The 57671-nt window shown below is 63.6% G+C and carries 52 protein-coding genes (1 of these 52 running past the window's edge); 28 read left to right on the top strand and 24 right to left on the bottom strand.

Features of this window, described 5'->3' with window-relative positions:
• A protein-coding gene (locus tag LAN37_14720; GenBank protein ID MBZ5648465.1) for a PEGA domain-containing protein crosses the window boundary here: on the bottom strand, positions 1 to 1794 show its 5' portion. Its footprint begins 222 nt before the window's first position; the window shows 1794 of its 2016 coding nt (coding positions 1-1794); its start codon is at positions 1792 to 1794; the stop codon falls past the left edge of the window.
• A 156-nt stretch (positions 1795 to 1950) separates the two neighbouring features.
• On the opposite strand from LAN37_14720, the gene LAN37_14715 reads away from it, so the two are divergent.
• Genes LAN37_14715 through LAN37_14700 form a run of 4 tightly spaced genes read left to right on the top strand, consistent with a single transcriptional unit; the run spans position 1951 to position 5355 of the window.
• The gene (locus tag LAN37_14715; GenBank protein ID MBZ5648464.1) at positions 1951 to 3147 is read left to right on the top strand and encodes an MFS transporter; all 1197 of its coding nucleotides are present in this window, start codon (positions 1951 to 1953) and stop codon (positions 3145 to 3147) included.
• Between the two features lie 56 nt (positions 3148 to 3203).
• A complete protein-coding gene (locus LAN37_14710; protein ID MBZ5648463.1) occupies positions 3204 to 3911 on the top strand; it encodes a hypothetical protein in 708 nt (235 codons plus the stop codon).
• A 17-nt stretch (positions 3912 to 3928) separates the two neighbouring features.
• Positions 3929 to 4510 (top strand): LemA family protein, encoded by a 582-nt coding sequence (locus LAN37_14705; GenBank protein ID MBZ5648462.1) that lies wholly within the window; start codon positions 3929 to 3931, stop codon positions 4508 to 4510.
• 29 nt (positions 4511 to 4539) lie between these two features.
• Positions 4540 to 5355: a TPM domain-containing protein gene (locus LAN37_14700; GenBank protein MBZ5648461.1), complete on the top strand. Its 816-nt coding sequence runs from the start codon at positions 4540 to 4542 to the stop codon at positions 5353 to 5355.
• A gap of 23 nt (positions 5356 to 5378) precedes the next feature.
• Here LAN37_14700 and LAN37_14695 read toward each other — a convergent pair whose 3' ends face one another.
• Both LAN37_14695 and guaB read right to left on the bottom strand, forming a co-directional pair.
• Positions 5379 to 5831 carry a VanZ family protein gene (locus LAN37_14695; GenBank protein MBZ5648460.1) on the bottom strand — a complete coding sequence of 151 codons (453 nt, stop codon included), beginning with the start codon at positions 5829 to 5831 and terminating at the stop codon, positions 5379 to 5381.
• Positions 5831 to 7339, bottom strand: coding sequence for an IMP dehydrogenase (gene guaB, locus LAN37_14690; GenBank protein ID MBZ5648459.1), 1509 nt, complete (start codon positions 7337 to 7339; stop codon positions 5831 to 5833). Before guaB ends, LAN37_14695 begins: the two co-directional genes overlap by 1 nt.
• A gap of 198 nt (positions 7340 to 7537) precedes the next feature.
• On the opposite strand from guaB, the gene LAN37_14685 reads away from it, so the two are divergent.
• The 12 genes from LAN37_14685 (at position 7538) to LAN37_14630 (ending at position 22112) form a co-directional block, all read left to right on the top strand.
• Positions 7538 to 8041, top strand: a complete 504-nt coding sequence (locus LAN37_14685; protein ID MBZ5648458.1) for a ribosome maturation factor RimP — start codon at positions 7538 to 7540, stop codon at positions 8039 to 8041.
• 49 nt (positions 8042 to 8090) lie between these two features.
• Positions 8091 to 9638 carry a transcription termination factor NusA gene (nusA, locus tag LAN37_14680; protein MBZ5648457.1) on the top strand — a complete coding sequence of 516 codons (1548 nt, stop codon included), beginning with the start codon at positions 8091 to 8093 and terminating at the stop codon, positions 9636 to 9638.
• Between the two features lie 163 nt (positions 9639 to 9801).
• Positions 9802 to 12753 carry a translation initiation factor IF-2 gene (infB, locus tag LAN37_14675; GenBank protein MBZ5648456.1) on the top strand — a complete coding sequence of 984 codons (2952 nt, stop codon included), beginning with the start codon at positions 9802 to 9804 and terminating at the stop codon, positions 12751 to 12753.
• Positions 12754 to 12876: 123 nt separating this feature from the next.
• Positions 12877 to 13167: a DUF503 domain-containing protein gene (locus LAN37_14670; GenBank protein MBZ5648455.1), complete on the top strand. Its 291-nt coding sequence runs from the start codon at positions 12877 to 12879 to the stop codon at positions 13165 to 13167.
• Between the two features lie 84 nt (positions 13168 to 13251).
• Positions 13252 to 13650, top strand: coding sequence for a 30S ribosome-binding factor RbfA (rbfA, locus tag LAN37_14665; GenBank protein MBZ5648454.1), 399 nt, complete (start codon positions 13252 to 13254; stop codon positions 13648 to 13650).
• On the top strand, positions 13651 to 14598 hold the full coding sequence (locus tag LAN37_14660) for a bifunctional oligoribonuclease/PAP phosphatase NrnA (protein ID MBZ5648453.1): 948 nt from the start codon (positions 13651 to 13653) through the stop codon (positions 14596 to 14598).
• 313 nt (positions 14599 to 14911) lie between these two features.
• Positions 14912 to 15391 carry a hypothetical protein gene (locus LAN37_14655; GenBank protein MBZ5648452.1) on the top strand — a complete coding sequence of 160 codons (480 nt, stop codon included), beginning with the start codon at positions 14912 to 14914 and terminating at the stop codon, positions 15389 to 15391.
• Between the two features lie 285 nt (positions 15392 to 15676).
• A complete protein-coding gene (locus LAN37_14650; GenBank protein ID MBZ5648451.1) occupies positions 15677 to 16861 on the top strand; it encodes a glycosyltransferase family 2 protein in 1185 nt (394 codons plus the stop codon).
• A gap of 379 nt (positions 16862 to 17240) precedes the next feature.
• Positions 17241 to 17534, top strand: a complete 294-nt coding sequence (locus LAN37_14645; GenBank protein ID MBZ5648450.1) for a hypothetical protein — start codon at positions 17241 to 17243, stop codon at positions 17532 to 17534.
• A 189-nt stretch (positions 17535 to 17723) separates the two neighbouring features.
• Positions 17724 to 18512, top strand: a complete 789-nt coding sequence (locus LAN37_14640) for a PhzF family phenazine biosynthesis protein (GenBank protein ID MBZ5648449.1) — start codon at positions 17724 to 17726, stop codon at positions 18510 to 18512.
• A gap of 813 nt (positions 18513 to 19325) precedes the next feature.
• Positions 19326 to 20975 (top strand): glycosyltransferase family 39 protein, encoded by a 1650-nt coding sequence (locus LAN37_14635; GenBank protein ID MBZ5648448.1) that lies wholly within the window; start codon positions 19326 to 19328, stop codon positions 20973 to 20975.
• Between the two features lie 174 nt (positions 20976 to 21149).
• The gene (locus LAN37_14630; protein ID MBZ5648447.1) at positions 21150 to 22112 is read left to right on the top strand and encodes a GNAT family N-acetyltransferase; all 963 of its coding nucleotides are present in this window, start codon (positions 21150 to 21152) and stop codon (positions 22110 to 22112) included.
• Between the two features lie 94 nt (positions 22113 to 22206).
• Here the strand turns inward: LAN37_14630 and LAN37_14625 are convergent, their stop codons facing one another.
• From LAN37_14625 to LAN37_14590, 8 genes are all read right to left on the bottom strand, one after another.
• Complete coding sequence (locus tag LAN37_14625; protein ID MBZ5648446.1) at positions 22207 to 22383, bottom strand: hypothetical protein; 177 nt, start codon at positions 22381 to 22383, stop codon at positions 22207 to 22209.
• On the bottom strand, positions 22380 to 22790 hold the full coding sequence (locus LAN37_14620) for a hypothetical protein (protein MBZ5648445.1): 411 nt from the start codon (positions 22788 to 22790) through the stop codon (positions 22380 to 22382). Before LAN37_14620 ends, LAN37_14625 begins: the two co-directional genes overlap by 4 nt.
• Positions 22791 to 23960 carry a M24 family metallopeptidase gene (locus LAN37_14615; protein ID MBZ5648444.1) on the bottom strand — a complete coding sequence of 390 codons (1170 nt, stop codon included), beginning with the start codon at positions 23958 to 23960 and terminating at the stop codon, positions 22791 to 22793.
• Between the two features lie 312 nt (positions 23961 to 24272).
• Positions 24273 to 25016, bottom strand: a complete 744-nt coding sequence (locus LAN37_14610) for a DNA alkylation repair protein (GenBank protein ID MBZ5648443.1) — start codon at positions 25014 to 25016, stop codon at positions 24273 to 24275.
• A gap of 172 nt (positions 25017 to 25188) precedes the next feature.
• On the bottom strand, positions 25189 to 26577 hold the full coding sequence (locus LAN37_14605) for an MFS transporter (GenBank protein ID MBZ5648442.1): 1389 nt from the start codon (positions 26575 to 26577) through the stop codon (positions 25189 to 25191).
• A gap of 105 nt (positions 26578 to 26682) precedes the next feature.
• Entirely contained in the window at positions 26683 to 26976 is a 294-nt protein-coding gene (locus tag LAN37_14600) for a DUF167 domain-containing protein (protein MBZ5648441.1), read from the bottom strand.
• Complete coding sequence (locus LAN37_14595; protein MBZ5648440.1) at positions 26973 to 27665, bottom strand: YggS family pyridoxal phosphate-dependent enzyme; 693 nt, start codon at positions 27663 to 27665, stop codon at positions 26973 to 26975. The genes LAN37_14600 and LAN37_14595 overlap by 4 nt, the downstream gene beginning before the upstream one ends.
• A 163-nt stretch (positions 27666 to 27828) precedes the next feature.
• A complete protein-coding gene (locus tag LAN37_14590; protein ID MBZ5648439.1) occupies positions 27829 to 29808 on the bottom strand; it encodes an oligopeptide transporter, OPT family in 1980 nt (659 codons plus the stop codon).
• A 288-nt stretch (positions 29809 to 30096) separates the two neighbouring features.
• On the opposite strand from LAN37_14590, the gene LAN37_14585 reads away from it, so the two are divergent.
• Together LAN37_14585 and LAN37_14580 are read left to right on the top strand one after the other, a co-directional pair.
• Positions 30097 to 30999 (top strand): ComF family protein, encoded by a 903-nt coding sequence (locus LAN37_14585; protein ID MBZ5648438.1) that lies wholly within the window; start codon positions 30097 to 30099, stop codon positions 30997 to 30999.
• Between the two features lie 96 nt (positions 31000 to 31095).
• Positions 31096 to 31605: an HNH endonuclease gene (locus LAN37_14580; GenBank protein MBZ5648437.1), complete on the top strand. Its 510-nt coding sequence runs from the start codon at positions 31096 to 31098 to the stop codon at positions 31603 to 31605.
• 381 nt (positions 31606 to 31986) lie between these two features.
• Here LAN37_14580 and LAN37_14575 read toward each other — a convergent pair whose 3' ends face one another.
• From LAN37_14575 to LAN37_14560, 4 genes are all read right to left on the bottom strand, one after another.
• The gene (locus tag LAN37_14575) at positions 31987 to 32463 is read right to left on the bottom strand and encodes a nuclear transport factor 2 family protein (protein ID MBZ5648436.1); all 477 of its coding nucleotides are present in this window, start codon (positions 32461 to 32463) and stop codon (positions 31987 to 31989) included.
• Between the two features lie 289 nt (positions 32464 to 32752).
• Complete coding sequence (locus LAN37_14570; protein MBZ5648435.1) at positions 32753 to 33343, bottom strand: hypothetical protein; 591 nt, start codon at positions 33341 to 33343, stop codon at positions 32753 to 32755.
• A 197-nt stretch (positions 33344 to 33540) separates the two neighbouring features.
• Positions 33541 to 34200, bottom strand: coding sequence for a transposase (locus LAN37_14565; GenBank protein MBZ5648434.1), 660 nt, complete (start codon positions 34198 to 34200; stop codon positions 33541 to 33543).
• Positions 34201 to 34441: 241 nt separating this feature from the next.
• Entirely contained in the window at positions 34442 to 35236 is a 795-nt protein-coding gene (locus tag LAN37_14560; protein MBZ5648433.1) for a hypothetical protein, read from the bottom strand.
• Between the two features lie 202 nt (positions 35237 to 35438).
• On the opposite strand from LAN37_14560, the gene LAN37_14555 reads away from it, so the two are divergent.
• On the top strand, positions 35439 to 37496 hold the full coding sequence (locus tag LAN37_14555; protein MBZ5648432.1) for a S9 family peptidase: 2058 nt from the start codon (positions 35439 to 35441) through the stop codon (positions 37494 to 37496).
• A gap of 120 nt (positions 37497 to 37616) precedes the next feature.
• Here LAN37_14555 and LAN37_14550 read toward each other — a convergent pair whose 3' ends face one another.
• Positions 37617 to 38429, bottom strand: coding sequence for a YihY/virulence factor BrkB family protein (locus LAN37_14550; GenBank protein MBZ5648431.1), 813 nt, complete (start codon positions 38427 to 38429; stop codon positions 37617 to 37619).
• Positions 38430 to 38846: 417 nt separating this feature from the next.
• On the opposite strand from LAN37_14550, the gene LAN37_14545 reads away from it, so the two are divergent.
• Positions 38847 to 39050: a cold-shock protein gene (locus LAN37_14545; GenBank protein MBZ5648430.1), complete on the top strand. Its 204-nt coding sequence runs from the start codon at positions 38847 to 38849 to the stop codon at positions 39048 to 39050.
• 280 nt (positions 39051 to 39330) lie between these two features.
• On the opposite strand, the gene LAN37_14540 is transcribed toward LAN37_14545, so the two are convergent.
• The 8 genes from LAN37_14540 to LAN37_14505 all read right to left on the bottom strand — a co-directional run bounded on the left by LAN37_14540 (position 39331) and on the right by LAN37_14505 (position 47273).
• On the bottom strand, positions 39331 to 39531 hold the full coding sequence (locus tag LAN37_14540) for a dodecin family protein (GenBank protein MBZ5648429.1): 201 nt from the start codon (positions 39529 to 39531) through the stop codon (positions 39331 to 39333).
• A gap of 213 nt (positions 39532 to 39744) precedes the next feature.
• Positions 39745 to 40281, bottom strand: a complete 537-nt coding sequence (locus LAN37_14535) for a PEP-CTERM sorting domain-containing protein (protein ID MBZ5648428.1) — start codon at positions 40279 to 40281, stop codon at positions 39745 to 39747.
• A gap of 146 nt (positions 40282 to 40427) precedes the next feature.
• Positions 40428 to 42512 carry a hypothetical protein gene (locus LAN37_14530; GenBank protein ID MBZ5648427.1) on the bottom strand — a complete coding sequence of 695 codons (2085 nt, stop codon included), beginning with the start codon at positions 42510 to 42512 and terminating at the stop codon, positions 40428 to 40430.
• A gap of 653 nt (positions 42513 to 43165) precedes the next feature.
• On the bottom strand, positions 43166 to 44992 hold the full coding sequence (locus LAN37_14525) for a tetratricopeptide repeat protein (protein MBZ5648426.1): 1827 nt from the start codon (positions 44990 to 44992) through the stop codon (positions 43166 to 43168).
• A gap of 144 nt (positions 44993 to 45136) precedes the next feature.
• Positions 45137 to 45520, bottom strand: coding sequence for a PilZ domain-containing protein (locus LAN37_14520; GenBank protein ID MBZ5648425.1), 384 nt, complete (start codon positions 45518 to 45520; stop codon positions 45137 to 45139).
• The gene (queG, locus tag LAN37_14515) at positions 45465 to 46631 is read right to left on the bottom strand and encodes a tRNA epoxyqueuosine(34) reductase QueG (protein ID MBZ5648424.1); all 1167 of its coding nucleotides are present in this window, start codon (positions 46629 to 46631) and stop codon (positions 45465 to 45467) included. Before queG ends, LAN37_14520 begins: the two co-directional genes overlap by 56 nt.
• Before the next feature lie 55 nt (positions 46632 to 46686).
• On the bottom strand, positions 46687 to 46962 hold the full coding sequence (locus LAN37_14510; protein ID MBZ5648423.1) for a DUF507 family protein: 276 nt from the start codon (positions 46960 to 46962) through the stop codon (positions 46687 to 46689).
• 32 nt (positions 46963 to 46994) lie between these two features.
• A complete protein-coding gene (locus LAN37_14505; protein MBZ5648422.1) occupies positions 46995 to 47273 on the bottom strand; it encodes a DUF507 family protein in 279 nt (92 codons plus the stop codon).
• Positions 47274 to 47423: 150 nt separating this feature from the next.
• Between LAN37_14505 and LAN37_14500 the strand changes: the two genes are divergently transcribed.
• From LAN37_14500 to raiA, 8 genes are all read left to right on the top strand, one after another.
• The gene (locus LAN37_14500; protein ID MBZ5648421.1) at positions 47424 to 47732 is read left to right on the top strand and encodes a BMC domain-containing protein; all 309 of its coding nucleotides are present in this window, start codon (positions 47424 to 47426) and stop codon (positions 47730 to 47732) included.
• 84 nt (positions 47733 to 47816) lie between these two features.
• Entirely contained in the window at positions 47817 to 49586 is a 1770-nt protein-coding gene (locus LAN37_14495) for an acetaldehyde dehydrogenase (acetylating) (protein ID MBZ5648420.1), read from the top strand.
• A gap of 89 nt (positions 49587 to 49675) precedes the next feature.
• Positions 49676 to 50140, top strand: coding sequence for a hypothetical protein (locus LAN37_14490; GenBank protein MBZ5648419.1), 465 nt, complete (start codon positions 49676 to 49678; stop codon positions 50138 to 50140).
• A gap of 2 nt (positions 50141 to 50142) precedes the next feature.
• Positions 50143 to 51909, top strand: coding sequence for a single-stranded-DNA-specific exonuclease RecJ (gene recJ, locus LAN37_14485; GenBank protein ID MBZ5648418.1), 1767 nt, complete (start codon positions 50143 to 50145; stop codon positions 51907 to 51909).
• Positions 51910 to 51957: 48 nt separating this feature from the next.
• Positions 51958 to 54225 carry an LPS export ABC transporter periplasmic protein LptC gene (lptC, locus tag LAN37_14480; GenBank protein ID MBZ5648417.1) on the top strand — a complete coding sequence of 756 codons (2268 nt, stop codon included), beginning with the start codon at positions 51958 to 51960 and terminating at the stop codon, positions 54223 to 54225.
• Positions 54226 to 54954 carry an LPS export ABC transporter ATP-binding protein gene (lptB, locus tag LAN37_14475; GenBank protein MBZ5648416.1) on the top strand — a complete coding sequence of 243 codons (729 nt, stop codon included), beginning with the start codon at positions 54226 to 54228 and terminating at the stop codon, positions 54952 to 54954.
• A 158-nt stretch (positions 54955 to 55112) separates the two neighbouring features.
• Entirely contained in the window at positions 55113 to 56894 is a 1782-nt protein-coding gene (gene rpoN, locus LAN37_14470) for an RNA polymerase factor sigma-54 (GenBank protein ID MBZ5648415.1), read from the top strand.
• Positions 56895 to 57105: 211 nt separating this feature from the next.
• Positions 57106 to 57671 (top strand): ribosome-associated translation inhibitor RaiA (gene raiA / locus LAN37_14465; GenBank protein ID MBZ5648414.1); only part of this gene is annotated, 566 nt, incomplete at its 3' end.

Below are 57671 nucleotides of genomic sequence, written 5' to 3'. Positions count from 1 at the left end.
GCCGCTGCCGAACATGCGCTTGAATTTGCCCACCGTCCGGATGTCGGAGGTGGTGCCCGCAGCTGGTAGCTCGGGCGAGAAGTGGAACTCCTGGCCCCGCGCCAGCGTGGGGGATGCCGATTGCGCAAGGTATCCGTCCTTGCGAACGGTGATCGAGTGCATGCCGTCGCCCAGCGTCAGCTTCGCGGGGGTGACCTGGCCGGTTTCCTTGCCATCCACCAGGATCGCTGCCCCGGCGGGCGTGCTCGTCACCGCCACGAACGCCCCCTGCGGTTGCAGCGTCACCGCGACGAACGCCTTGCCGCCCGCGATCACGGCGACATTGCGGGACTCGGACATATAGCCCGCCTTGGTGAAGGTGACCGTGTGCGGGCCGACAGGAACTGAGTTCTTGGTGAATGGGGCGGATTCACTGCTGCCGCCGTCGATCTGCACCATCGCACCGGCGGGCGTCGAAGAGACGATGAGATCGCCAGTCACCGGAGCCGCCGCGATCAGCGGCGCCGCAGTCACTCTCGGTTTGGGCTGCGCTGGTCTCGCCGGCGTGGTGCGAGGAGCGGCCGCGCGCGGCGCGGCCGGCGCGGATTCCGCCGGAGCCTCTGCCCCTGGGACACTCTCAGCGCTCAGCGTGCGAGACGGATTGTCCTGCCGCGCACGTGTCATCCACATACCCACTCCGATCAGGAGGAAGATCACCGCGGCCGCGCCAGCCAGCAGCATCAGCGGCCGGTTCGGGCTCGGTTTTGCGGCCGTCGCAGGGGCGGCCATAGGCTTTGCGGCGACCGGCTTCGCCTCGGGTTGCCGAACCACCTTGGGCGGTTCCGGCGCTGCTGCGGTTATCACGATCGGCGCAGGCGCGGGCGGCGCCGGCTTCTTCGCGGCCGGCGGGGCCGGCTTGGGCGCGACCACAACCGGTTTCTCGGCGACGGGCGGCCGCACCGCGCCGAAGGACTTGTAGTTCTCCAGTTCGCGGATCAGGTCCGCGCCTCTCTGGTATCGGTCGCCGGGGTCCTTCGCCAGCGCCTTGGCCAGCACCGCGCTCAGGCCCGGGTGGATCATGATGCTCGACTCATGCGCCGGTGGCGCGAAGCCATCGAGAACGTTCTGCGCGATCTGTTCGCGCGAGCCGCCCCCGAACGCCTTACGTCCCGCCAGCATCTCGTAGAGTATGCAGGCTGCGCTGAACAGATCGGAGCGCCCGTCGATCGCCTGGCCGCGCAGCTGTTCCGGAGAAAGATAGGCAACGTAGTCGGAGTCGTCGCGGGAGTCGCTCGCCACCAGGTTTCGCGCCAGGCCGAAATCCATGATCTTCAGCGTTCCGTCGTTCTCGAAGATCAGGTTCCACGGTACCAGGTTCCCGTGGAAGATCTTGCGTGCGTGCGCGTGGTCGAGTCCGGCGCACAGTTGGCGTGCGACGTCCAGGAATTCGGAGACGCTGAACTTCTCGCCCTGGAGCAGCCGCTGCCGCAGCGTCGTCCCGGGCACGTATTCCAGCGTCAGATAGAACATCTCTGCCTGGTCGCCCCCGCCGAACACGCTGACGATGTTGGGACACTCCAGCCCGCTGGCGACGCGCGCCGTGTTGCGCAGGCGGACGCGTGCTACGTCCGGCTCGGTGCTGAAGCGAAACAGTTGGACGATGCGGATCGCCACCGTCTGTCCTGTCACCGAGTCGGTGGCCTTGTACACCGCGCCCATGCGTCCCCGGCCCAGTTCCGAGTCGAGAACGAAGCGCCCGATGCGCGTTGGGGTGGATCCGCTTAGGGAGTCCTGAAGCAGGTCAGCTGTCGCCATAAGTCATTCCTCGTGCACCGCGTTCAGGGGGAGGGTTCACGCAAGTTCATGCTACTGCGCTTTGCTTCCAGGGCAATCATTACGTCGGGGAATGTCCCTCGGGAGAGACGTACCGGCAGGCCATGTACTGCCGGGTTTCCGTGATACAAAGTCTGCATGGACCAGGGGGGCGAACAGGCAGGCAAGCGGCGCAACGTCTATGTCTTCGGCGCCACCTCGTTCTTCAACGACACGGCCACGGAGATGGCCTACTGGATCCTGCCCGCATTCCTGGCCTCGATCGGAGCGGGGCCGGCGCAACTCGGCATCATCGAGGGGATGGCGGAGAGCGTCGCCTCCATGGGGAAACTGTGGTCCGGGCTGCTGACCGACCGCCTCACCCGCCGCAAGCCACTGGTGGTCTTCGGCTATACCCTGGCCAACGTGCTCAAGCCGGTGCTCGCCGTGGCCACCTCGTGGTGGCACGTGCTGCTCATCCGCTTCGGCGACCGCACCTCGAAGGGCATCCGCGGCGCGCCGCGCGACGTCATGCTCTCCGAGTCCGTGCCCAGGGAGCGCGTCGGTTCGGCCTTCGGCCTGTTGCAGGCCATGGATTCTGCGGGCGCCATTGCCGGGCCGCTGGCGGCGCTGCTCATTGTCACCCACTACGGATTCCGCGGAGTCTTCTGGGCGGCCGCAGTTCCCGGTCTTCTGAGCATCGCGATCGTCACTGTCGGCGCGCGCGAGACCGGAAAACCACATCCTCACGCGGCTACGAAAACTCGCTCTCCCGCGTTGCCCCTCAGCGGACATTTCTATTTCATGCTGGCCGCGGTGACTCTGTTCTCCCTCGGCAACTCCAGCGACATGTTCCTGGTACTGCGCGCCCAGGAAGTGGGCATCGCGGCGCGTTACGCTCCGCTGCTCGGTCTGGTCTTCAACGTCACCTATACGGCCGCGTCGTGGCCCGCGGGACACCTGAGCGACCGCGTCTCGCGCCACGCGCTGGCCGCCGCGGGATACGCCGTATTCGCCATCGTTTACGGCGTCTTAGCGGCTGCGCCGTCGCGCGCCGCGCTATGGGCGATGATGTCGTTCTACGGCCTCTACTATGCCCTGACCAGCCCGGTGCTGCGAGCGCTGGTGGTGGACCAGGTCCCGCCCGGATCCCGCGGGCGCGCCTTCGGCATTTTCTACTTCACCACCAGCATCGCCACCCTGATTTCCAGCATCGCCACCGGAGAGCTGTGGAAACACTTCGGCGCGCGCCTGCCGTTCTCGATCTCCGCCGCGCTGGCGGTGATGGCTGCGATAATGTTGCTGGCCGGCTCGAGGAAGACCCCGGAGGACGATCGAATTCAGGTCCCGGATTGAGGCTTGCGGATTTAAGATTTGGGACGTCATCGGATGACCCTGCCAGAGAGAATCCCATGGAGAAGGAACTGAACGATCTGGTCGCGAAGCTCAGAGGAGCTTCTGGAGCCAACCTGGAATGCGTGGTGCTCTACGGCTCGGCGGCCAGCGGACACTTCGAGGAGAAACACTCCGATCTGAACGTGCTCTGTATTCTGGAACGGCTGGACGGCGCCGCGCTGGAGGCGCTGCGCCCAGTGGCGGCGTGGTGGACCGGGAAGGGCCAGCCGGCCGTGCTGGTATTCACGATGGATGAGCTGCGCCGCTCGGCGGACGTCTTCGCCATCGAATTGCTGGACATCAAGGCCAGCCACAAGGTGCTGTTCGGGGAAGACTGTTTCTCTGGGCTGGATGTGCCCATGAACCTGCACCGCATCCAACTGGAGCACGAGCTGAGGACGAAATTGATCCGCTTCCGGCAGGCCTACCTGGCAGTGGAGGGGAAGTCCAAAGAACTGCTGCGCCTTATGACCGAGTCGATTTCGTCCTTCATGACGCTCTTCCGGCACACCTTGATCGCGCTCGGAGAGCCGGTGCCGCCGCAGAGACACGCCGTGCTCGACCGGCTGGCCGACCGTCTGAAGGTCGAGGTCTCGGCATTTCACCGAGTGCTGGAAGTCCGCGAAGGGAAGAAAGCCGACCTCGATGTGGTCTCCGTGGCGCGCGGCTATCTTGATACCGTCACCCGCGTGGTGGACGAAGTGGATCGCATCCTGGCGGCTTGAGGAGTGAAAGGAAACAAATGAAAAGTATTCTGATCGTCATCGTGGTTCTCGCACTCGTCGCGGTGCTGGTGTTCGGCATGTACGTGGACCGGCGCAACGAGATGGTGCGCAAGAAAGAGACCATCAATGCCGCCTGGTCGCAGGTGGATGTGGTGATCCAGCGGCGCGCCGACCTGATCCCCAACCTGGTGGAGACGGTGAAGGGCATCGCGGCGCAGGAACAGAGCGTCTTCGGCGAGATCGCGCGGGCGCGCTCCGCCCTGCTCAACGCCAAAACGCCGCCCGACCGCATCGCCGCCAACCAGCAACTTGACGGCGCCCTCGGCCGCCTGCTGCTGGTGGTGGAAAACTATCCGCAGTTGAAATCGAACGAGAACTTCCTGCGCCTCCAGGACGAGCTGGCGGGGACGGAGAACCGCATTGCCGTCGAGCGCCGCCGCTACAACGAGGCCCTCAAGGACTACAACACCTACATCGGCCTGTTCCCCAACAACCTGGTCGCCGGCTTTGCGGGCTTCAGCCGCAATGACGCCTATTTCGAGGCTGCTCCGGCCAGCCGTGAGGCGCCCAAGGTGCAGTTCCCGGGACCTAAAGGTTGATTTCAGTGCGTCGTCATCGCCGGATTGTAGTGGTCTGCCTGCTTGCGGCCGCGCTCGTGGCGACCGCCGCGGCCGAGCAGATGAGCAAGCTCAATCCGAAGGGCTACGTCAACGACTTCGCGGGCGTACTCGACGGCCGCACCTCGTCCGACATCCACCAGCTTTGCTTGCTGATCGACGAAAAGGCCGACGCGCAGATCGCCGTCGTCACCATCCACTCGCTCGATGGGTTGGAAGCGTCGGATTTTGCCAACAAGCTCTTCGCCAAGTGGGGAGTCGGCCACAAGGACAATCGCGGAGTCCTCATCCTGCTGGCGGTGAACGACCACAAGTACTACGTTGAGGTCGGCTACGGGCTGGAACCGATCCTGCCGGACGGCAAGGTGGGCGGCTTCGGCCGCGAGATGGTGCCGTTCCTCCGGGGCGGCGACTACAACGGGGGCGTGCTTCTGTTGAGCCAACGCATCGCCAGCGTGATCGCGCAGGACCGCGGCGTGACCCTGCCCCGGCTATCGCTACCGGCCCCGGCACCGACGCTTCAGCCCGGTAGCGGCTTCCGCAGCGACGGCAATTTCTATGTCTTTCTCATCCTCGCCGCCTTCGTCATCGCTTTTTCGATCGTGGCGGCGATTCTGCGTGCGCTCTGGCGGTTGCTCGTCTTCGTTTTCACCGGCAAGCGTCCGCCCCCGGGCCGCGGGTGGTTCTTTCCGTCGACCGGCGGTTTCTGGATGGGCGGCGGAAGCAGCGGCGGCTGGTCGGGTGGCGGATTCGGCGGCGGCGGTGGAGGGTTCGGCGGATTCGGCGGGGGCATGTCAGGCGGTGGCGGCGCGGGGGGAGGCTGGTGATTTGCGATTTCAGATTGAAGATTTCAAGTTGCAGATCGGACGCGGCCGCGGCGGGAGAGCAAATACCAGAGGATGAGCTGCGCGGCGAGTGCGCCGGTCAGATCGAGCAGGACGTCGCGCACCTCGCCGCTGCGTGAGGGAACGAAGCTCTGGTGCACCTCGTCGGTGACGGCTGTGGCCAGGGCGACCGCAACGCCGAGCATTCCCCAACGCCACTGAAATCCCGGTTGGCCGCCGCGCCAGGCGCGGAACCAGACCAAGCTCAGGATGGCGTACTCGGTGAGGTGCGCGCTTTTGCGCACCAGGAAATGAGCGAATTCAAACGTCTGCGGGTCGATGCGGCCGAAGAGCGTCGTGACGACCGCTTCCAGGATGCTGCCGGTGTTCTGCGCGGAGAAAGTGTCCGAGGAAGCGAGAAGAACGACGCACGTCCATGCGATTGCGGGAAGCCAGTAGCGGGCGAAGGTGCGGGCCACTATTCGAGCCGGTAGTTCGGCGCCTCGCGGGTGATGATGACGTCGTGCACGTGGCTCTCGCGCAGGCCGGCGCCGCTGATGCGCACAAAACGCGCCTTCTGCTGGAGGTCGGCGATGCTGGTGGCGCCGCAGTAGCCCATGCCGGAGCGCAGGCCGCCGACCAACTGGTACACCATCACCGCCAGCGTGCCCTTGTAGGGGACGCGTCCCTCGATACCTTCCGGCACCAGTTTGGCAAGGCGGTTGCCGTCGGTCTCCTCGACCGCCAGCGCGGACTCGTCGCTGTCGCCCTCGACGGATTGCGCGTAGCGCTCGCTGGACCCCGCCGACATCGCGGACAACGAGCCCATGCCGCGGTAGGACTTGAAGGAGCGGCCCTGGTAGAGGATAGTTTCGCCCGGGCTCTCGTCGGTGCCGGCTAGGAGCGACCCGATCATGACCGAACCGGCGCCGGCGGCCAGCGCCTTGGTGATGTCGCCCGAGTACTTGATGCCGCCGTCGGCCACGACGGGGACGTTGGCTTCCTTGGTGGCGCGGTAGGCTTCGGCGATGGCGGTGATCTGCGGCACCCCGGCGCCGGTGACGATGCGGGTGGTACAGATGGAGCCGGGACCGACTCCGACCTTGATGGCGTCGGCGCCGGAGCGCACCAGTTCGCAGGCGGCATCGAAGGTGCCCACGTTGCCGGCGATGATCTCGACCTCGGGCAGCTTCGCCTTGATCGCCTTGATGGCCTCGATGACGCGGGTGGAATGCCCGTGCGCGCTGTCCACGCACAGGATGTCGGCCTTGGATTTCACCAGTTCCTGGGCCCGCTCCAGGAAGTCGCCGGTGGCTCCGACGGCCGCGCCTACGCGCAACCGACCGTGCGAGTCCTTGGCCGCGCTCGGGTACTTCAGTTTCTTCTGGATGTCCTTGACCGTGATCAGGCCCTTGAGCGTGTAGTTCTTGTCCACCACCAGCAATTTCTCGACGCGGTGCGTATGCAGGATCTTCTCCGCATCTTCGAGCGTGGTGCCGACGGGCACGGTGATGAGGTTCTCTTTGGTCATCACCTTGCTGATGGGGATGTCGGTGCGGGTCTCGAAGCGCAGGTCGCGGTTCGTGAGGATGCCGACCAGCTTCTTGTTCTTGGTGATGGGCACGCCGGAGATGCGGTACTGGCGCATCACTTCTAGCGCGTCGGAGATCTTGTCGTCGGGCGACATGGTGATCGGGTCCACGATCATGCCGCTCTCGGAGCGCTTGACCTTGTCCACCTCGCTGGCTTGCTCCTCGATGGAGAGGTTGCGATGCACGATGCCGATGCCCCCCTGCTGCGCCAGGGCGATCGCCAGGCGGGACTCGGTGACCGTGTCCATGGCCGCGCTGATGATCGGGATGTTGAGCGTGATGTTGCGGGAGAGCCGGGTCGAGGTGCTTACCGTGGCCGGAACGACGTCCGACTTGGCGGGAAGCAGCAACACGTCATCGAAGGTAAGTGCCTCAGGCACCGGGAAATGGATCATCGCTCACACTCGCGCAAGGGGATAATTTGTCATTGTACCCGCTTCCCGCGCGCCTCGGCCACCCCGCCGGGGTGTTTGTCTTTTGGAAACGTTGGGCGTATCATAAGGAATTGTTACTGCTGTGTCGGAACACATCAGTGGGCGAGAGCCCACTTTTTATTTGACCCGGCAGTCGGGAGTCAGCACGGCTGGTAAGAGATGGCGTTGGACCTGGAGCATGTCCGGGCGATCGTGGAACGGGTGGCAGTGTCCAGCGGCCTGGAAGTGGTGGACGTGGAGTTTCGGGGCGGCGGCAAAGCGCGCATGCTGCGCATCTTTATCGACAAGCCCGGGGGCGTCACCCACCAGGATTGCGAGTCGGTGAGCCGGGAAGTGGGCACGATCCTGGACGTCGAGGATGCGGTGCCAGGTGGCTCTTACACCCTGGAGGTCTCGTCGCCCGGCCTGGACCGGAGACTGACCAAGGCCGCGGATTACGAGCGCTTCACCGGGAGCCGGGTCAAGCTGCAGACACGGGAGCCGATCGACGGCAACCGGTTCTTTGAGGGCCGGCTGGAGAGCTTCCGCGAGGGCAAGCTGACCGTGGCGGTGGAGCCCGGCAGGAAAGAACGGAGAGGACAGCCAAGGGCGGCTGTCCCACACAAGCAAGTAGAGATCGAGTTGGCGAACGTAGAGAAAGCCAACCTGGTACCAGAGATTTAGATCAAGACGTGACCGAGGCGCAGCCCGCTGCGTCTCTACCGGAATCGCTATGGCTAGTTTGCTGTACCAACAGATCGAAGGCCTGAGCCGCGACAAGGGGATCGACCCCCAGATCGTGGTGAATGCGGTGGAAGACGCCATCGTCGTCGCCACGCGCAAATTCTACAAGTCGCAGGAGAACCTGCGCGCGGAGCTGAACAAGGAGACCGGCCAGATCACCGCTTTCGCGGTGAAGACGGTGGTCGAGGCTCCGGAGCAGGTGGAAGACCCCAATTTGCAGATCACGCTGGACGATGCGCGCAAGGTGGACGCCAACGCGCAGCTCGGCGGCGAGGTGCGCTTCTACAAGCCCACCGACGTGCTGGGACGCATCGCGGCGCAATTGGCGAAGCAGGTGATCTTCCAGAAGGTGCGCGAGGCCGAGCGCGACACCGTCTACAACGACTACATCGGACGCGTTGCCGAGATCGTGACTGCGACCGTGAAGCGCGTCGAAGGCCCGGACGTGATCTTCGAGCTGGGCAAGACGGAAGCGCGCATGCCGCGCAAGGAGCAATCGCGGCTGGAGTCGTTCGCCGTGGGCGAGCGCATCCGCGTGGTCATCTCCCGCGTCGAGAAGTCGGCGAAGGGCCCGCAAGTCATCGTGTCGCGCGCCGCCCCGGAGCTGGTGCAGCACCTCTTCCAGACGGAAGTCCCGGAGATCTACGACGGGACGGTGGTCATCCGCGCCATCGCGCGCGAGGCCGGCGAGCGCACCAAGATCGCGGTCATGTCGAAGGACAAGGACGTGGACTCGGTGGGCGCGTGCGTGGGCATGAAAGGCATGCGGGTGCAGTCCATCATCCGCGAGCTGCGCGGCGAGAAGATCGACATCATCGAGTTCCATGAGGACGCCGTCACCTTCGCGGAAAAGGCGTTGCAGCCGGCGAAGGTGAGCCGCGTCTCCATCGTGGACCAGGCGGAGAAGCACCTGGAAGTGATCGTGGACGACACGCAGCTTTCGCTGGCCATCGGCAAGAAGGGCCAGAACGTGCGCCTGGCGGCCAAGCTCCTCGGGTGGAAGATCGACATCAAGAGCGAAGAGGAGAAGCGGCAGGAGGTCGAGCTGCAGATGACCGCGCTCGTCAATCAGCCGAGCACGCCGCTGGACCGGGTGACCGAGCTGGGCGAGGGGCTGGTCGAGAAGCTCACCGCGGCGGGTGTGACCACGGTCGAGGCCCTGGCCGACATGACGCCCGAGCAGCTGGAAGAAATCCCGGGCATCGGCCCGAAGACGGTGGAAAAAATCAGCATAGCGGTCAATAATTACTTTTCCAGCTTGGAAGCGGGTGAAGCGGCCCCGGCCGAGCCGGGAGATCTCGCCGGAAGTGCGGGCGAGGCTCCGCTCGACGAAGAACGGCTCCCCAACCAGCCTGGCGAAGAAGTCGAGGCGGCCGCCTCGGACGCCGGTGCTGCGGCAGGCGAGAGCACGGAAGTGTTGAGCGTCGCCGAAGTTCCGCCGGAAGTCGCGGGCGAGCCCGTCGAGGCCGATACCGTAGGCGGCGTGGAAGATGCGCCCCCGGCAGGCGAGTCCGAGCCGGAAAAGCAGGATTCGTAATGTGTGGGGCGCGGGTCGAAGACCCGCGCTGCCACGAGTTTTCGCGTCCTGCGCGGACGCGACGGGACCCAACGAAAGGCCGCCGGCGCGGCCTCACAACAACCGACCAGTACCGTGAGGATTTATGGACTAGCGGGACAAAATCGGAGGAACAGCAGGGCGGATGCAGCAGAAGATTCGAATCAACGATCTGGCGCGAGAACTGGAAGTGAAGTCGAAAGCCATTCTCGACGTTCTTCCCCAGGTCGGCGTCACAGAAAAGAAAACGCATTCGAGCTCGATCGAGGTCGACGAAGCCGTGCGGGTGCGGGAGTTTTTTGCTGCGCAACGGCAAACCGCCCACTCGGCCGAGAAGAGGGCGGCTCGCGGTCCCGCTGAGCCGGAGATCAAGACCAAGTTCGATCTGTCGAAGATCTCGCGCCCGGGCGATGTGCTGAAGGCGATCACGCAGCAGCAGCATCCCGAGCCGGCGCGCCCGCCGCTGGCCCGTCCGACGCCACCGCCGGCAGCTGTACCGCCGAAACCCGCGGCCCCGCCCACCGCTGCCAAGCCGGCTGCGCCGGCAGTCGTTCCACCCCCACCCAGTCCCGCGAAACCGGTTGCGCCGCCTGCTGAAGAGATGGCGCCGCCGATGGTCGTGTCGCCCATCGCGCCGCCTCGTACCGCCGCGCCTCCGCCGGTCCTCACCACTCCGCCCGAGTTGGTCACGCCGCCTCCCATGCAGGAAGAAGCGGCCGAAGCGCCAGAGGCCGTCGCGTCTGTACCACCCATGGAAACGCCAGAAGAATCGGAGATTGCGCCGCCAGTGGTGGCAGCACCGCCGGCCGCGAAGAAGGCTCCAGCGGTGCGAACCCAGCCGCAGGCTCCGCCGCGTCGCGTCATCACCCCGCAGACCGGGCCGCGTCCGGTGTACATGGCGGCGCCGCCGAAGCCGGAGGCTCCCCCGCGTCCGCCGGTGCCGGGCCAGCCGATCGCCAGCCGCCCGGGTATGCAGGGCCGCCCTGCGCCGGGGCGTCCGGTGCCGGGGCAGCCGATCTTCCAGCGCCCGCGTCCCGCCGGGGCTCCGAGCGGACCACGTCCGCCCCTGCGGCCGGGTGAGCGCCGTCCCATGCATCCGACCCGCGCCATGCCCACCGGACGCCCACTGGGCGTCGGTCCGGGATTGCCGCCCCCGGCACCCGGACGTCCGGCCGGACGTCCAGGTGGACCGGCACGGCGTCCTGGACAGCGCTACGTGCCCCGTGGCGTCAAGGAAGGCCCGATGAAGGGCTTCGTTCCGCCGCCGCGCCTGGGTGCGCTGAATGCTGCGGAGCCGTTGCCCATCACGCGCAGTATCACCATCACGGAAGGCATCAGTGTGAAGGACCTGGCCGAAAGGCTGGGGGTCCGCGCCAAGGAAGTCATCGCGCGGCTGCTGGCGCGCGGCGTATTCGCCAGCATCAACCAGACGCTCGATGCTTCCTTGGCCAACGATATGGCGCGGCAGTTCGGCGCCGAGACCAGCGTCATCAGCTTCGAAGAGCAGGCGGCGCAGGAGATGGTCGAGGCCGAGCTCAAGAGCGAGGAGACGACCGGCCTGGTGACGCGTCCGCCGGTGGTCACCATCATGGGCCACGTGGACCACGGCAAGACGACGCTGCTCGACTCCATCCGCTCGACCGACGTGGCGGGCGGGGAAGCGGGCGGCATCACCCAACATATCGGCGCCTACAAGGTGAGCATCACGGATCCGAACTCGCCCGCCTTCGGCCGCGAGATCACCTTCCTGGACACGCCGGGCCACGAGGCCTTCACGCGCATGCGCGCCCGCGGCGCCAAGGTCACCGACATCGTGGTGCTGGTGGTCGCCGCCGACGACGGCGTCATGCCCCAGACGCTGGAGGCTATTGACCACGCCAACGCCGCCAAGGTGCCCATCATCGTGGCGGTCAACAAGATCGACAAGCCCGGCGCCTTGCCCGATCGCGTCAAGAAGCAGTTGGGTGATCGCGGCCTGGTTCCGGAAGACTGGGGCGGCAAGACGGTATTCGTGGACGTCTCCGCCAAGCAGAAGACGAACCTCAACCTGCTTTTGGAAATGATCTGCCTGGTCGCGGACTTGCAGGACTTGAAAGCCAACCCGGAGCGTCCGGCGACCGGTTCGGTGGTCGAGGCGAAGCTCGACCGCGGGCGCGGCGCCGTGGCCACTATCCTGGTGCAGGACGGCACGCTGAAGGCAGGCGAAAGCTTCATTGTGGGCAACACCTTCGGCAAGGTCCGCGCCATGTTCGACGACCGCGGCAACCAGGTGGACGACGCCCCACCGTCGAGTGCGGTCGAGATCCTGGGCCTGGAAGGCCTGCCGCACGCCGGCGATCAGCTGGTCGTGGTGGCGGACCGCGCCAAGGCCAAGCAGATGGCGCAGTACCGCGAGCAGAAGGCCCGCGAGGCCCAGCTTGCCAAGTCCTCCCGCGTTTCGCTGGAAGGCCTGGCCGAGCAGCTGAAGACCGCGGGTGTGAAGGAGCTGCCCATCATCCTGAAGGGCGACGTGCAGGGCTCCGTCGAAGTGCTGGCGGATTCGCTGGGCAAGCTCTCCACCGACAAGGTCAAGATCAAGATCCTGCACAGCTCGGTCGGAGCCATCACGGAAACCGACGTGTTGCTGGCCTCAGCCTCGAACGCGATCATCATCGGCTTCAGCGTCCGGCCGGAGCGCAAGGCGCAGGAGATCGCGGAGCAGGAGAACGTCGACATCCGCCTGCACTCGATCATTTACGAGCTGCAAGACGAGATCAAGAAGGCGATGACCGGCCTGCTGGAGCCGGTGGTGAAGGAAACCTACCTGGGCCGCGCCGAAGTTCGCGAGACCTTCCGCATCCCGAAGGTGGGGACCGTCGCCGGCTGCTACGTGAACGACGGCCTCATCAAGCGCGATTCCGAGGTGCGGCTGGTCCGCGACGGCGTGCAGGTCTTCAAGGGCAAGGTCAGCTCGCTGCGCCGCTTCAAGGATGACGCCTCCGAGGTGCACAATGGCCTGGAGTGCGGTATCGCCATTGCCAACTACGGCGACGTCAAGGTCGGCGATGTGATTGAGGCCTTCGTCACCGAGAGGGTCGCGGCCGAAGTGATGGCGTAACAGTTGTCGGTTGTCGGTTCTCAGTTGCCAGTTCTCGATGTTTGGGGACTGGCATTTGTTTTGCGTGAGAGAATGACTACCGGCTGCCAACTGCCAACTGCCAACTGCCAACTGGCTACTGATATGCCCATCGCCCATCTCACCCTGGAACTCCGCATTGAGGGCGCGCAGTCGCTCAAGGACAAGCGCCAGGTGCTGCGCCGCATGAAGGACCGGCTGCGTCACAGCTTCAACGTCTCCGTGGCGGAGATGGATGCCAGCGATTTGTGGCAGCGGGCCACGCTGGAGATCGTCAGCGTCTCCCCCTCACGCGACTATCTCGAGGGCCTGATGCAGAACGTGGAGCGCTCCGCCGGCGCCATCGCCTCGCAGTCCGGCGCCGAGATTGTGGACTCCTTTGTCGACTACTTCTGATTTGCACAGCTCCGCCCGAAATCCTGCCTTCTCGCCCGTACCTGCATCTGCTATGCTCATGAGTTTTTCCGGGCGAGGTTGACGATGCTGGAGCAACGTGGCCGCGAATATCACCGGGCACGGCTCGGTGAGGCGATCCGCGAGGAGGTGGTGGCCCTCATCGAGGGCGAGCTGGCGGACCCGCGCATCGGGCTTGCCACCGTCACCGACGTCAAACTCGCGCCCGACGGCAAAAGCGCCCATATCTTCATCGGCGTCCTGGCGGAGCGTACCGAAGAAGAGGGCGAGCAGACCCTCGAGGGTCTGCAGTCGGCGCGGAATTACATACGGCGCGAGCTGGCGCAGCGGCTGCGGTTGCGGACCGCGCCGGAATTGCACTTCGTGATCGACCGCTCGGATCAATTTGGCGGCCGCATCGAGGAGCTGTTGAAGCGCGCCGAGCGGAGGAAGAAACGCGGGTCCGGGCCAGGGACCAAGGGCTGAATGCTGGAAAGAATCTTACGAACGATCGGCGAGGGCGGGAAGTTCGTTCTGACCTCGCACGCGCGTCCCGACGGCGACGCGGTCGGCTCGGTGCTGGCCTGCTGCGAGATCCTGAAGAAGATGGGCAAGTCCGCGGAAGTGGTTCTGGCGGACGGCGTCCCCTACATCTACCGGCCCCTGCCATTCGCCGACTCGGTGGTGCAGTCGCCTGCGGTGAACGGCCACTTCGATGCCGCCATCATTCTGGAATGCGATTCCATCGCGCGCACCCGCCTGCAGGGGCTGGAGGAGCGCTTCCTCATCAGCATCGACCACCATCTCACCGGCAAGCCCTTCGCGCACCTCAACTGGATCGATCCCACCGCCTGCGCCACCGCCGAGATGATCTTCCGCCTGGCGCGTGAGGCGGGGGTGAAGATCTCGCCCGAGATCGCGACCTGCCTCTACACCGCGGTGCTGACCGACACCGGCTCCTTCTGTTTCGCCGGCACCACGGAGCGCACCTTCGCGCTGGCGCAGGAGCTGGTGCGGGCCGGCGCCGACCCCGCCCGCTGTGCGCAAAACGTCTATTTTGCGAACCCGACCTCGAAGATGCGCCTGCTGGGGGCGGCGCTCTCCAGCCTGCACCGCGACGGCGACCTGGCGTGGATGCACATCACGCGCAAAGATTTTGACCTGTGCGGCGCATTCGATGAAGACGCCGAGGGGCTGGTGAACTACGCCTTGAGCATCGGCGGGGTCGAGGTCGCTGTGCTTTTCCGCGAGCTGCCCGACAAGCGATATCGCGTGAGCCTGCGCAGCAAGGGCCGGATCAACGTCGCCACCATCGCCGAGCGCTTCGGCGGCGGCGGGCATGAGTGCGCCAGCGGCTGCGCCCTTGCAGGCCCGCTCTCCGTGGCCTCGGAGCGCATCCTCGCCCAGATCCGCCTTCTCCTGAACCCGCACTGACCGGGATAGCATCTAGCGCCCGACCCTGTAGCTGCCCTGCGCACCCGTCGAAAGCCAGCGCCCGACCCGATTTCAGATCAGAAGCTGAAAAGCGCCTGGCAGGCGTGAAAGAAATTGGCGGTTTCGCGCTCGGAACCGGGATTCTTGTGTGGGCAGCCTGGGCCGGCATGAATCCGCTCGGTCCTGATGGTGGTCGCTGAGATCACGACCACAATAGGTAGGGGCGCAATTCGTAACTGGTGATATGGTCTGTTATCGACAGTTACTTGGAAGCAGTTACCTTTCGGCGTAAAGTCCTTCACCGAAGGTCGCCATGAAACGCGCACTGTTCCTGTGGTTGTTTCTCCCAATCAGCTTGTCGTGCGCTTTCGGCCAGAATACGCCGCTAGACGACTGCGCCCGAACTGCGCGAATGCGAATCTATTCTGACGCGTTTGTTTCGGAAGAGACCGGCGACCTCGGTGGATATGAGTTGGCCCTCGACCGTCGCAACGATTCTGCCGTTCATGGGCTGTTGTACGTCTATCAAGGGGGCCCGAGTGACGGTATACCACTCACAGGGCGCGTCACCGGAAACAGGGTCAGACTTGAAGGAGATTGGGTCTTGCACGTGACCGAATATCCGTCAGGAAAGCAGATTACGGAAAAGAGATTCGTAAGAGTGGTTGGGACGGCCGGTTCGGCGGCATTTCAGGGCACCGTATCATTTGAATCCCTGACACCGGAGCGTTTGCGGTTGAAACGTGTAAAGAGCATCTGGCTGTGTGCGTCGCAAACTGAACAAGGCCGCTGACCTAGCGCGACTCGGCGGGATACACATGGATAAATCCTCATATCACCAGTGTGCACTTTTCCTTCGCCTCCGCTGGGGGCAACTGGTGATAAGGTCTGTTATCAACAGTTGACCAAAGCCATCTGGTGACGCCAGTCACAGACGACTTCCAAGTGGTGGTATTGGAATACCGTTGCAGTCATCGCTCTAGGGAGGATTGCTACCGCCCAGGGAGCCAGCCTTTGGCAGAATCAATTCTGTATATTTGCAGCAGACGATCACAGGCTGAACAATGCGGAGGGCAGGATGGTCTGGTTCTGGTGGATCTACGGCTGCTCCATCGCCGCCGCGATGCTGCTTATCGTCGTCGACCTTGCCCGCGGTATCGGGCTCGTGCCTGACCTGACGAAACCGCAATGGGACGCCTGGCCGAAGGGCAGCCATCCGCGGGTGAGCGTCATTGTTCCAGCACGCAACGAAGGGGAAGGCATCGGGGCTTGCCTCGGTTCGCTCGCCGCGCAGGATTACGACAACCTGGAGATCATCGCGGTCAATGACCGTTCCACCGACGGCACCGGCGCCGTCATGCAGCAGATGACCGCGATGACGCCGAACCTGCGCGTCGTCACGATCGCCGAGCTTCCTCCGGGTTGGTTAGGCAAGACTCACGCAATGTGGACCGCCGCCAAGGTCGCCAGGGGCGACTGGCTGCTGTTTACCGACGGTGACATCATGCTCCGCGAGGACACCATCCGTCGCGCTGTCATATTTGTTGAGAGCGCCCGCGCCGACCACCTCGTCATCGTGCCCACGATGATCTGCCGCAAAGTCGCGGAGCGAATGGTGGTAGCCCTATTCTTCCAGATGGCAGTCGCCGGCACGCGGATCTGGAAGTTCCCTGATCCCAGATCGCGCTCGGGTGGCGGCGCTGGCGCCTTCAACATGGTCCGCCGCTCCGCCTACGAAGCCATCGGGACGATGGAGGCGATCCGCCTGGCCGTCCTCGAGGACGTCACCCTCGGCTTCCGCGTGAAGGCCGCTGGGTTCACCTCCTACGCTGCCTTCGGCCGCGGCATGGTCACTCTCCAGTACGGTCGTGGACTCTTGGGGATGATCAACAATGTCACCAAGAACATGTTTGCTGCCCTGCAGTACCGGTGGTACTTGGCGCTGGCAGTAGTCGTTCTCATATTCATCGTTCATCTGGCGCCATTCGCAGCGCTCTGGCTGGCGCCGCGATGGGCCAGGCTCCCCTTCGCCTTTGGACTGCTGGGCATTTTGGCTGTCTACGTCATCCTGGGCAGGGTGAATGGCATTTCCCCGGCTTATTTCTTCCTGCACCCACTGAACGCGCTGCTGATGATCTACGCTGTGCTGAAGTCAACAGCGGTTACGTTGTGGAATGGCGGCGTGGTTTGGCGCGGAACGCTCTATCCTCTCGACGAGCTCCGCCGTGCCATGACGTGGCGACATCCCCGAAATCGCGGATGATTGACGATAAATCTCCTTAGCACAAGTGTGCGCTTTTCCTTCGCCCCCGCTGGGGGTAACTGGTGATATGGTCTGTTATCAACAGTTAGCCGCGTTGCATTAACTTGGTGTCTATCTAGGTATGCGATGTGTATCGGCAATCGTACTCACAGCGGTCCTGGCCAATCCGCTCATCACGCAAGCCGTTGAATCCCACTCCGAGGTATCCGGCGAGTCATACGACGTGTACTCAGCAGTCTTTCGAGAGCGATACTCAATGTGGTTTCGCAGTGATGCTGTTCTCCGGATTTCTTCGTATACCAAACTCTCTTTGCCGCGGGAGGGACGGGTTGCCGGGAGCTGCCGAAGGCGTACTAAAGACAAACCGTCTGACCTCGAATTGCTGAACAAACTCATTTCCATCAACTCGACGAGGAAGAGCATCAAGCCGAGACTATCTCTTCCAGCTCGATATGCGCTATTCACGAAGGACATCAAGATAAAAGCCGGCGAGGAACCCGGTGCGATCTGGCTGTCAGTAGTCGCGTTCTCCGATGACCGTCAGCACGCAATGGTGTGGGTTTCCAATTACTGCGGCAATCTCTGCGGGAGCGGGCTGCTCTGGAAGCTCGAAAAGAACCGCAGCGTGTGGCGCGTCACGAGTAAGCAGCCCGTGTGCGGATTCATCTCGTAAATTGGGCCTTTTCGACTGTAACTGTTGATAAATCCCCTTAGCACCAGTTTGCGCTTTTACTTCGCCTCCGCTGGGGGTAACTGGTGATATGGTCTGTTATCGCCAGTGCGGTTTCCTTTCGCCCGTCCCCAGAGAGAACGTTTGAGACCAAAACGCGGTCATGAGCATCCTTCTCTTGGGGCTAACGACATGCCAATTCCGTACTATCACGTCGATTCATTCACGGGAGAGCTCTTTGCAGGTAACCCGGCGGGGGTCTGCATCCTTTCCGCTTTTCTCGCGGATAGCACCATGCAGAAAATTGCGGCTGAGAACAGGCACAGCGAGACCGCTTTTGTTGTTCCTCGCGCTGATGGTGATTTCGACTTGCGCTGGTTTGCCCCCAAAGTCGAGGACGACCTATGCGGGCACGCGACCTTGGCATCCGCCTACGTGCTCGCGCTGCGGAAGCACAACGTGTGGCCGGTTCGCTTCCACACCTGCAGCGGCATGTTGACCGTCGCTCAGGACCAAGACAGCTTTGAAATGGACTTTCCCGCCAGGCCACCCCAGCCATGTGAGACGCCAGTCGACCTCTTACCAGCCCTAGGTTTGAAAGCGGCGCTAGTAATGAAATCGCGCGATTACCTCGTGGTGGTGGATCAGGCTGAGCAAGTGCGGGCGCTCGCGCCCGATTTTGCCGCTCTTGCCAAACTGGACATCGGGATCGGCGGAACGATTGTTACCGCTCCCGGCGAGGGTGACGTGGATTACGTGTGCCGACTTTTTGCACCCTCTGTCGGCATCGATGAGGACCCCGCAACCGGCTCGATACACTGCACACTGGCTCCATATTGGGCGGGGCGGCTGGGTAAGGACACGTTGCGGGCGCAACAACTCAGTGCCCGCGGTGGATACATGCAGTGCACAATCGCTGGCGATCGCGTGAAGATTGCTGGCAAAGCTCGCCTCTATCTTCAGGGGACGATCGAACTGTAAGGTATCTTTCTGGGCAGGGGCCGGGTGCCCCACCCAACGCGGTTTTCGTTGGGTGGGTCTCTCTGCGTCTCTGCGGTGAGTCTTTGCTCCCAACGCAACTCCCTGAAAACAAAGACACGCGCAACATCTGGATTTGTATAGCTTTAAGCTATGTCAAGAACTTTATTTTTTGTCCCTGCAACTCATTGATCCTACAGGCCTAGCCGCTCCGCCCCGCCGCGTTCCCGCCTCTTGGGTTTGCTATTCTGGATGTGGCGGCCCGTGCGCCGCCGAGCCGCCGGCATACCTGGCGCCCGTAAGCTCTTTGAAACCTCATACCTCACATATTTCTGGTCCTAACTCCTTTGTTTCGACATATCGAGGCAGGGGGGAGGGGGGCTAGATCTGTCGCGGTTCGCCTCTGTGTCTTCTCCGTGCGCCTTCGTGTCCTCTGTGGTGAGTCTTTCATCGCCGACGACGGACGACCGACGACGTCTCCCCGCGCCCCTGATCCCCTTGATATCAAGGGCTAAGTCGAGGCGTTTGGCGGGCGTGAGCGAGGCGACAGCCGAGCGGGAGACCGCCGCCGAGACCCTGACGCGGAGCTCCGCGAAGCGGAAGGGTCCCCTGATCCCCTTGATATCAAGGGCTAAGTCCTTTATTTCGACTGATCCCGGTAGGGGGTGGGGGGACCGCATACCCCCGAAAATGTGACTTCCCGTAAGCTATGGCATCCTCAACCCGGGACCTGTGTGCCCCATGCTTCATCACTAGGCCGAAGCACGGCTGGCACCTGTGACGCCGCCGCGGCACGGCTGTTAGACTCTGGGGCGGATGCAACTTCGCCGCTCAGAGTGGATCGACCTGCTCACGGTCGCCGGCTTCTGCGCATTCTTGTTCTTTTACGGGCTGGGGGCGTTCGGACTCACCGGGGCCGACGAGCCCCGCTACGCCCAGATCGCGCGCGAGATGCTGGCCCGCCACGATCTCATCACTCCCGTTCTCTACGGCAAGCCGTGGCTGGAGAAGCCGGTGCTCTACTACTGGCTGGCTGCGTTCTTCTACAAGATTTTCGGAGTCAGTGACTGGGCGGCGCGCCTGCCCTCGGCCTGCCTGGCCACCCTGATGGTGTTCGCCGCCTATTTCCATGCGCGCCGCTTCCGCCCTGGGGCCGAGCTCAATGCCGCCCTGATGACCACCGCGTGCGCCGCCATGATCGGCTTTTCGCGCGCGGCCGCGACGGATATGCCTCTGGCCGCGTTCTTCGTGCTCGGCATGCTGGCGTGGCACGCGTGGTTTGCCACGGGACGTCGCCTGTGGCTCGCGGCCTTCTACATCGCGATGGGCCTGGGGACGCTGGCCAAGGGGCCGGTGGCCGCCGTGCTGGCCGGCGTGATCGTGTTGGCGTTCGCGCTGCGCGAGCGCGATTTGGGTATCGTCTGGCGCACCCTGTGGCTGCCGGGCATCACTTTGTACCTTGCCGCTGCCTTGCCCTGGTACATCGCAGTCCAGGTGCGGAATCCGAACTTCTTCCGCGAGTTCATCCTGCGGCACAACCTGGAGCGGTTTGCGGTCCAGAACCTTTACCACCACAAAGAGCCGTTCTGGTATTTCGTGCCGGTGCTGCTGCTGGCGGTGATGCCATGGACCGTCTACTTCGTGGCGGCGCTGGTGGAGCACCTGCGGAATTTTCGCGAGCGTGCGCCCGGCGCGCCCGGGCACGACCCCCTGTCGCGCTTCCTGGTTCTGTGGGCCGCGATCGTGGTGGTGCTCTTCTCGATCTCGCAGGCGAAGCTGCCGGGATACATCCTGCCCGCCGTCCCGCCCTGCACCCTCCTGGTGGCCGACTGGATCCAGCGCCGGGGCGAGAAGCCGCTTCGCCGGTGGCAGGCTGCGCTGCACGCCGCCGCGGTCGCCGCGCTGACCGTGGCCGCGATCGTTGCGCCGTTCCTGGTGGCGGCGAAGCATGCCGGACAGCGCGCCGCCCTGCCTCCGCAGCTCAAGGGCTTTGCGTTGGGGATCGGGGTGATCGTTTTCGCCGCGGTGCTGATCACCCTTGCGCGGCGCGGCCTGGGGATGCTGCTCTTCGTCACGCTGGCGCCGGTGATCTTCGGAGTCGCGTGGCTGCTGCGCGCCGGCGGGCCGGCGATGGACGCGGCCATCTCGGCTCGCCCGGTCGCACGCGAGATCGCGCAGATCGAAGGTGGCAACCGGCTGGTCGCCATCTACAAGGCCAATCGCGAGTTGGAATACGGCCTGGCGTTCTACCGCAACCAGCCGATCCCCCGGTACGAACGCGGGGAGGTCCCTGCGGGCGATCACCTGGTGGTGGCGACCCAGGGGGCGGAGCATGAGATCGCCGACCAAGTCGGCGGGCGCCGCGTCTCGCGCCTGGGAGACTTCCCGCCGCAGCGCCTGGAGTTTTTCTGGATCTCGCCGCCAACGCCGCCTCATGCCGAGCAAGAGCACCATCATCATCACTAGGAAAAGTACCCGCGGCGGTGCCGTGCCTGGGGAGGTTCACGGGCGCGCTGCGCTTGGCGTGCCGCCCGCGCCCGGCTAGACTCTGTGCTGCAGCGCGGGCGTCCCCCGCCGCCTGTCCCTGCGGGGTCCATCCGCAGCCGGACCGGCCGCCGCGCGTGGCACAGGAGCTGTCTTCTGGAGATCGTCGACCTCAGGCATTTTGCCTCCACCGATCTGCGTGCTCTCCTGGAAGAAGAGTCGCGGGAGTGGGCACGGCAACTCGATTGGGATTACCACGGCTCGGCGGAGATGATCCTCCGTTACGTGGACGCCAAGATCCTGCCCGGCTACGCCGCCGTGGACCATGGGCAGGTTCGCGGCTACGCCTTCTTCGTGTACGAAGGCAGCAAGGGCGTGATCGGGGACCTCTACGTGGACGCTACGGCTCGCCAGGGCAACAACGGCGGAGGCAGCCTCCAGGCGAAACTGCTTACCCATGTCATCGAGACCTTGCAGCATTCGCCCGGCATCCACCGGGTGGAAGCGCAACTTCTGATGCACGAGACCGGCGCTGTTGCGCGTCCGTTCCTCCATGAGGGCTTCCGCGGGTATCGCCGGCTGTTCATGGTGTTGCCGATGGGCGGCCGCGCTTCCGGAAATGGGCGCGACCAGATCGCGCTTCCCGCCGACATCGAGCTGCGCAAGTGGAGCGAGGCCGATTTTCAGGGCGCGGCCTCGGTCATCACCGCCGCCTACCGCGGCCACGTGGACGCCGAGATCAACGATCAGTACCGCAGCGTGAGCGGGTCCATGCGTTTCCTCAACAACATCGTGCGCTTTCCCGGATGCGGCATCTTCGACGGAGAGTCGTCGTTCATCGCCCTCAGCCGCCAGACAAAAACCGCCGTGGGACTGATCCTGTGCTCGCGGGTGAAGGACGATGTGGGACACGTCACCCAAGTCTGCGTCGTGCCCGAGCACCGCGGCCGGCAGATCGGCGAGTCGCTGATGGCGGCTAGCACCGCGGAACTACGCCGGCGAAAGTTCTCCGCGCTATCGCTGACCGTCACCGAAGCGAACCATCGGGCGGTCGAGCTCTACAAGTGGCTGGGATTCGACGTCATCCGCGTCTTCGATGCGTTCGTCTGGGAAGGCTAGCTATTAGCGGTTAGCCGTTGGCGTTTAGCCAATCATGAGTTCGGGTCGAGCGCAGTTTCGCCATGGCTAAACGCTAATCGCTAATCGCTAAGTGCTAGTGTCGCAGCAGCCACATCAGCCAGCCGCCGATCAACGTTCCGGCCAGGAAGAAGGCAAAGCACTTCAGGCCGTACCGGAACATCTCATGCGGAGTGTTGCGCTGCGTGATGCCGAAGACGACGGAGGCGAACAGCGCGAAGATCAGCGCGGCGGAGAGGTGGGACAGGGTCATGGCTTCTTCCCGATGGCGATGTGGTAGGCATCCACCGCGGAGATCACGTTCAGCAGCCCGGCCACGATGATGAATTTGGTGCCGTAATCCGCGGTCGCCAGGTTGATGGCGCCGCGCCCGATCTCGAGCGCGCGGGTCACGATGTACAACCCGCCCGCCCCCACGTCGCCGACGAATCCCAGCATGTCCAGGATGTCGCCCACGTTCGCGGTGTACACCTTGCCTTCCATCAGGATGCCGAACACGAACATGATCGTGACCGAGGCCATCAGCAACAGGCCCCGGATCCATTTTTTCTGGATAAGGTGGCCGGCGCCGGGGATGAGCCAGCCCACAGCCGGCGCGACGATCGACATGGCGGTGAGCGGCGTGGCTGCACTTGCTTTTGCTGCGGGTGCCTTGGCCATCTAGATGATCACGATCTCCCGCTGGATTTTACCAGTGACCTCGGCCTTGCCGGGCCGCACCAGCACGTTCACCTCGCTGCGCACTCCGAATTCGGGAAGGTAGATGCCGGGCTCGATGGAATTGCAGGTGAAGGGAATGATCTCGCGCTCGTCCTTGGTCTCCAGGTTGTCGATGTTGGGGCCGTTGCCGTGGACGTCGGCGCTGCCGATGGAGTGCCCGGTGCGGTGCGTGAAGTACTTGCCGTAGCCCTTCGAGGCGATGAACTCGCGCGTGGCCTTGTCCACCTCCCAGCCGTACAGCTTGCGGCCGGCGGAGATCGCCTCCTGCATGGTGCGGACGCCCACGTCGCGCGCCCCGGTCACGATGTCGAACACTTCCCGCTGCTTCTGGCTGGGATTTTTCCCCACGAAGCCGGTCCAGGTGATGTCGTAATAGACGGCGTTGGGCCGGTCCTTTTTCGCCCAGACATCGAGCAGTACCCAATCGCCTTCCTTGATCGGTGACGAGCGGCTGGAACTCGGCTCGTAGTGCGGGTCTCCGGCGTTGGCGTTCACCGCGACCACGGGCCCATCCGGCGTGGTCAGGCCGTCGCGGCGGAACGCTTCCAGGAACCACTGCTGGATCTCGTGCTCGTTCGTGCCGCCGCTGCGCACCCGCCGCCCGATCTCCTTGAACGCCTCCTCGGTGATGCGGTCCACGGCGTCGCGCGCCTCGAAGTGGGAGCGCACCTGGTCTTCGCTCCAGGTCGCTTCGAAGATCGTGACCAGGTCCGCCGAGCTGACGATCTCCTTGCCGAAGCTGCGCAGCAGCTCGATCGTGCCCGCATCCACCAGCCCGATGTAGGGGATCGCGTTTCGCGGCGAGTATTGCATGGCCAGCGTTTTGTACGGCGCCAGCACCTCTTTCAGCGCCTCCTGCTGCTCCTCCCACGACGAGTACTCATGCTTGGCGCCGGGCAGCGAGTCCAGGTGATGGCTCTCGATCCGGTGATTGATTTTCTGCGGCTCGCCCTGCGCCGGCACCATGTAGTACCAGCGCCGCGTCACCATCAGGTGCGCGGGCATGCCCAGGATGCTGTAGGCAATGGGGTCGCGGTGATGGTGGTCGTAAAACAACCAGGCGTCGAACTTGCGCTCGCGCAGGGCAGACTGGATGGCTTTCAGGTCCATGGTCGAAACTTCTATTTAAACACAGACAGACCCGCCGGAGAGACACAGAGCGCGCGGAGAAACCCATTTTCCAATGTGTCATCCTGAGCGAGGCGTGCGTTTCGCGCGCCGAGTCGAAGGACCCCTACCTGCGCGAAGATCCACGGCGCCGAACTGATGAATGCCTGCATCTGCGTGGAAGCCCCCGGCTCTAGCCGCAGTTTCTACACGACACAAATCCGGAACGCTTGCATCTCCGTGGAAGCCCCCGGCTTCAGCCGGAGGTTCACAAGCGCCTAAAGAGATCCGGCTTTAGCCGCGGTGGAGAAAGCCTTAACGACTGACTTCCTTCATGGACAGCACGCGCTTCTTTTCCTCCGCTGACAGCGTCTCGCACGCAGTTCGCAGGACGAACCGCGGCACGCGGTCTCGGATCTGAATGAGGTAGGGAACCGTCTTGCGCGGGTCGGCTTTCGCAGTCTCGCGCAGCAGCCACCCCAGGCCCTTCTGCACCATGTCGTCCTCGTCTCCGCGAAGCATCTCCGTCACGCGTTGGATTTCAGCGAAGAAAAGATGCTTCCGCGTGCCCTGGATCAAGGACACCGCCGCTGCGCGCCGATGCCAGCGCTTCTTCGATCTTGCCCAAACGAGCACCCGCGCTCTACGTTTGGGTTCAGCCACCATCAGCGGCCCGATGAGATAGTGCACCAGCGCGTCATGGTCGGCCCAGCTCGTCGCCCGCGAGAGCCACGACTCGAAGAGCTTCAATTCCTTGTCGCCGAACTGCGCGACCGACTTGTCCAGCAACAGTACGGCAAAGTTCTTTTCTTCGAGGTTCTCGCCGTCAAAAGGCTCGTCCGCGACGCGAACCAGCAGTTCGATTCCACCGCTGGCCGTGATCTCCCGGCTGGTCTGCCGCGCAAAACGACGCAGGTCACCCGTGTACCAGCCGTGCGATTTGACCTCTTTCTTGAAGAACCACTGCACGCCCTTGGCATGCTCCGGAGACCCGCCGCGCTTCAGCGCCAGCCTGAGCGTGCGGGCGATTTCAGCGGCTTTGGAAACCTTGCTTGTCATCAATGGTGTCATCCTGAGCGAGGCGCGCGTTTCGCGCGCCGAGTCGAAGGAGCCCTACCTGCGCGAAGATCCACGGCGCCGCAAGGACGCTTGCATCTGCGTGGAAGCCCCGGGCTTTAGCCGGGGGTTCACAAGCGCACAATAGAGATCCGGCTTTAGCCGCGGTTGAAACCTACGCTTCCTTCATCGGCTGCACGACGCGATCGTAGATGAACAGCGCCACCGCCGTCAGCATTCCGATCCCTGTGACCACCCACCACACTCTTTCCGGCTGCTGCTGCACCTCGCCGAAATGATGCATCAACCTGCCCCCGCTCCATCCCCCGATGAACGACCCGATGCCGATGGGCAAGAACGCAAAGCCCATGTACGTCCCCTGCTGCCCGGGGGGCGCCAGCCGCGAGATGTACTCGTAATACCGCGGGGACTGCGTGATCTCGCCCAGCGCCAGGACGAACAGCGAGAGGATCGCACCCCACACCGTCGGCCGGAACGCCAGGATCAGCCACGACAGGGAAGTGACCACGGTACCGAGAATGACCGCCTGGAAAGCGGGAATCTTCTGCGTGAGGTAATTCACTGCCAGGGTGAGGCAGATCACGGTCAGTCCGTCGGTGATGAGGATCAACTCGACGTCGGCGCTGGCATTCACGTAGCTGTGGATGAATCCAGGCAGGCTGATGTACTGCTGCCAGAACACCACCCAGTAACCGGTGAAGATCACCAGGAACCACATGAACTTGCTGATGCCGGCCAGCACCAGCGCTACCAGCACGATCCAGATCCACCACGGCACCGTGAAACCACGGACGTAGGACGCGATTCCCAGCACGATGGCGATCGCCACCACCGGCAAGACCAGCTTGGCATTGCCTAACACCGTGCAGAAATTCCGAGCGACTTCTGCGATCGATGGCGGAGGCGCGTCGCCCGCCTTGCGCGGTTCGCGGAAGAAGATCAGGACGACGAAGAACATCGCGAACACGCTGAGGGCCGCGACCCGGTAAACATTTTCCACGCCCAGATTCCGGTGCGCCCACGACGCCACGTACGGCCCCGCCGCGCCGCCGACATTCACCAGCGTGTAATAGATGGAGTAGCCGATCGAGCGGACGTTCTCCTTCGAAGCGCGCGCCGTTGTACCCACCACGCAAGGCTTCACCAGGGAGATGCCCAGGGCGGGAAGCATCAGGATGAAGCCGACAAAAACAACCAGCGGCACCGCGTTGCGCACCGGCGCCAGCCACGGCGCCCCGATCGACCCGATCAGGAAATAGGCGACCGAAAGGATGAGGTACGCGACCGACAGCGCACGGCGGAATCCCAGGCGGTCGGCCGTGGCGCCGCCGAAGATGGCCAAAAACCAGACCATGCCGCCGAACACTCCCGTGAGCGTCCCAGTCTGCTCGGTGGAGAAATTCAGCTTCTCCTGCAAGTAAAGTGCAAGAGACGAGAACGCGCCGTAGTAGGAAAGGCGCTCGAAGATCTCGCTGATGTTGGCGACCCAGAAGGGCCGCTCGAAGCCGGTGCGTATCTCGCGCACGCGCTGCGCAAAGCTCAATGGTTCTCCTTAGTAGGCCGCGGGTGCCCCACCCAAGCCCGATTTTGGCTTGGGTGGGTTAACGACAATGTGGGTGCCCCACCCTTAGCGGCCCGCCTTTGGCCGCTAGGGTGGGATCCGCAGACGCTCTTCCACCTGCGCCGCCGTCAGGCCGCGCACGCGAATGACTTTGTTCCGGCTGGATTGCCCGGCGGCTATGCTAACCGACGCGCGCGGCACTCGCAAAATCTCCGCCAGGAACTCGATGCACGCCTCGTTGGCCCGCCCCTCCACCGGCGGCGCCGTCAGCGCGATCTTCAGCGCCTCGCCGAGTTCTCCCGCGACGGCATTCTTTTTCGCGCGCGGATGGACCTTGACCGCGAACGTGACCGAACCCGCGGATTCCTTGATAGGAATCAAGGTTTCTGCCTCTCCCCGAAGATCGCCGTTCCCACCCGCACGCAGGTCGAACCTTCTTCGATCGCCACCTCGAAATCGTGCGACATGCCCATGGACAGCACGTCCATGAGGACGCGCGGCAGCTTGCGGCCGAAAATCTCATCGCGCAACTGGCGCAGCCTGCGAAAATACGGCCGCGCCTCTTCCGGATCCTCGGTGAACGGAGGGATCGTCATCAGACCCCGGATCTCCAGCCTTTCGAATTCGGCCGCGGCGCGCAGCAATTCCTCGAGCTCCGACGAGTCCGCCCTGACCCCCGACTTCGCCTCTTCGCCGCCAATATTGATCTCAATCAATACGGGTACATCCTTTTCCGCCGCCGCGTCCAGTTTGCGCGCCAACTTCACCGAATCTACTGAATCCACCGCGCTGAAAATCTCCGCCGCCTTGTTCGCCTTGTTCGTTTGCAGATGCCCGATCAGGTGCCACTCGGCGCCGCTGAGATCGCGCAGCGCCGCCTTCTCCGCGAACTCCTGCACGCGGTTCTCGCCGAAGACGCGGACGCCCGCCGCGTAAGCTTCGCGGATTCGCGCCGGCTCGACCGTCTTGCTCACCGCCATCAGCGTGATCTGGTTAGGGTCGCGCCCGGCCCGCCGCGCGGCCCGCGCCATGCGTTCCCGAACCTGCGCAATATTTTCGGCGATCGACATCGAAACAAAACCTACCACAGAGACACAGAGGGCACAGAGAAACCCAGACGAAACTCTGTGTTCTCTGTGCCTCGGTGGTGAAACGAGATCCTTCGGCCTTACTGCGCTCGGCCTCAGGATGACCGCGCCGGGCTCGCGCTGCGCTCACGCCCGGCAAGCGCGGTCACATGATCGCAGTCGGCGGCGCGGGCTCGTCCGGCGACCCGGCGTTGGCCAGCGGCAGCTTGATCATGATCGCGATCAGGATCGCCAGGCCGATCAGCCCACTGATCCAGTTGTTTCCGTACGACAATTGGAACAGCGACGCTTCGGCGTTCGGGTTGCTCGCTAACTTTTTGGCGATGATGCCGGCGATGACGATGCCGCACAACGCTTCACCGGCGATCAGCCCTGACGCTGTCAGCACTCCCGTGTTGTCTACCCGCGCCTTCTGGGCGTCGTTGTAGCCCCGCCGGTCGCGTAGTTTGTCCGTGGTCCAGCGGATGATGCCGCCGACGAAGATGGCGAACGTTGTCTCCAGCGGAAGGTACATGCCGACCGAGAACAGCATCGGACTGCGTACCTCCACCATGATCAGCGCGAAGCCCATCAGGATGCCGACCACCACCAGCGGCCAGGCCATGTTGCCGCCCACGATCCCCTGCGCCAGCATGGCCATCAGTCCCGCTTGCGGAGCGGATAGTGCGGCGCTGCCGAAGGTGTAGGCTTTGTGCAGCATCATGAGGGGGAAGAACAGCACCAGGCTGGCGACGACGATGCCGATCAGGTCGCCGATCTGCATCTTCGACGGCGTGCCACCAAGGATGTGCCCGACCTTCAGGTCTTGCAGCATCTCGCCCGCGACCGCTGACGAGACGCAAACCACGGCGGCCACTCCCAGCACCGCGGCCACGCCGCCGGGTCCCTTGACTCCGAGGGCGACCATCAGCAGCGCAGCCACCACCAGAGTGCACAGCGTCAGCCCGGAGACGGGGTTATTGGAGGAACCGATCATCCCCACCAGGTTTCCCGACACCGCGGCGAAGAAGAAGCCGAGCACCAGCATCACGATCGCGGCCACGGCTGCGCCGGGCAACGTGCCCGAGAAGTAGAAGTAGAGGGCCACCATGCAGACGAACACCACGCCGATGCCGGCGAATACCACCTTTGAGCTTAGGTCGCGCTCCGTCCGATCGCTTACCTCGTGGGCCACGGCGGACTTCTTCAGATCCGAGATGGCCCGCTTCATGCCCACCCCGAGCTGCTTGCGCATGCGAAACAGGGTAAAGCTGGCGCCCACCAGCATGCCGCCCACCGCGATCGGACGCACGATCGAGTACCACACGTTGAACGCCAACTGTCCGGGTCCCAGGGTCGTTCCCGCGGGCAGATTTGCAGTGATCCCTGGCGACAGGAAATAAACTAGCAGCGGAACGAGCAATCCCCACGAGATCACTCCTCCGGCAAAATTAAGCGCCGCCAGCCTCGGGCCGATGATATAGCCGACGCCGAGGTAGGCGGGGCTGACTGCGGGGGAGTTGAAGGTGGTCAAGCCACCGGTGGCGACCCGCGCGGCATTCGCGCCACGGCCAACGCGCAGGCCACCCATCATCGCAGCGATATTCACCGGGATCGCCCGGATGTACCAGAACAGATTGATCTGCGAGAGGAAGTACATGACCGCGCCGAAGCCCATGTTGGCGAACAGGATCTTGGCGGCCTTGGCCCCCCGCTGCCCGGCTTTGTGGATCTCGGAGGCAGCGACGGATTCGGGATACGGAAGGTCGGGATCCTCCACCATCACCCGCCGGAGCAAGGTGACGAACAGGATGCCGAGCGTCCCGCCGACGGCCATCAACGCCACCGACGGCCAGTACGCATGCTCCATGTCGAACACCGGCCAAACACCTGCCAGCACGAAAGCCGGGATGGTGAATACGGCGCCCGCGGCCACCGACTCGCCGATCGACCCGATGGTCCGGGTGATGTTCTCCTCGAGGATCGACCCTTTTGCCAGCCGCAGCAGGGACATGCCGATCACGGCCGCGGGATAGGTGGCGGCGATGGTCATGCCGGCCTTCAATCCCAGGTAGGCGTTGGCGAAGCCGAGGATCGCCGTCAGGGGCAACCCGATCAGGACGGCGCGGAAGGTGAACTCCTTCATCTCCATGTCCTGGGGGACGAAGGGGCGGTACTTGCGTTCCGTCCCGGTGGGGGGTGCGGTGGTGCTCATGCGATAAGCCTCGCAGAATTGCAGGGTTAGATGCGTGTATCGAACCGACCCGGCAGGGTAGCACCCCGCCAAACCGCAGCACAAGTCTGGCAGAGGAGGAAGACTCACCACAGAGGACACGAAGGTTCACGAAGGTAGACGAAGGAAGGCACGAAGGAGGACATCCGGCCACCGGCCGCCCGGCCTTCCGCCCCGGGCGGGTTCTCGATATACTGTCCTGTGTCTCCCGCTGCGGCGGGATGGAGGGTCGTCTTCAGCAGTAGCAGTGACCTACGCCGGGCCCGGGCCCAGATCCCATCACCAGGGGCGGGGCGTTTCGCGTGGCTGGATGAAGCCGCCCAGGCTGTGCTGGCCACCCTGTTCCCCGCCGACTGCCGCCTCTGCCATGTTCCTCTGACCCGCATCTCCCGCCTGCCCGTTTGCGACGCCTGCCTGCAAGGGATCCATCCGACCGAATGCCGGATCTGCGCCGTCTGCGGCGAGCGGCTGGAAAGCGAATTTGCCGAGGGTCTTTGCGGGATGTGCCGCCGGGTGGAGCCGCGATTCGTCCGGGCTACGGCCTACGGCGCCTACGAAGGCGGGCTGCGAGGACTCATCCATCTGCTGAAGTACGATCATGTGCGGCCGGCGGCGCGGGTCCTGGGCCGGATGCTGGCCAAGGCGATCGAGGAGCTGCGGCCTGACCTGGGCGGCACGCTGCCCGTCGTGGTCCCGGTGCCGCTGCACGCCACCCGCATGCGCGAGCGGGGCTTCAACCAGACGGAGGAGATCGCGCGCGCGGCGCTCAAGCTGCTGCCGGGATTCTCCATGAGCACGCGGGTGCTGGTGCGGCAGCGGGCCACCGACTCGCAGATCGGGCTCACGCGCCACCAGCGGCGCGCCAACCTGCGGGGAGCGTTCGCCGTGCGGGCCGCCGAGGATATCGCCGCCCGCGACGTCCTGCTGGTGGACGATGTTTTCACCACCGGCACCACCGTTTCCGAATGCGCGCGCGTGCTGCGCCGCTCCGGCGCTTCACGCGTGTTCGTGGCCACCGTGGCCCGCGTTCTGAAGGCGGAACCCACAGCGGCATTCGATCATCAAAAGGGGGAGGAACCGGTGGCCCTGGGCGCCACCGCGTAAGGGGACATGGGACAAGGGACCAATCCGGGGAAGGTCAAGCACATCCGGCAGATCCCGCACGTGGTGCCGTCGCCGCCCCACCACGAGACCGGGGTGATGCACACGCCGGTCCTCGTCCTGAACGCCTCGTATGAGCCTATCAATATCTGCGCCGCGCGGCGCGCGCTGGTGCTGGTGCTGAAGGGCGTGGCCATGACCGAGGAGGAGAACGGGCACTATCTGCACTCGGCGCGGCTGGCCATGCGCGTGCCCTCGGTGATCCGGCTGCTGGAGTACCGCCGCATCCCCCACCAGACGCGGGCGCTGTCGCGCAAGAACATCCTGTTGAGGGACCGCAACACCTGCCAGTTCTGCGGAAAGTCGCTGCCGTCGAGCGAATTGACCCTGGACCACGTGGTGCCGCGCTCACGCGGTGGCTCCTCCACCTGGGAGAACCTGGTGGCCTGCTGCCATCCCTGCAACCGCACCAAGGGCAATCAGCTCCCCGCCGAAGCGGGCATGAAGCTGCTGCGCGAGCCTCGCGCCTTCTCTCTCCACACCAGCCGCCACATCATGCGCATGCTGGGCCGCTCGGATGCGAAGTGGCGTAAATATCTCTTCTATTGAGAACAGAGTTTCCCCGATGAGTAGCCCGTGAAGCGGGCGTCAGACTTTAGCCCCGGGCGTCAGCCCGGGGCAGGCTGAGGTAGTGCGGGCCTTTCAGGCCCGCGTATCCCTGATCCCATTGAATTTGTCATCCTGAGGGAGTGCCGTAGGTACGACCGAAGGATCTTCGGAGTGTTTGTCGTCACGACTGGTGCAGCGGCGGGACGGCAGTGTCGCCGCCGATTCATGCCCTCAGCGGCTAAAGCCGGTTCCAATTGAGAGCGCCCGCAACGCGGCACTGAAGTGCCGCTCTACCTCGGCAACCCACGGCTCACGCCGTGGGCTAAATTCTTGCGCTCGCTTTGCGAGCTTGTTCTGACGGTTTCGCTGGGTACTTGGTACTTACTTGCAATCCGTCCGCATGTCCTGGGCGGCGACGATCTGCCACTTGCCATTACGCTTCAGCCAAGTGTCGGTCCAGATCTGGGTCTGCGTGTATTCCTTCCCGTCCTGCGCTTTCTTGATGCGGCTTTCGCTCCCGTACACGAGGGCGACGTTGTCGCCGAAGAAGCGTACTTTGGCGTCGATCAAGCGACAGGCGCGCGCTTCGCTCTTCGGATGTTTGGCGTCCTCCACCTCTTCCGCCTTCGAATACCGCTTTCCGTCCGTAGAGGTGCCCTGGAAATCGTCGGCCAGGATGTTTTCGGCGATGAGGTTGTGGTCGCACGGTTCTTCCGCCCACTGCCGCTCCATGTCGATGATGGACTTCGCGCTCGGATCGTCGGCGGCTGCCCATTTTCCCTGTTGCGCAGAGGCCGAAACGGTGAGCAGGAACGCCATGCCGGCGATTGCCAACTTCGCCCATTGATTGCGGATCATGTTTGCCTCCGAATGGTAGGCGGGAAGATACCAGAGACAAAGCAGCCCGCGAAGCGGGCGACAGAATATAGCCTCGGGCGAGGTAGGCCGGGGCTTTAGACCCGGATTCGCGGGACTTTCAGTCCGCGAACCCGGGGTAGGCGTTTTATAAGGGCTAAGCCCCTTCAGGGGCGACAGAACCCCTTCTTACGCCCGCTGAAGCGGGCTTGGGAATCCAATCAATCCCGCAACCCACGGCTCACGCCGTGGGCTAAATTCTTGCGCTCGCTTCGCGAGCTTCTTTGAGGACCTACCGTGACCCTTCTTCTTCCTCTTCACTCTCATAATCCGGGTCCACCGATGCATGGATCGTCAACCCGATCCTGTGCGTATCATCCGCTGGATTCCCCGTGATCAAGCGCCATGCGTTGCGATACTTCTCGTAGCGTCCACGGCTGTGGGGCACGTGCGGATACATCCGCACTGCGCGCGTCACCACCTTGGACGCCGGAATGACATACCAGAAGTCCTGCGGAGCGATGTAAACCACCAGGAAATCGACGCCGTTGAGTCGCCCGGCGGATTTCTTATAGGCCTGCGCGGTGTAACGGGGTCCCTGCGGACGCCATCCCGACTTCACCTGCACCCGGAATGTCCCCGCCGGCCCATAGACGTGAAAGTCGAAGGCTTGATTGTCGCCGTAGGGCTTGCTGATGGAGAGGCCCAGGGCCTGCGCCTTGACCATGAAAATGACTTCGACCAACTCCCCCTTGGCTTTCTCACTGGACCCGATCTGGGCGTCGATCGCTTTGGGCTTCTTCGGCGGGCGGGGAATGGCGTCACTCCTATGAACTGCGTCAGCATCGCACGGATCTTCCGTAGGGGCAGTGACTTCGGTCACGGAACGCTGTGAGAATATCTCCCAGCTATAAATGGAGCGGAACCCATTGAGCCGCTTGAGTTTAAGTTGGACGTCTCGCCTGGAACTGCCGTCGAAGCCCCCGCCTTCAGATCATGCCGACCCGAACCAATGCTGAAATCGCCGTGGAAGCCCCCGCCTTAAGCCCCCGCCTTTAGGCGGGGGGGTAAAACGAACGTTTAGAAAGATCCGGCTTTAGCCGCGGTGGCGACCGGCGGCGGATCGAGTTCAAATCCCGGGTGCGCCGAGCTATACGCATACTCGCCCGCCGCGTGAACAAGACCCTTGCGCACCGGGTTCTGATGAATGTATTCGCGATGGCGCTCGAAATCCTCCGCATCGCGGATGCGATGGTTGGTAAAGCTCTTCTCCCAGATCAGCAGATTGGGCCGCTCCTTACGAACCCGGAACGAGAAGCCCCCCTTGATCAATTGCATCGCTTTCTCGATGCTGACGATCTCGGCAGGCGTGATCAACAAGTGCATGTGTTCGGGCATGACGACAAACGCATGCAGAGCGAAGCGCTTCTCGGTGCGATAAAGGTAGAGCGTCTCGATGAGCATCCGGGGAAGCGTGTCGTTGCTGAAAATGCAGCGTTGCTGCCACGCCACGGCCGTGACGAAGAAGGTCCGCTCCCAACCCATTTCCATCGCGCGGACGCTAGCACGTTTCTGCGGGCCGTGTCTGTGAACCACCGCGGCTAAAGCCGTCTTCATTTTTTCGCTATTGAACCCACGGCTGAAGCCGTGGGCTTCCACGCAGATGTATGCATTCTCTTGCGATTTTGAATCGCCTTGGAAGGAGGCCCATTTCGCCAGCGGCAGCGATGTGCGCATCACCGTGGAAGCCTGCCTTTCGTCGCCGCCGGTGACGTGTGCATCGGCGTGGAAGCCCCCGCCTTTAGCCCCCGCCTTCAGCCCCCGCCTTCAGCCCCCGCCTTTAGGCGGGGGTTTAATACGAACGCTTAGAAAGATCCGGCTTTAGCCGCGGTGGCAATCCCGTGCCACGAATGCCAATGGCGGGCACACACGTTCTCATTGACCCGCCCGATCTACCAACTACCCAGTACCGAGCCAGAATCTACTTCGGGGGCTGCTGCGGTGGCGGGGGTTGCTGGCCGCCCGACTGCTTTTTCTGCTGATCGGTGGTGGGCAACTCCTGGCCTTCGTAGGTGATCTTCACCTTGGATCCGAAGCGCTTGTAGTTGGTGTACTTGACGATCTCGCGGATGCGCACGTCGCCGGTGGAGAAAGCCAGGGTATCTTCGGCGCGGGTGTAAGTGGGGAACCAGTAACGTCCGTCGATCTGCTCGCGGTAGGTGGTGAAGCGGGGGAAGAGGTTCTCGTCCTGCTTGGTCTTGATGCGGTCGGGGACGGTCTTGCCGTAGGTCTTCACGATCTGGAAGTCGGTGTCGTCCACCCAGATGCGGCCGTCGAAATACCGCTGGTTCTTCTCGATGGTGCGGGGCGAGATGTCGAAGACGTAGCAGTGCAGCTCATCCTGGTCCTGCTGCCCGAGGTAGTTGATGGTGTACTGGCCGACCTCGTCGCTGGTGAGCACGAAGGGGAGGCGGTTGCGGATGTCGTCCAGGTCTTCCTTGGTGATCTGGATGCGCTGCAGCGTGTTCGCGGGCGCGAACTTGACGTTCTCGATGCGGCGGCCGCGGTCGTCGAAGGTCACGTCGAATACTTCGCGGTAGGTGCCCTGGTCCTCCGGGGTCATGACCGTGACGTCCTGGGTGTAGGTGTAGTTTTCGCGCGCCTGCTTGAATTCCTTTTCCTTGGCGGCGAACTGATGGACGATCTGGTCCACCGTGATGCCCTTGGGCGGGGCGGGATCGAGCGGCCCTTCGCCCTGCTGGGCGGATGCGGCCATCGCGGTGAGGAGTACAAGAATGCCTGCCAGAATGAGCTTTCTAGTCATGTTGGGTTGTCCTGGATCTCTCCATTTTAGATGCGAGCAGCAGGTGAGGGTTGCTGGTGAAGTACTCAGTACTCGGTACTCAGTGCTCAGAAAAAGCCCGCCACTGACAAGCGGCAACTAGTCCGTTAGACTAATCGGTTTTGCCGGAGGCCTTATGGTACGCCGTGTTGCCGTGCTCGCGCTCTTGTTCGTCCCTCTGCTCTGCCTGGCGCAAGCCAAGCGCCCGTTCACCTTCGAAGACATGATGAATCTTAAACGCGTCGGCGAGCCGATAGTTTCGCCCGAAGGCAAATGGGTGGCTTTCAGCGCCGTGGAGGTGAACCTGGCGGAGAACAAAAAGACGCCCCACCTGTGGATCGTTCCCCTTTCGGGCGGGGAAGCCCGCCAGCTTACCTCGGGGCAGGCGGGCGAGGACCGTCCGCGCTTCTCGCCCGAGGGGCTGCGCCTGGCGTATGTGTCGGCGGTGGAGGGCAGCTCGCAGATCTGGACGGTCGGGTTCGAACCGGCGACGGGCACGCTGACCGGCGAGCCGAAGAAGATCACGAATATCTCGACCGAAGGCGAGGGGGAGATTTGGTCCCCCGACGGCGCCAGCATCTTGTTTGTCTCGCAGGTCTATCCCGACTGCAAAGACGACGCCTGCAACAAGAAGAAGGATGAAGAGCGCGCCAAGTCGCCGGTCAAGGCGTCAATCTTTACCCGGCTTTTCTACCGTCACTGGAATCATTATTACGAAGGCAAACGCAGCCACCTGTTCGTGGCGCCGGCGGAGGGCGGCGAGGCACGCGACCTTACGCCCGGCGACCACGACGTCCCACCGTTCGCGCTCGGCGGGCAGGACAGGTACGCCTTTTCGCCGGATGGAAGAGAAGTCGCGTACACCAGCAATGTCGACGAGGTCGAGGCCACCAGCACGAATAACGAGATCTTCGTTGTCCCAACCGCCGGCGGCAAGCCGAAGAAGATCAGCGTCAGCAAAGGAAGTGACAGCACCCCGCTGTACTCGCCGGACGGCAAATATATCGCTTGGCGCATGCAGGTGAGGCCGGGGTACGAGGCCGACCGCTTCCGGCTGGTGATCTACAACCGGGCGACGGGAAAGATCACGAACCTGACGGAGCAGTTCGACCGCTGGGTGGGATCGATCGTGTGGGCACCGGATTCCAAGCGCCTGTACTTCACGGCCGAGGACAAAGGAGAGTCGCCGATCTACACCGTCCCGGTGAAGGGTGGCAAAGTGCAAGAGGTCGTGCGCGGACACAACGACGATCTGGCGGTGACGCCGGATGGCGAGGCGCTCGTTTACAGCCGCGTATCGGCCATGGCGCCGAGCGAGATCTACACGCTGCCGCTCGACAGCAAGAGTGCCGTCGCGCTCACGAAGATTAATGAGCCGGTGTTGTCGAAGGTGACTATGCAGCCGCTGGAGCCCTTCTGGTTCACCGGCTCCCAGCAGGTGAAGGTGCAGGGGTTCCTGGTCAAGCCGCCCGATTTCGACGCCAAGAAGAAATATCCGGCGAAGTTCCTGATCCACGGCGGGCCGCAGGGGGCGTGGGGAGATTCGTGGTCGTACCGCTGGAATGCGGAGCTGTTCGCCGCCAACGGATACGTGGTGATCATGGTGAATCCGCGCGGCTCGACGGGATACGGACAGAAGTTCATCGACGACATCAACGGCGACTGGGGCGGCCGCGTGTACCTGGACCTTATGCTGGGACTCGATTACGCCGAGCGCAAATATCCCTTCATCGACAAGACGCGGGAGTGCGCGCTGGGCGCCAGCTACGGCGGGTACATGGCGAACTGGCTGGAAGGCCATACCACGCGCTTCAAGTGCCTGGTCTCGCACGACGGCATGTTCAACTCCGAGTCCGCCTGGGGCTCCACCGAAGAGCTGTGGTTCAACGAGTGGGAGTTCCGCGGCACGCCCTGGACCAACCGCGCGCTCTACGAGAAGTGGTCGCCGCACATGTACGCCAACGCTTTCAAGACCCCGATGCTCGTGGTCCACAGCCAGAAAGATTACCGCCTGGACGTCAGCGAAGGATTTCAACTCTTCACCACGCTGCAACGGATGAAGGTGCCGTCGAAGATGCTCTACTTCCCCGACGAGGGACACTGGGTGCTCAAGCCGCAGAACTCGCAGCTCTGGTGGAAGACGGTGAATGACTGGGTGGACCAGTGGACGAAGAAATCGCCGGGAACGCCGTGATCGCCGGGGTCGCCGGGAACTGCTGAAGCATTTTGGGAGAGCCGATAGACACTGGGGTAGTACAGACGGGGTCCGAGATCCTTCGCTCGGGCTATAGCCCGAGCTCAGGATGACAGTGCCCTAATCCTTCGCAGTACTTATTGGGTGGTCCCCACCGGCGGAGAGATACGCGCCCGCCAGCAACAGCAGGCCGGAGAGGAAGGCCCACATGATCAGCGTCACGGAGACGGAAAAGGGGCCATAGACCTCGGGGAAATTCAGCCAGGGTAGGAGCAGGATGTAGAGGTACTTCGCCATCTCCCACAGCAGGCCGACGTAGACCGCAGCCGAGAGCGCCGCGCCCGGCGGCACCTTCCCGTTGGGGAGGAGCCAGTAGATCAGAAAGAAGATGGCGATGGTGGCGATGGCGGCGAAGACCTTGGCGAATAATAAGGTGACCGCATCGGTCGTGAATGAGTAGCGTCCGGCGATCGCCTGGATCAGGGCGCGGTTGCCGGCGGTCAGGGCGATCGAAAGCAAGGCCAGCACGCCGGACACAAACGCCAGTCCCACCGAGACCAACTGGTTTTTCCAATAGGGGCGATTCTTGGGGAAGCCCCACACCTGGTTGAGCGCGACCTCCAGGGGCAGGAATACGCCGGTGGACGTGACCAGCAGGATGAACAGGGAGATGAAGGCCGCTCGATTGTGGGAATAGGCGATGGCCTTGATGTTGCGAATGACGAAATCCTGGTTGGTGGGCAGGTAGTCATGGAGAAGTTGCTCGACCACCTGGCGCATAGCTGCCGAATGGAACACCTTGCGGATCACCACCAGCATCAGCACCATGAACGGGAAGAACGACAGGATGACGTTGGCGGCCACCGAGAAAGCGTAGGTGTGGACCTCGGTGCGCAACAGGTACCGGGCCAGGGGCATGGTCCGCCGGCCCATGACTCTGACGATGGAACTCTTGTGCGCCTGGACGGTTGCGGGCGCAGGCGCGGGGGCCGGCGCCGGTGGAGTTTCGGTCGCCATTTACTAGAATCGTAACATCCCGCCGGGTGCCTGGCCCCGCCCGGGTGGCTACGCTTGCCACTTGCCAAGAAGGTTAGTTCCTGAATATGATGCGGCGCAGTTCCCGCAAGGGAATAGCCTGGCCAGAAGGCCAGCGGATTTGGGTTGGTGTTTTTGTACGCAGTCGAACTTCCAGCAAGAGATTTGGGTCGCCGCAGAGCTTGTTGAAAAGCTTGCCCGGCGGCCTTTTCCATTTGCCCGGAAGCTCGAGGGGTTCAAAGCAACAACCTCTTCCCGGACCGGCCACAACCGGCGAGGGTTCAATCACAGAGCTGAGGCGAAAGGAGTGTCGTTGTGAGAGAGAAGGGAACAGTGAAGTGGTTCAACGGCGCCAAGGGCTACGGATTCATCCAGCGCTCTACGGGTGAGGACGTGTTTGTGCACTTTTCCGCCATCCAGGAGCAGGGCTACCGCACGCTGAACGAGGGAGAGACTGTTGAGTTCGACCTGCTCAAGGGACCCAAGGGCTTCCAGGCGGCGAACGTCACCCGCGGATAATCGGGACGCGGTCCTTGGGATCTCTACCCAATCCGCTGAAAAACCCTTCCCGGCTGGGAAGGGTTTTTTGTTGAAGTCAGCATGAGGTCACAGACACAAATGCCTCTGGTTGCGGCTGATCGCGCACCTACGAGAACAGCTCTCCTCACCAACTATCGCCGAACTCCGGGCCTGGTCACGATTCCGAGGGGCGTTCATGCCGTTGCAAAGAACGGCCCGCCTACGCCCCTGGGTTGACCTGGGAACACCTGCTGGACCGGAGGTACGGTCATGCCGGTCCCTAATGCTCGACGGTGAAGTAGATCCGGGTGGTAGCGCGGTACTGGGTGATCTTCTTGCCGTCGATCTCCACCTCCAGTTCCGAGACCCGCGCCCACTTCAAGCCGTGCAGCGTCTTGGCGGCTTCCGCAACCGCATTCTCCGCTGCCTTAGTGAAGCTCTCCTTGGAAACTCCCACTACGTCGATCACCTTCTGTGCCATGGCATCCTCCTCATTGGTCAGTCTCAAGGCAGGGGCCGTGGTCCGCAGTGACCGCACTCACCGTCCGTCGTGACCGGGGCAGAGTCGGCCTTCACTCTGCATATGTATCGCTAAGCGGATGATTCGTACGAGCCGCGGCTCAGAGGAAGTGGGGGCGGGCCAGGCCGGCCGGCGCCAAGACGCCGCTTGCCATGAAAACATTTCAACACGGGCTTAGAGTCTGAACCGCTTGCGGATGGAACCGAGCGTTCCCAGTAGCCCAGTCGCCAGGAGCGTCAACGTCCCAGGCTCTGGCACGACGACGTCACCATCGGAGAAGAACTGCGCGGTGAACCCCTGAGCTTGCAAACCGGGATCAAGATACATCGTGGCGTCGAACACGCCCCCTTGACCCTCGGGCAGGAATATGGCTCCCTGGCTGCCATATGCTGCCGGGAATCCCTCGATGTCTGAATTAAAGGATAGGTAGAGTGTGCCATTTATGCTGCCAACCCCGAAGATGTCGCTGTACGACCCATCCGGCTCGACCAGGGTTGTGGCGTTCGCATATTGGTTAGGATCGATCAACCCAGAAACATTAATGAAGTAGATCTCGTTCGGATCCTCCAAGGCCTCAGTCACGGAAATCGAGTAGGCCACATTCCCTGCCGGGTCGAATACAGTCAAGGAATCGGAAAGAGTGTCCGCTATAGCGGGCAACGCGACAATCATCACGCTGGCGAGCAAAGTCCCGATCATCCACCGGTTCATCAGAGGCTCCTACAACACAGTCCAACTGTTTGGGCTGCAATTCCGATTCCAAACGGTGCGATAAGAAACAAAGCCCTTACAGGACAAGCCGTACATACCTGAGCCCGACTTCTTGCACATAGGTTGCAAAAGTTTGCAGTTCCTTCCTACTGCAAACCGGCCTGGGTCAGCTTCACCGCGCAAAACAGGCCGGCTCCGCATGGCGCGGCAGCACCGGTGTCGAGCGTCCCGAAGTACACGCTGGCGGCTTGCGACGACGCACTGTTGTTGTCCACGATTGCACCACTGGTACCGCCTATCTCGTTGGGGGCGATGGCGGTGGCGGTCGTGGCATTGGACACGATCGGACTGGTGATGTCCCACATTGCCATGCGGTCGGCGGCCAGCGCGGGGAGGATCTCAACAATGGCCAGGTTGAACCGGTCTGCGATGGGGGCGGTGTCGTTGATGGTCACCGATGTGCCCGAGACCGGGGTCGGTGCGCTGCGGCGCTGCACCCAATAGTCGTCGTTTACGCTGGATTGGTACTCATGGATCATCACCTGGTTCGGTCCCAGGGTGCGCGGGGTCCCGTTGTCGAAGTCATCGCCCACTCCGAAGACCCAGGAGTGATCGCGCGTCGTGACCAGGGAGGCGGTGGGCGCGCCACTTGCTGCACTGGCTGCCGTGCTAGCCCCGATCGCGTTCGACCCGCCGAATCCCGAGGTCTCGATCCCGGTAAATGTCATGACGGTCATCGACGCGGCGACTACCTGGTTCAGGGTTACAGTCACGGTGACGCTGCTCAATGCGCTGGGCGCGAAAGCCCGCCAGATCTCCGCGGTTCCCAACTGGGCGTCAGCGCGCTTGACCAGCGCCCAGGTCAATCCCGCCCCGGTCACGGTGGTCACCGTGGCCGTACCGGCCCCGCCGCTGATCTGGTCGGTGGAAATGAATGCCAGCAACAGCTCGTTTCCCGCCGTCGTCGAGAATGCCGCCGTGGTCACGGTGGTGCCGCCCGGGTTATGGTCCACGGACACGGTCTGGTCGATGGCGACACCCGCTTGGCCGCCCATCCCTACGAACAGCCGGTCCTTCGTGCCGTCGAAGAACTCGCTCGCCGGCGAGCAAGTGCCCGCCGGAGTCGAGCCGGAATCCAGGTTCGTGTCGTCGGACATCGCGGGTGCAGCATTCATCGTGCCGCTGACGCCGAAGGTGATCCGGTACAGAGCGCGCTTGGCGGCGGCGCTGGCTTGGGTTCCGCAGGCGTAAAGCGATCCCGCCGACGGGCCGCTCGCGAAATACGCGTTGTCGAATGCGCCCTCGTAAATGGCGTTCTTAGGCGCCGCGCCGGTAGGGACGGGCCCGATCGCGGCGTCCACCTTCGACGCCAGCGAAACCGGCATCTGGGAAACGATCGCGTTGGTGTTGGCCACGTTGTGGCTGGAGAAGGCGTACACAAAGCCGAAGCTCACGTCTACCGTCACCGGACGAACGATGGAGCCCGCGGTTCCTGCCACCTGGATCTGGCCGGACGCGGTGAATGAACCTGCGCCGGGCTTGAAGCCGTAAATGGACTGTCCGTCGGACACAAACACTTTGCCGGAAACCGGGTCATACACTGGGGCCGTCAGCTTCGTGCCGGCTGAAACCGTGATGCAGTAGTCCACCGCGGGCGTTCCAGAGAACACATTCTTGATGCGATACAGGATGCCGTTGTCGGCGGTTACATAGGCGAGGCCGCCGGTGTAGTCGAGGAACGGCGAGGAATAGGTGGACTTGGCCGGACTTGCCGCGCAGCCCGGAGCGGCGCTCGCGGTGTAATCGAGGCTGGTCACCGATGAGCCGCCGGCGCCGGGTGCAACCGCCCCATTGGTCGCATTGCTCCCCTGCCCCGCAACCCATGTGAGGACGTGAAAGAGGACATTGCTCCCGTTCTCCAGGAACACCACTTTCTTGCCGTCCAGCGACAAGGCCGGCGAACCTGTCGCCGGGCCCGTACCCACCGCGTATGACCAGAAGAATGTCGGGTTCGCCATGGCACACAACGGGCCGCCGCTTCCAGAGTAGAGATTGTTCAAGGCCACGATATTCGCCTGGGCGCCGGCGGCGGCGGCTGCCGCCACAGGGAACACGGCGAAATCATTGGCACAGCTCGGCGCCGCGTTGACATCGAAGGCGAACTTGGCGGGAGATTCGGCGACCGGCATGCCCGCCGTGGGGCCCAGGGAAACCGCCCAGTCCCGGTGCATTGTCTTGCTGCCACGATTCACTGGTCTGCTGATTGCCGCCGCTTCCTTACTTGGGCCCAAGAGCCATCGGCTGCGCGCCAGCCAATTGTGCCAGTTCCGGACATCGTTGGCGGAAGCAGCCGCTGCCGCTGGGGACGCGCCGTTGGTGAATATGGTGTGCTGATGACTCCAGTCCTGAGGAAGGGAAAGCCGCCGGCTGCCCGCAGTGGGCGCCTGCGCGAACAGCGGTAGCGTGGCGAAGGCGATCAGCAGAAAAGCAGACAGTGTTCGTTTCGCACCCAGCGCGTTTGTCAGAAACATAGACTCCACGATGCGACAGCAGGTCCTGGAATCGGGGGAGGCCTTGCCCTATTCTAGGCGCACTCCGCCGGGATTGAGACGCGCAAAAAGAAGGCGTACCTGTTCCGGCAGCCTCTGATCGCCGTGGCAGGATTCATTCGCCGCTGCGAATGGCAGCCACAGATTCTCCTCGAAAGGACTTGCACTACCATCAGGGCCGCCTCGTACCCATATTGGGGCGCTTGTTACCGTTTCCCTGAATTCGCGGTCGCGCAGGTCGGATCGACCAAAGTCTGCGCCAGATGGAGATTCCCACTCACTAGCGATGCACGGGCACTGCGGGCGGACCTGCGATCCGAGGTGACGCTGATCCACTATTGGACTTCGAGGGAGACCAGATCCCCGTCCGCTTTGCCGCCGGGCTTGTAATTGACCAGCACCTTGCGGTTTGTCCAGCCGCAGGAGAACTCCTCGGGGCCGATCAGGATCAGCTTCCTGGTGTCGGGAGTGAGCATGGTGAGGGTCCTGGCGCCAGCAAGCACGCGAAGGGTCGCCGAGGGCGGCTGGGAGCAATCGACGGTGACCAGAAGCCCGCGCAGGTATTTGATGGGCCTTGTGTCAGGAGCGGCCTCGACTGGCTTCTCGGGCTCGCGTTCGATCTCCTCTTTGCTGCGCCGCCACTGCGGTGCGTCATAGCTCTCCGGGACCTTGTGGCGGCCGGCGGCGGCGGTCTCGGCGATGGCCCTTTCGGCCCGCGCCAGTTGCTGCTCGGCGACCACGGAGATGCTCCGGTCAGGGCTGCCCTTCAGCCGTTCCAGGATGGGCTTGGCGTCGGCCCAGCGATTCGCCATCAGGTAGGCGCGGGCGAGGTTCAGGGAGTAATTCTCGGTGCGGGGGCTGAGGTCGGCTGCCTTCTTGCAGTTGGTGATTGCGGCCTCGGAGTCGCCCTCAATCATGTTGGCAAAGCCCAGGATGCTGTAGGCGTCGGCGAAGTTGGGATCGAGTTGGATGGCCCTCGCCAGGTCCTTCTTCATCTCGGAAAGCTGCTCGCGAGGCGATCGCCCTGCGAGCATGGCCTGACGCGCGACCACCAGCGCGGAAAAGTAGTACACACGCGGGTCGGTGGTGGAAAGCCGGGCCGCCTGGCGGAAATGTTCCCCGGCGCGGTCGAAGTCGTCCTGGTGGAGGTAGGCGTAGCCCAGCCCGCGGTGCGCGGTGGCGTTGTCCGGCTGTGCCTTCAGGATGTCTTCGAACTCCTTGACTGCTTCTTCGTGGTGGTCGGGCGAGTGCAATTTCACGTCGGCGAGGGTGGCCCGCGCATCGAGCGGCGCGATGGGAGCCGCGGTGAAAGTGCTCATGTCCACCTGCTCGGCGAGCTGGCCCTTCCAACCCACCGCGCGGTTCATGCGGAGATAGGTCGCGATCTCCTCGTCAAACTTCTTCACGTCCATCCCGAAGGCCTGCTGCACGGCCTGTTCGATGGGCACATGCTGATTGTTGACCAGGAGAAAATACTGGCCGGTCTCCTTCATCTTCTTTCGGTCGTAGAGGTAGTGCACGGTAAGCCAGGACTGGGCGTAGAAGAGGTGCCGCGAATCGCCGCTCTTGTTGTAGGTCTCGGATTGACGAGAGACCGCGAACAACTGCTTCGCCGGCATGAGGCGGTTGGACTGGAGGGTGTAGGCGACGCCCTGGGGCGCTCGCCCGACCGCGTACGAGTTCTTGTCGATCTCCATGCTGCCCAGGAACTCGGCGAAACCTTCGTCGAACCAGGCGGCGGTCGGAGGGAAATTGCCGTTGAGCAGCTGGTGCGCGTACTCGTGAAAGACGACCTCCCAGCCGGCCTCCGAGGAGAGGTCGATCAGGATGAAGCTGCGGTCCTCTCCCTGCTCGAACAGGCCGGCCACTTCCACCGGTTTGCCCTGGAAGAGTGGGACGTAGGGGCGCATCTCCTTCCCGTTGCGGAAGCCGACGATCTCCAGAGGCACGGGGAGGCTGACGTACTTCCTGTTGAAGAGCTGGCCGAACACGGCGCGCATCTGCTCGAAGCGCAGAGCGATCTCGCGGCCGCGCTTCTCGCCGCCGTCGGTGATGACGGAGAAGTGAGGCGATTTGACCTCCACCCACTCCTGGGCCGGCGCGGGGATCGAGAGCCAGGCGACGACGGAAGCGGCCAGGAAGAGGCGTGCAAATCTGGACATTGCAGGGCCCTTCGGATCAAGTTCTCTCGAACAGCAGAATCTTACAACTTCCGCTGGCGGCGGAGCGCGGTCGCGCGCAAAAGAACAGGGCCCCCGTTTCCGAAGACCCCAGAGAGAAAGAGAGTCAATGCGCCTATGTGATCTCTACTCGGCGGGAGGCAGGATGCCCTCCGCCTTGCGGATGACGTCCAGTTGCGACGGGCTGAGCGCCAGGAATTCGAAGCCGTGATGGAAGCCGTGCCGGTAGCGGACCAGCGCCCGCATTCGCATCGACTGGGTGTGGCCGGGAAGCGTGAACTCCAGGGTAACCACTTCGTTCGCGGGAAGCTCTCCGGCCAAGACGGCGCCCAGGCCACCTTCGCCCAAGTGGCGGCAGCGGCCGTTCAGCGTCTCCTGCTTGCCGTCCTGCTCGCGGACGATGACCAACCGGATGTCCAGTTGGTAGCGGTTGAACCGCCGGTGCCGTCTCCAGTCAGTGTGTGCTGGGGGTTTTGCGATCGCCGTGGCCGTCCCCTGATCCCGTTCCATGCTCCTGCCGGGTAATAGAACGTTGATTGAGCGAACAGTGTACCGTCTCTTCCAGGCGCCGCAACGCCCATTTTGCGTGACTGGAAAGGTTCTCCTCGGCGCTGGCCGCCAATTCGCGCAGGAGGGGGATCAACCTGGCGTCGCCGCTATTGCCCATGGCGACGACCGCATTGCGCCGCAGCCCCGCGCGCTTGGCGCGCATGATAGGAGATCCGCGGAAGCGCCGGCGGAATTCTTCGTCGGTCATCCCCGCCAGCCACTCCAGGGCGGGATTCAGCAGCTCGGGCTGCGGCTGGAAGTCGGCCAGTGTGGTCACCGGCGCTTTTCGGTTCCAGGGACAGACTTCCTGGCAGATGTCGCAGCCGAAGACGTGACGGCCCATCTCCGGGCGCAGGTCCTCGGGGATCTCGCCCCGCTTCTCGATGGTGAGATACGAGATGCACCGGGTGGCGTCCAGTTCATGCGGACCGATGAAAGCGTTGGTGGGGCACGCGTCCAGGCAGCGCGTGCAGGAGCCGCAGCGGTCCGGCGCCGGGAGGTCGGGCTCGAGTGCGAGCGATGTGAGGATCACGCCCAGAAAGAGCCACGAGCCCAGCTTCTGGTCGATGATGCAGGTGTTCTTGCCGATCCAACCCACGCCGGCGTACTTGGCGTACACGCGCTCCACCAGCGGGCCGGTATCGACGTAGCAGCGCGTCTCAACCGCCGGAGATGTCTTGCGCAGTCGAGTTTCGACCAAGCGCAGGCGCGACACCACCACCTCGTGATAGTCGGCTGGCTTATCGGCGCCGCCCCATGCGTAGCGCGAGATCCAGCCGCGTCCCGGCTCCGCGGGATCGCCGGAATACGGCTGCGCGCTGTTGTAGTTCAGCGCACAGACGATCACCGAGCGCGCCCAGGGCGCAACATGCTCCAGCGCGGCACGCTTCAACTGTCCTTGGTCGTTGCGCCCTTCCAGGTAGCGCATCTCGCCGCCATAGCCCGCCTCGACCCAGCCAGGGAAGTAGTCGAGCTCCGGCGAGCTCCCGGCCGGAGCGATGCCGCAGAGGTCGAACCCAGCCTCGCGGGCTGCGTGCTTCACGCCTTCGGCAATCTCGCTCGTGGACGTCATGGAAAAGCAAAACGCGCCGTCGCCGGCGCGTGCACTTGGCCAGATGGCCCGATGGCTAGATCCCCAGCTTCTTCACTTCCTCGTTGTAGTACTTGCGATAGAGGATGTCCCACTCCTGGGTGCCTTCCAGGATGGTGCGCCGCTGGTTCTCGATCTTCTGGCGGGCCGACTGGTCGATCTTCATCTCTTCTTTCAGCAGTTCCTCGAGGATGCGCCGCAGCTCCAGCCGGATGGTGTTGCGGTCCTCGATGAACTCGACATTCTCCATCTGCACCAGGGCCTCGGTGGCCACCTTGGCCAGCACGTTCATCTTGTCGCGGCTGATGCGGATGCCGGTGTTCTCGATCCGGGTCGTCTCGACTCTCATAGCACTGCCCTGTATTTGCGCACCAGCTCGTTCTTCACCTTCTTGAACATCTCCTGGTAGCTGGCGCCGGTCTTGCGCATCTCCTCCTGGTACTGCTCCAGGATGACCCGTACCTCGTCGTTGATGCGGTCCTCCAGCGAGAGTTCGTCGACCATGGCTGCGTTCAGCTTGTCGGCGACCGCCTGCTTATTGGCAGTCTCGATAAACTCGGCCTGGATCAGTTTGTCGGTGATCTGCCGGGCCAGGTAGCCCACGTAATCCTTGGAGAAGATCATCTGTTTGCGCCAAAAGCTGCTATCGAACTGAAAATTCTAACACAGTGAAACCCGGGAGGCAGGGCGCAGGAGATTCCGCGCCGGCCACTTGCGTCCTGCTTCCCTCCGCCCTCACACCGTGTTAACCTCAGCCCTCACCACGGAGGGTTCATGGAAGCTCTGGGACTGATTGAAACCAAGGGCCTGGTGGGCTCGATCGAAGCCGCCGACGCCATGGTGAAGGCCGCCAACGTCACGCTGGTGCACAAGGAATACATCGGCGCCGGCTATGTGACGGTGATGTGCCGGGGCGACGTGGCCTCGGTCAAGGCGGCCACCGACGCGGGCGCCGCCGCTGCCCGCCGCGTGGGCGAGCTGGTCAGCGTGCACGTCATCCCGCGGCCGCACGGCGACCTCGACGCCGCCATGCCCATGCTCACCGGCAAAGCGCCGGCCGCGAAAAAGGGCTCGCTGGGATAGGTTCTGATCGGGTAATCGGGGGATCTGAGGATCGGGGGATCCGATCCCGGCGATCCCGGCGATTCCCCGATCCGCCGATTGTCTGTGTCTTCCACTCCCCAAGCCGCTGAGAGCAAGGACGCCCGCTCCGTCGCCGAGGCGCGCGAGCTGGTGGACCGCGCCTACGCCGCCTACCAGCAGTTCCAGAACTTCACCCAGGAGCAGGTGGACCGCATCATCGACGCCATGGCGGACGCCGCCACGGCCAACGCCGAGAAGCTGGCGCGGATGGCCGTCGAAGAGACCGGCTACGGCGTGGTCGCCGACAAGGTCCAGAAGAACCTGTTCTCCTCCCAGCGCGTGTACGAAGCGGTGCGCGCCATGAAGACGGTCGGCGTGATCCGCGAGGACAAGGCGCAGGGGATCATCGAGGTGGCCGCACCGGTGGGCGTGGTGGCCGCCATTTTGCCCTCGACCAACCCGACCTCGACCGCCATCTACAAGATCCTGATCGCGCTCAAGGGCCGCAACGCCATCGTGCTCAGCCCGCACCCCACCGCCTTCAAGTGCACCTGCGAGACCACCAACATCATGCGCGACGCCGCGCTCCAGGCGGGTGCGCCCGCCGACGTCATCTGCTGCTTCACCACGCCCACGCTCGCCGGGACGCAGGAACTGATGAAGCACAAGCGCACGTCGGTGATCCTGTCCACCGGCGGAATGAGCATCGTGCGCGCCGCCTACAGCTCCGGCAAGCCCGCCTATGGCGTTGGCCCGGGCAACGTACCCGCGTTCATCGACCGCAGCGCCGATGTGGCGAAAGCGGTCGCCGACGTGGTCTTCGGTAAGACCTTCGACAACGGCACCATCTGCTCTTCGGAGCAGGCGATCGTGGCGGAAGAAGCGATGCGGGAACAGATCCTCGCCGAGCTCAAGAAGAGCGGCGCGCACTTCCTGAAGCACGACGAGATCGACCGCCTGAGCAAGCAGATGGTCAATCTCGAGACCCACACCATCAATCCCAAGTTCGTGGGCAAGTCGGCGCGCAAGGTAGCCGAGCTGGCGGGGTTCCAGGTGCCTGAAGGGACTCGGGTCCTGGTCGCGGAACTCAACGGCGTGGGGCGTGAATACCCGCTCTCTGCGGAAAAGCTCTCCCCGGTGCTGGCGCTGTACTTCGCGCGCGACCGAGCGACCGCGTTCGAACTTTGTTATTCGCTGCTGCGCTTCGGCGGGCTGGGTCACACCTGCGCCATCCATGCGAAGGATGACCAGGTGATCCGCGAATACGGCCTGCGCATGCCGGCCGGACGCATCGTTGTGAACTCGCCTGCGCCGCAAGGCTCCATCGGCTCTTCGACTAACTTATTCCCGGCGATGACGCTGGGTTGCGGCGCGCCGGGCGGCAACATCACCTCAGACAACATCTCGCCCCTGCACCTGATCAACCTGAGGCGCGTGGCCTACGAGGCGCGGCCCGTCACCCGCGCGCCTGCGGCGGTGGTCACCGCGCTTGCGCCATCCATGGCTGAATGTGCGTGCAAGCCGGAACCGGCGATGGCGGCCCCGGCGCACGTGCCGGCGGAGGACCTTGGGGCGACCGAACGCGTCGCGGTCGCGCGCGCCATCGAGCGCTTCCTGGCGCGCAAGGGAGCCGAACAGCCGGCTCCGGCCCCGGCGCCGTCGGCTCCTGCGGCGGAGAAACCTGCTCCTGCTGCCGTGCGTCTTAAGCCTCGCCCGGTGGACTTCGTCAGCGAAGCCGAGGTGCGTGACGCGATGAAGCGCAAGGAGAAGATCCTGGTCGGCAAGAAGACCATCATCACGCCCGCGGCCCGCGATCTTGCGGCGCAGCACGACATCTTTGTCAAAGCGGATTAGCAACCAGATCCCCGGCGAAGACGAATTTTCTTCGCTGGGGTGTTAGCGCGCGGCGCTGCTAAGTGATAGCCTCAACGGTTAGAGCCAGCATGCAGGACGATCTCACAACCCTGAAAGACGACATGACGGCCTTCATCGTGGGCCACGGCATGCGCCGCTTCCACGGCTACGTCAGCGAGGACGTCGCCAGCGTCATGTGGGATTCCAGCGAAAACCCCGACGCGTGGAAGGACCTGGTCGAGCTGGCCAAGGCCTCGGAATCGCCCTTCGTGACCATGAGCGACGTCGTCCTCGACAAGGAAGACCTCGACTTCCTGATGGAGCGGCTGAGTTCCGCCGCCTACCCAGACGACGAGGACATGGAAGAAGCGCGCTGGCTCAAGTCGTTCGTGGGCAAGACCGGATTCATCCAGATCGGCCTGCCCTACCAGGGGATCATGTTCCTTTTCGAGGCCTCCACCGACTGGTACGACCGCTACCAGCGGCTGGTGGACCTGGCCGAGGAGATCGGCGGCTTCGTCATCGACGAGCCGGATACCGACGAAGAGGACTAGCCGTGCGCTGGCATGTGCGCTCGGCCGATCCCGCTGTGGTTGATCAACTTTCCTCACAGGCCGGAATTCCACCACTTATCGCCCGCCTGCTTGCGCTTCGCGGCGTGAACACGGTGGTAGACGCCCAGCGCTTCCTCGCGCCGCGCCTCGAGCACCTGCACTCGCCTTACCTCATGCACGGGATGCGCGCCGCGGTTGAGCGCATCCGCGCCGCGCTCGCCGGCAAAGAGACCATCCTGATCTACGGCGATTACGACGTGGACGGCACTACCGCCATCGTCATCCTGAAGACGGCGATCGAGCTTTTGGGTGGCGCCTGCGAGTTCCACGTGCCGCACCGCATCCGCGAAGGCTACGGGATGAAGGACGACGTCATCGAGCGCGCGGCTTCCGCCGGTGTGCGGTTGATCATCAGCGTGGACACCGGCATTCGCGCTTTTGCCGCCGCCGAGACTGCCCGCCGCGTGGGCGTGGACCTCATCGTCACCGATCATCACCTGCCCGAGACCAACGAGGGAGTGCCCGAAACCTTCGCCGTTCTCAACCCCAACCAGCCCGGCTGCGAGTACCCCTGCAAGGCGCTGTGCGGAGCCGGAGTCGCGTTCAAGGTGGTGCAAGCGCTGCTCGAGGGCACGGAGTTCGAGCGCCTGCTCCCCTCGTTCCTGAAGATGGTGGCCATCGCCACCATCGCCGACGCGGTGCCGCTGACCGGCGAGAACCGGGTCATCGCCAGGCTCGGGCTCGAGGGGCTGCGCGACCCGCGCAATGCGGGCCTCAAGGCGCTGATCGAAGTCGCCGCGCTCGACGTCTCCAGGCGCGTGAAGGCGGGCGATATCGCTTTCCGCCTGGCGCCGCGCATCAACGCCGCTGGTCGAATGGACATCGCCCAGGATGTCATCGACCTCTTTTGTTGCAACGACGCCGCGCGTGCAAGAGACATCGCGCTCAAGCTCAACCAGCTCAATTCCGACCGCCAGCAGGAGGAGCAGAGGATCGTCGAGGAGGCGTGCGCGCGCATCGACGGCGACGCCGCCCTGCGCGAAGCGTTCTGCATCGTGGTGGAGGGAGCCGGCTGGCACCGCGGCGTCATCGGCATCGTCGCCACGCGGGTGGTCGTGCGCTACCACCGGCCTGCGCTGGTCGTCTCCGTGGAGGGCGAGGACGCTTACGGATCGGGCCGCTCGATCTCCGCTTTCCACCTGCTGGAGGCGCTCGAATCCTGCGGCGAGCTGTTCACGCGCTTCGGGGGACACGCCCACGCGGTCGGCTTTGCCCTTCCGGCGAAGCGTGTCGCGCAGCTCCGCTCTGGCCTCGACACCTTCGCCCGAACGCGCCTTACGCCGGCGGACTTCGTGCCCTCCCTCGAACTCGATGGTGAGCTCTCGCTCGACCAGGTCACGCCGGACCTCTACCAGTCGCTTTGCGCGCTCGAGCCCTACGGCATCGAGAATCCCGAGCCCGTGTTCCTGACCCGCGGCCTGCGCCTGGTCCAGCCGCCCCGGGTTTTGAAGGAGAAGCACATCAAGCTGCGCCTGGCGCAGAATGCCGCGGGTGCCCCACCCAAGCCCGGTTTTGGCTTGGGTGGGTTCCGCGCCATCGATGCGCTGGGTTGGCGCATGGCCGAGCGTCTCCAGCAGGAAAACTTCCTCGTCGGCGATCTGGTGGACGCCGCCTTCACCGTGGACATGAACGACCACCCCGATTTCGGCGGTCTGCAACTCTCGATCGAAGATGTGCAGAAAGTGGCCGTGACCACGGCGACTCGCTAGGCGCGCTCCCTCCTGCGGCCTGCATCCTGCTCCCTGTAAGATAGCCACGTGGCCTTCGATCTCCAGCGCCTGCGCAAATGGCTCGGCATCGGGATCGTGGCGGTGATCGCCGTGGTCGCTCTGTTCGTCCTCTACGGCCGCTACCGCATCCGCCGCGCCGTGCAGGAGCTCCCCCAGAAGATGGGCGTGGACGTGAAGCAAAGCACCGAAGGCTTCACCCTCTCCAAGTCCGAGGGCGGGCGCACCCTGTTCACCATCAGCGCGAAGAAGGCGGTGCAGTACGAGCAGGGAGGCCGCGCCGAGCTGCACGGCGTAAACATCGTGGTGTACGGCCGGGAAGCGGACCGCTTCGATCAGATCTACGGCGCCGATTTCTCCTACAATCCGTCATCCGGCGACATCCAGGCGAAGGGCGAGGTGCACATCGACCTCGAGTCGGACACTTCCGGTCCAGTCCGCCCCGACCAGGCGCCGCCCAAGGAATTGAAAAACCCCATCCACCTGAAGACCAGCGGCGTGGTGTTCAATCAGAAGACCGGTTTCGCCGCCACCAATGAGCTGATCGATTTCCGCGTGCCGCAGGCCACCGGCACGGCCAAGGGCGCCACCTACGACTCCAAGAACAATGTCCTGGTCCTGCGATCCGCCGTGCGCCTGAGAACGGCCGGTCCCGAGAGCGCGAACATCACGGCCGAGCGCGGCATCATCAGCAAGGATCCGCGCCGGGCCGTGCTCGACGTCGTGCACCTGGAACGCGCCAACGGCTCCCTCGATGCCGGCCAGGTAACGGTGTTCCTGCGCGACGACAACAGCGTCGACCACATGGTCGCCACGGGCGACGTCCGCGCTCGCGGTCGCCAGAATTCGACCGTGCGCGCTCCGCGGGCGGAGGCATTCATGTCGGCCAACCTCCTCCGCCATGCAGTCCTCTCCGGCGGCGTGACCTTCGACCAGGGAGGCCCCTCTCCTTCCCATGGCACGGCCGGCCGCATCCTGCTCGACTTCGGACCGCACGATCAGCTCGCGAACATTCGCGCCGTGGACAAGGTGAGCCTGACCGAGCAGCAGAAGAGCTCGGGGCACTCGCCGCAGGTCGTGGAGATCGCTGCCCCTGCGATCTCCAGCTCGGTCTCAGGCGGCAAAATGGGGCGCGCCCAGACCAGCGGCGCGTCGCAGATCTCGATCCGGCCGCTGGATCCGATCCCCGCCCACCCGACCGATGCGGACGCCACCACCGTCATCACCGCGGGACAGTTCGACCTGGTCTTTGAAGGCAACCACATGAAGCAGCTGCACGGCTCGCCGGACGCCCGCATCGTCTCTTCGGTACCCGGCCAGCCCGACAAGGTCAGCACCAGCCGGGATCTCACTGCTGCCTTCGATGCCGGCGGAGGCATCTCCAGCCTGCTCCAGGTCGGCGACGTCCATTACATCGAGGGCCAACGCACGGCCACGGCCCAGCGGGCCCGCTACTCGCCGGGCGACGGTGTTCTGGTGCTCACCGGCGCACCGCGCGTCAGCGAAGGCGGTCTCCAGACCACCGCGCAGACCATCCGCTTCGAGCGCAGGTCCGGTGACGCCACCGCCGAAGGGGATGTCAAGACCACCTACAACGAGCCGCGGCAGCAGCCGGGAGGCGCACCGCCCGCTGCGGGGGCGATGTTCTCCAGCGGCGACCCGATCCACGTGACGGCCGCATCCATGCTGGCCCACCGCGCCACCGCGACTGCGCGCTATACCGGCGGTGCGCGCCTGTGGCAGGGCGCCAATATCGTGCAGGCCCCTGTCATCACGTTCGATCGCGATCACCACGACGTGCTCGCGCAGGGGTCGGCGTCACAGGCGGTTTCGACCGTCTTCGTCCAGACGGACAAATCAGGCAAGCTCACGCCCGTCAATGTCAACGCTTCCCGGCTCACCTATACCGAAGCGCTGCGCAAAGCGCGTTTCGAGGGCGGCGTGATCGTGAAGGGGGCCGACCTGACGGTCCAGGCCGACCACGCCGATGTCTTCCTGCTGCCGCGTGCAGCCAAGACCCAGGCCGCGGGTCCGTCGGGGGTCTCGCAGGTGGAGCACATGGTCGCGGAAGGCCACATCGCGATCACCGAATCCACCCGCACGGCCCGCGGCGAACGGCTGACCTACAACCCGGCGGACGGCAAATTCGTCCTTACCGGGGGTCCTCCGAGCATTTTTGATGCCGAACATGGCACCATTTCGGGCGATTCGTTGACCTTCTTCAGTCGCGATGATAAAGTTGTGGTTGGAAGTTCTGGTTCGTCCCGCACGGTCACACAGACGCGAGTCACTAAGTAGATGCAGACCCTGGCGACTGACGAGATCGGTAAGAGTTACCGTGGTCGGAGGGTAGTGAATGGCGTCAGCCTCCACATCAGCCAAGGGGAAGTCGTAGGTCTTTTGGGCCCCAACGGGGCCGGAAAAACCACCACTTTTTACATGATCGTGGGGCTCACTCCGCCCGACACGGGCCGCGTTCTGGGCGATGGTGTCGATATCACGACCGTCCCTATGTATTTGAGGGCACGGAACTTCGGCATCAGTTACCTCCCCCAGGAACCTTCGATCTTTCGCAAATTATCGGTCGAGGAGAACATCCTGGCGGTGCTGGAGGCGCAGCCCATCTCCTGGCACGAGCGCCGCGAGCGCATGGAGAAGCTGATCGACCAGCTCGGTCTGGGGCACATCCGGCGCAGCCGCGGACATTCCCTCTCCGGCGGCGAGCGCCGCCGGGTGGAGATTGCCCGCTCTCTCTGCATCCAGCCGGCGTTCATCTTGCTGGACGAGCCCTTTTCGGGCATCGACCCGATCGCCGTGCTCGACCTTCAGAAGATCATCTTCGACCTGAAGGCCAGCGGCATCGGGGTGCTCGTCACCGACCACAACGTCCGCGAGACGCTGTCGGTCACGGATCGCGCCTACATCATCAATGAGGGCCGGATCTTCCGCGCCGGTACTCCGGAACAGTTGGGCAGTGATCCGGAGGTCAAGCGGGTGTATCTGGGCGAGAGTTTCTCGCTGGTCTGAGGGCCGGCAAGGTTTGCCGAGGCGGCCACGTATTGCCCGGAAAACAAGGGATTTAGCTCCGGCGAACCGTAACAGTAATGGTTACGAACGTTTCTTCAGGCGGGGTCTTCCCGCTGGATTGCAAAGGGAAACTGTAGTACTTTCCGCATCGGTAGCACATGGTCCTGCTGCAGCACAAGCTGAACGTCAAGCTGTCCCAGAAGCAGATCCTCACACCGGGGCTCGTGCAGATGGTCAGTGTCCTGGCTCTGAATAAACTGGAGCTCAAGGACATGATCAATGAGGAGATGGTCGAGAACCCGGTGCTGGATGAGCTCGACACCGAGGTTCCCCTGCTTGACGAAGTCGCCGGCAAGGAGGTCGAGAAGGACCGCCTGCTCAGCACCGAGGCCCCCGCCCCCGAAGCTGAGAAGACGGACCCGTTCGACGAGATCGATTTCGGCTCCTACTTCCAGGACTACCTCGACCCGGGCTACCGCAGCCCCGCCTCGGAAGTGGTGGAGAAGCCATCGTTCGAGAATTTCCTGTCCACGCCGACCACGCTCACCGACCATCTGATGTGGCAGGTCAGTTCCATGATGTTGCGGGCGCCGGTGCGTGAAGCCGCGGAACTGATCATCGGCAACCTCAACGAGGATGGCTACCTGACAGCCAGCGAGGAAGAACTGCTGGGCGCTCCGCCGGAGCATGTGGAACTCGAGGAAGTCTCTTCGGAGGCTCCGTCCAGCGAAGAAGCCGACGCCATCCTGCGCGCCGCACTGGGCCTGAATGGCGGCCACACGGCGCAATCCACCGCAGCCGCGGTCCTTCCCGGGATCGCGGCGGAAACCAGCCCGTTTGGCGTAGCCACCGAAATCGCTGCCCCCGAGGAAGCCGAAGCCGAGCCCCATGCCGCGGAGGTCGTCTCCATCGACCATGGGCGGCACCATCACCACGTCGCGGCGGACGCTCCCGGCTCCACACATTTCTCCAAGCCGAGCTTCAACCGGGAAGAGCTGCGGGAAGCCCTCGATCTGGTCAAGCAGATGGACCCGGTGGGCGTGGGCTCGCGCGACATGCGCGAGTGCCTGCTGGCCCAGCTCCATCACCAGCAGCACCTGCGCCAGCAGCAGGGCCTGAACGGCGAACTGGAACGGACCATCTGCGACGCCACCACCATCGTGCGCGACCACCTGCGCGCCCTCCAGTTGAAGCAGTACAAGGAGATCGGCAAGGCCATCGACCGGCCGCTGGAGGCGGTCATGACCGCGCTCGACTACATCAAGACGCTGGATCCGCGGCCGGGCCTGCGCTACAACAAGGTGGAGACACGCCTCATCGAGCCGGACGTCTTCTTCGTCAAGCAGACCGACGACTACGTGGTGCTGATGAACGAGGACGACCTGCCGCAGCTTCGCCTGAACCCGACCTACAAGAAGCTTCTCAGCCGCGAGAATGCGGAGAAGGAAGTCCGCACCTACGTCAAGGAACGCTACAAGTCGGCCATCCAGCTCATCAAGAACATCGAGCAGCGCAAGCAGACCATCCTGAAAGTCTGCTACGCCATCATCGGGCGGCAGCGCGATTTCCTGGACCGCGGCATCGACCAACTGAAGCCCATGATGATCAAGGAGGTCGCCGAGGAGATCGGGGTGCATCCTTCGACCGTCAGCCGCGCCGTGGCCAACAAGTACGCGCACACTCCCCAGGGCGTCTTCGAGCTGCGCTATTTCTTCAGCGAGAGCGTGCAGGGCCCGGAGGGCGGCGGGACGTCGCTGCTCATCCTCAAGCGCCGGGTGAAGAAGCTGATCGAGGATGAGGACCCGCTGCGGCCCCTCACCGACGAGCAGATCACGCGCATCCTGCAATCGCAGGGCATCCAGGTCACGCGCCGCACGGTGGCAAAGTATCGCGAAGATATGAAAATACCAAGTACGCATCAGAGGAGGGTGAAGAATTAAGTTTCAAGGTTACGAAGTTTCAAGGTTTCACGTGAAACCTCGAAACCTGAAAGAGGAGATTGAAGAACTGAGCGGGCCAGGCGTGAAAGCCCCTCAGGCAAGAAAAAAATGCAGTCTAGCCGCCTGAAGCACCGGGCGACTCCGAAGTGAGAAACCCCTGGGTTTCGATGTCCAGTGGATGGGATAGGGCCCCAGGGTTCAGGAGGAGTCAATGAACGTTGACTATACCGGCAGGCAATACGAAGTCACTCCCGCACTCCGCAAGCAGATCGAGAACGGCCTCTCCAAGATCGAAAAAATCCTGAGCACACATTTTGATACGCACGTGATCCTCTCGGCGGAAAAGCACCGCCACATCGCCGAGATCACGGTCAGCGTGCGCAATCACAACATCGTGGGCGTCGCCGAGGCGACCGACATGACGGCCGCCGTCGGCCAGGCCCTCGATCGCATCGAGCGTCAAGCGGTCAAGTACAAGACGCGCTGGAGGTCGAAGAAACGCCAGGCACGCAAGAAATGGAACGGCGAAGCCAGCGTCGCGGAGCAGCAGCTCGCGGTCGGCGCCACGGTCACCACCGCCGTTCCGGTGGTGGTGCACGCCTTTCCTTCCATCGTGCGCACCGCTGAGGCCCACGTTACTCGCGCCGACGATGCCGTCGCGCTGCGCCCGCTGACTCTCGAAGAAGCGATCAAGGAGGCCGAGTTCCGCGATCGCGACGTCTTCGTCTTTCGCGACAACAAGGGCCGCGTCAAGGTGCTGCACCGCACCAAGGACGG

It is taken from the genome of Terriglobia bacterium, from assembly GCA_020073495.1.
GTDB lineage: Bacteria > Acidobacteriota > Terriglobia > Terriglobales > Acidobacteriaceae > JAIQFD01.
The sequence above is the reverse complement of the archived record's forward strand: the minus strand, read 5'-3'. Positions and strand labels throughout refer to the sequence as shown.

Bases quoted from the DNA above. Each gene is read 5' to 3' on its own strand.
- LAN37_14715 (MBZ5648464.1), top strand. From the start codon at position 1,951: ATGGACCAGGGGGGCGAACAGGCAGGCAAGCGGCGCAACGTCTATGTC.
- LAN37_14710 (MBZ5648463.1), top strand. From the start codon at position 3,204: ATGGAGAAGGAACTGAACGATCTGGTCGCGAAGCTCAGAGGAGCTTCT.
- LAN37_14705 (MBZ5648462.1), top strand. From the start codon at position 3,929: ATGAAAAGTATTCTGATCGTCATCGTGGTTCTCGCACTCGTCGCGGTG.
- guaB (MBZ5648459.1), bottom strand. From the start codon at position 7,339: ATGATCCATTTCCCGGTGCCTGAGGCACTTACCTTCGATGACGTGTTG.
- LAN37_14685 (MBZ5648458.1), top strand. From the start codon at position 7,538: ATGGCGTTGGACCTGGAGCATGTCCGGGCGATCGTGGAACGGGTGGCA.
- nusA (MBZ5648457.1), top strand. From the start codon at position 8,091: ATGGCTAGTTTGCTGTACCAACAGATCGAAGGCCTGAGCCGCGACAAG.
- infB (MBZ5648456.1), top strand. From the start codon at position 9,802: ATGCAGCAGAAGATTCGAATCAACGATCTGGCGCGAGAACTGGAAGTG.
- LAN37_14670 (MBZ5648455.1), top strand. From the start codon at position 12,877: ATGCCCATCGCCCATCTCACCCTGGAACTCCGCATTGAGGGCGCGCAG.
- rbfA (MBZ5648454.1), top strand. From the start codon at position 13,252: ATGCTGGAGCAACGTGGCCGCGAATATCACCGGGCACGGCTCGGTGAG.
- LAN37_14660 (MBZ5648453.1), top strand. From the start codon at position 13,651: ATGCTGGAAAGAATCTTACGAACGATCGGCGAGGGCGGGAAGTTCGTT.
- LAN37_14655 (MBZ5648452.1), top strand. From the start codon at position 14,912: ATGAAACGCGCACTGTTCCTGTGGTTGTTTCTCCCAATCAGCTTGTCG.
- LAN37_14650 (MBZ5648451.1), top strand. From the start codon at position 15,677: ATGGTCTGGTTCTGGTGGATCTACGGCTGCTCCATCGCCGCCGCGATG.
- LAN37_14640 (MBZ5648449.1), top strand. From the start codon at position 17,724: ATGCCAATTCCGTACTATCACGTCGATTCATTCACGGGAGAGCTCTTT.
- LAN37_14635 (MBZ5648448.1), top strand. From the start codon at position 19,326: ATGCAACTTCGCCGCTCAGAGTGGATCGACCTGCTCACGGTCGCCGGC.
- LAN37_14625 (MBZ5648446.1), bottom strand. From the start codon at position 22,383: ATGACCCTGTCCCACCTCTCCGCCGCGCTGATCTTCGCGCTGTTCGCC.
- LAN37_14620 (MBZ5648445.1), bottom strand. From the start codon at position 22,790: ATGGCCAAGGCACCCGCAGCAAAAGCAAGTGCAGCCACGCCGCTCACC.
- LAN37_14615 (MBZ5648444.1), bottom strand. From the start codon at position 23,960: ATGGACCTGAAAGCCATCCAGTCTGCCCTGCGCGAGCGCAAGTTCGAC.
- LAN37_14610 (MBZ5648443.1), bottom strand. From the start codon at position 25,016: ATGACAAGCAAGGTTTCCAAAGCCGCTGAAATCGCCCGCACGCTCAGG.
- LAN37_14595 (MBZ5648440.1), bottom strand. From the start codon at position 27,665: ATGTCGATCGCCGAAAATATTGCGCAGGTTCGGGAACGCATGGCGCGG.
- LAN37_14590 (MBZ5648439.1), bottom strand. From the start codon at position 29,808: ATGAAGGAGTTCACCTTCCGCGCCGTCCTGATCGGGTTGCCCCTGACG.
- LAN37_14580 (MBZ5648437.1), top strand. From the start codon at position 31,096: ATGCACACGCCGGTCCTCGTCCTGAACGCCTCGTATGAGCCTATCAAT.
- LAN37_14575 (MBZ5648436.1), bottom strand. From the start codon at position 32,463: ATGATCCGCAATCAATGGGCGAAGTTGGCAATCGCCGGCATGGCGTTC.
- LAN37_14560 (MBZ5648433.1), bottom strand. From the start codon at position 35,236: ATGGCCGCATCCGCCCAGCAGGGCGAAGGGCCGCTCGATCCCGCCCCG.
- LAN37_14555 (MBZ5648432.1), top strand. From the start codon at position 35,439: ATGGTACGCCGTGTTGCCGTGCTCGCGCTCTTGTTCGTCCCTCTGCTC.
- LAN37_14550 (MBZ5648431.1), bottom strand. From the start codon at position 38,429: ATGGGCCGGCGGACCATGCCCCTGGCCCGGTACCTGTTGCGCACCGAG.
- LAN37_14540 (MBZ5648429.1), bottom strand. From the start codon at position 39,531: ATGGCACAGAAGGTGATCGACGTAGTGGGAGTTTCCAAGGAGAGCTTC.
- LAN37_14535 (MBZ5648428.1), bottom strand. From the start codon at position 40,281: ATGAACCGGTGGATGATCGGGACTTTGCTCGCCAGCGTGATGATTGTC.
- LAN37_14530 (MBZ5648427.1), bottom strand. From the start codon at position 42,512: ATGCACCGGGACTGGGCGGTTTCCCTGGGCCCCACGGCGGGCATGCCG.
- LAN37_14525 (MBZ5648426.1), bottom strand. From the start codon at position 44,992: ATGTCCAGATTTGCACGCCTCTTCCTGGCCGCTTCCGTCGTCGCCTGG.
- LAN37_14520 (MBZ5648425.1), bottom strand. From the start codon at position 45,520: ATGGAACGGGATCAGGGGACGGCCACGGCGATCGCAAAACCCCCAGCA.
- queG (MBZ5648424.1), bottom strand. From the start codon at position 46,631: ATGACGTCCACGAGCGAGATTGCCGAAGGCGTGAAGCACGCAGCCCGC.
- LAN37_14505 (MBZ5648422.1), bottom strand. From the start codon at position 47,273: ATGATCTTCTCCAAGGATTACGTGGGCTACCTGGCCCGGCAGATCACC.
- LAN37_14500 (MBZ5648421.1), top strand. From the start codon at position 47,424: ATGGAAGCTCTGGGACTGATTGAAACCAAGGGCCTGGTGGGCTCGATC.
- LAN37_14490 (MBZ5648419.1), top strand. From the start codon at position 49,676: ATGCAGGACGATCTCACAACCCTGAAAGACGACATGACGGCCTTCATC.
- lptB (MBZ5648416.1), top strand. From the start codon at position 54,226: ATGCAGACCCTGGCGACTGACGAGATCGGTAAGAGTTACCGTGGTCGG.
- rpoN (MBZ5648415.1), top strand. From the start codon at position 55,113: ATGGTCCTGCTGCAGCACAAGCTGAACGTCAAGCTGTCCCAGAAGCAG.